61 protein-coding genes (2 of these 61 running past the window's edge) are annotated in these 54,150 nt (G+C 56.3%); 17 read left to right on the top strand and 44 right to left on the bottom strand.

Features of this window, described 5'->3' with window-relative positions; translation table 11 throughout:
• The 9 genes in view from rplP to rpsJ are tightly spaced (at most 32 nt apart) and all read right to left on the bottom strand, a layout consistent with a single transcriptional unit that may run on beyond the window.
• Window positions 1–92: the 5' end (the start) of a 50S ribosomal protein L16 gene (gene rplP / locus M2416_RS23840; protein WP_002919759.1), read on the bottom strand. 319 nt of this gene lie to the left of the window's left edge; the window shows 92 of its 411 coding nt (coding positions 1–92); it begins with the start codon at window positions 90–92; the stop codon falls past the left edge of the window.
• Window positions 93–104: 12 nt separating this feature from the next.
• Window positions 105–803, bottom strand: coding sequence for a 30S ribosomal protein S3 (gene rpsC, locus M2416_RS23835; RefSeq protein WP_002919766.1), 699 nt, complete (start codon window positions 801–803; stop codon window positions 105–107).
• A 17-nt stretch (window positions 804–820) separates the two neighbouring features.
• Window positions 821–1,153, bottom strand: a complete 333-nt coding sequence (gene rplV, locus M2416_RS23830) for a 50S ribosomal protein L22 (RefSeq protein WP_000448832.1) — start codon at window positions 1,151–1,153, stop codon at window positions 821–823.
• A 14-nt stretch (window positions 1,154–1,167) separates the two neighbouring features.
• Window positions 1,168–1,446, bottom strand: a complete 279-nt coding sequence (rpsS, locus tag M2416_RS23825; protein WP_001138115.1) for a 30S ribosomal protein S19 — start codon at window positions 1,444–1,446, stop codon at window positions 1,168–1,170.
• Between the two features lie 16 nt (window positions 1,447–1,462).
• The gene (gene rplB / locus M2416_RS23820) at window positions 1,463–2,284 is read right to left on the bottom strand and encodes a 50S ribosomal protein L2 (RefSeq protein ID WP_041142969.1); all 822 of its coding nucleotides are present in this window, start codon (window positions 2,282–2,284) and stop codon (window positions 1,463–1,465) included.
• A 17-nt stretch (window positions 2,285–2,301) separates the two neighbouring features.
• Complete coding sequence (gene rplW / locus M2416_RS23815; protein WP_004868363.1) at window positions 2,302–2,604, bottom strand: 50S ribosomal protein L23; 303 nt, start codon at window positions 2,602–2,604, stop codon at window positions 2,302–2,304.
• The gene (rplD, locus tag M2416_RS23810) at window positions 2,601–3,206 is read right to left on the bottom strand and encodes a 50S ribosomal protein L4 (protein ID WP_015960716.1); all 606 of its coding nucleotides are present in this window, start codon (window positions 3,204–3,206) and stop codon (window positions 2,601–2,603) included. The genes rplW and rplD overlap by 4 nt, the downstream gene beginning before the upstream one ends.
• Window positions 3,207–3,216: 10 nt before the next feature.
• On the bottom strand, window positions 3,217–3,846 hold the full coding sequence (gene rplC, locus M2416_RS23805) for a 50S ribosomal protein L3 (protein ID WP_004868374.1): 630 nt from the start codon (window positions 3,844–3,846) through the stop codon (window positions 3,217–3,219).
• 32 nt (window positions 3,847–3,878) lie between these two features.
• Window positions 3,879–4,190: a 30S ribosomal protein S10 gene (rpsJ, locus tag M2416_RS23800; protein WP_001181005.1), complete on the bottom strand. Its 312-nt coding sequence runs from the start codon at window positions 4,188–4,190 to the stop codon at window positions 3,879–3,881.
• Between the two features lie 377 nt (window positions 4,191–4,567).
• Here rpsJ and M2416_RS23795 point away from each other — a divergent pair, with 377 nt between their 5' ends.
• Window positions 4,568–5,047, top strand: a complete 480-nt coding sequence (locus M2416_RS23795) for a prepilin peptidase (RefSeq protein WP_076948228.1) — start codon at window positions 4,568–4,570, stop codon at window positions 5,045–5,047.
• On the opposite strand, the gene bfr is transcribed toward M2416_RS23795, so the two are convergent.
• The 11 genes from bfr to fkpA all read right to left on the bottom strand — a co-directional run bounded on the left by bfr (window position 5,024) and on the right by fkpA (window position 13,443).
• A complete protein-coding gene (gene bfr / locus M2416_RS23790) occupies window positions 5,024–5,500 on the bottom strand; it encodes a bacterioferritin (protein WP_076948229.1) in 477 nt (158 codons plus the stop codon). The genes M2416_RS23795 and bfr overlap by 24 nt on opposite strands.
• A gap of 73 nt (window positions 5,501–5,573) precedes the next feature.
• The gene (bfd, locus tag M2416_RS23785; protein WP_071844856.1) at window positions 5,574–5,768 is read right to left on the bottom strand and encodes a bacterioferritin-associated ferredoxin; all 195 of its coding nucleotides are present in this window, start codon (window positions 5,766–5,768) and stop codon (window positions 5,574–5,576) included.
• A gap of 182 nt (window positions 5,769–5,950) precedes the next feature.
• Entirely contained in the window at window positions 5,951–7,135 is a 1,185-nt protein-coding gene (tuf, locus tag M2416_RS23780) for an elongation factor Tu (RefSeq protein WP_045854065.1), read from the bottom strand.
• 69 nt (window positions 7,136–7,204) lie between these two features.
• On the bottom strand, window positions 7,205–9,319 hold the full coding sequence (fusA, locus tag M2416_RS23775; protein WP_041142973.1) for an elongation factor G: 2,115 nt from the start codon (window positions 9,317–9,319) through the stop codon (window positions 7,205–7,207).
• Between the two features lie 96 nt (window positions 9,320–9,415).
• Entirely contained in the window at window positions 9,416–9,886 is a 471-nt protein-coding gene (gene rpsG / locus M2416_RS23770; protein ID WP_004106370.1) for a 30S ribosomal protein S7, read from the bottom strand.
• A gap of 96 nt (window positions 9,887–9,982) precedes the next feature.
• Window positions 9,983–10,357: a 30S ribosomal protein S12 gene (rpsL, locus tag M2416_RS23765; protein WP_045854063.1), complete on the bottom strand. Its 375-nt coding sequence runs from the start codon at window positions 10,355–10,357 to the stop codon at window positions 9,983–9,985.
• A gap of 124 nt (window positions 10,358–10,481) precedes the next feature.
• The gene (gene tusB / locus M2416_RS23760; protein WP_041142974.1) at window positions 10,482–10,769 is read right to left on the bottom strand and encodes a sulfurtransferase complex subunit TusB; all 288 of its coding nucleotides are present in this window, start codon (window positions 10,767–10,769) and stop codon (window positions 10,482–10,484) included.
• Between the two features lie 7 nt (window positions 10,770–10,776).
• Window positions 10,777–11,136: a sulfurtransferase complex subunit TusC gene (gene tusC, locus M2416_RS23755; RefSeq protein ID WP_259227221.1), complete on the bottom strand. Its 360-nt coding sequence runs from the start codon at window positions 11,134–11,136 to the stop codon at window positions 10,777–10,779.
• The gene (gene tusD / locus M2416_RS23750; protein WP_134527952.1) at window positions 11,136–11,522 is read right to left on the bottom strand and encodes a sulfurtransferase complex subunit TusD; all 387 of its coding nucleotides are present in this window, start codon (window positions 11,520–11,522) and stop codon (window positions 11,136–11,138) included. The genes tusC and tusD overlap by 1 nt, the downstream gene beginning before the upstream one ends.
• Window positions 11,522–12,244 carry a helix-turn-helix transcriptional regulator gene (locus M2416_RS23745; protein WP_004868391.1) on the bottom strand — a complete coding sequence of 241 codons (723 nt, stop codon included), beginning with the start codon at window positions 12,242–12,244 and terminating at the stop codon, window positions 11,522–11,524. Before M2416_RS23745 ends, tusD begins: the two co-directional genes overlap by 1 nt.
• Window positions 12,245–12,612: 368 nt before the next feature.
• Window positions 12,613–13,443 carry an FKBP-type peptidyl-prolyl cis-trans isomerase gene (gene fkpA, locus M2416_RS23740; RefSeq protein ID WP_041142977.1) on the bottom strand — a complete coding sequence of 277 codons (831 nt, stop codon included), beginning with the start codon at window positions 13,441–13,443 and terminating at the stop codon, window positions 12,613–12,615.
• Window positions 13,444–13,665: 222 nt separating this feature from the next.
• Here fkpA and M2416_RS23735 point away from each other — a divergent pair, with 222 nt between their 5' ends.
• Window positions 13,666–13,884 (top strand): protein SlyX, encoded by a 219-nt coding sequence (locus M2416_RS23735; protein WP_041142978.1) that lies wholly within the window; start codon window positions 13,666–13,668, stop codon window positions 13,882–13,884.
• Window positions 13,885–13,966: 82 nt separating this feature from the next.
• Here the strand turns inward: M2416_RS23735 and slyD are convergent, their stop codons facing one another.
• The 4 genes from slyD to kefG form a co-directional block, all read right to left on the bottom strand.
• A complete protein-coding gene (gene slyD / locus M2416_RS23730) occupies window positions 13,967–14,566 on the bottom strand; it encodes a peptidylprolyl isomerase (protein ID WP_041142979.1) in 600 nt (199 codons plus the stop codon).
• A gap of 94 nt (window positions 14,567–14,660) precedes the next feature.
• The gene (locus M2416_RS23725; protein ID WP_013364433.1) at window positions 14,661–14,861 is read right to left on the bottom strand and encodes a YheV family putative zinc ribbon protein; all 201 of its coding nucleotides are present in this window, start codon (window positions 14,859–14,861) and stop codon (window positions 14,661–14,663) included.
• Between the two features lie 13 nt (window positions 14,862–14,874).
• On the bottom strand, window positions 14,875–16,680 hold the full coding sequence (gene kefB, locus M2416_RS23720; protein WP_076946129.1) for a glutathione-regulated potassium-efflux system protein KefB: 1,806 nt from the start codon (window positions 16,678–16,680) through the stop codon (window positions 14,875–14,877).
• Window positions 16,667–17,233 (bottom strand): glutathione-regulated potassium-efflux system ancillary protein KefG, encoded by a 567-nt coding sequence (gene kefG / locus M2416_RS23715; protein WP_041142981.1) that lies wholly within the window; start codon window positions 17,231–17,233, stop codon window positions 16,667–16,669. Before kefG ends, kefB begins: the two co-directional genes overlap by 14 nt.
• A gap of 172 nt (window positions 17,234–17,405) precedes the next feature.
• Between kefG and M2416_RS23710 the strand changes: the two genes are divergently transcribed.
• The 4 genes from M2416_RS23710 to M2416_RS23695 all read left to right on the top strand — a co-directional run bounded on the left by M2416_RS23710 (window position 17,406) and on the right by M2416_RS23695 (window position 21,653).
• Window positions 17,406–19,310, top strand: coding sequence for an ABC transporter ATP-binding protein (locus M2416_RS23710; protein ID WP_076946130.1), 1,905 nt, complete (start codon window positions 17,406–17,408; stop codon window positions 19,308–19,310).
• 199 nt (window positions 19,311–19,509) lie between these two features.
• Window positions 19,510–20,532: a hydrolase gene (locus tag M2416_RS23705; RefSeq protein ID WP_041142983.1), complete on the top strand. Its 1,023-nt coding sequence runs from the start codon at window positions 19,510–19,512 to the stop codon at window positions 20,530–20,532.
• Complete coding sequence (locus M2416_RS23700) at window positions 20,529–20,747, top strand: YheU family protein (protein ID WP_076946131.1); 219 nt, start codon at window positions 20,529–20,531, stop codon at window positions 20,745–20,747. Before M2416_RS23705 ends, M2416_RS23700 begins: the two co-directional genes overlap by 4 nt.
• A gap of 36 nt (window positions 20,748–20,783) precedes the next feature.
• Complete coding sequence (locus tag M2416_RS23695; protein ID WP_041142985.1) at window positions 20,784–21,653, top strand: phosphoribulokinase; 870 nt, start codon at window positions 20,784–20,786, stop codon at window positions 21,651–21,653.
• Window positions 21,654–21,710: 57 nt separating this feature from the next.
• Here M2416_RS23695 and M2416_RS23690 read toward each other — a convergent pair whose 3' ends face one another.
• Window positions 21,711–22,115, bottom strand: a complete 405-nt coding sequence (locus M2416_RS23690) for an OsmC family protein (protein ID WP_041142986.1) — start codon at window positions 22,113–22,115, stop codon at window positions 21,711–21,713.
• Between the two features lie 306 nt (window positions 22,116–22,421).
• On the opposite strand from M2416_RS23690, the gene crp reads away from it, so the two are divergent.
• On the top strand, window positions 22,422–23,054 hold the full coding sequence (gene crp, locus M2416_RS23685; RefSeq protein WP_000242758.1) for a cAMP-activated global transcriptional regulator CRP: 633 nt from the start codon (window positions 22,422–22,424) through the stop codon (window positions 23,052–23,054).
• A gap of 52 nt (window positions 23,055–23,106) precedes the next feature.
• Window positions 23,107–25,185, top strand: coding sequence for a YccS/YhfK family putative transporter (locus M2416_RS23680; protein ID WP_115191759.1), 2,079 nt, complete (start codon window positions 23,107–23,109; stop codon window positions 25,183–25,185).
• Here M2416_RS23680 and argD read toward each other — a convergent pair.
• The 5 genes from argD to ppiA form a co-directional block, all read right to left on the bottom strand.
• The gene (gene argD / locus M2416_RS23675; RefSeq protein WP_041142988.1) at window positions 25,175–26,395 is read right to left on the bottom strand and encodes a bifunctional acetylornithine/succinyldiaminopimelate transaminase; all 1,221 of its coding nucleotides are present in this window, start codon (window positions 26,393–26,395) and stop codon (window positions 25,175–25,177) included. The two genes, M2416_RS23680 and argD, sit on opposite strands and share 11 nt — an antisense overlap.
• Window positions 26,396–26,484: 89 nt before the next feature.
• Window positions 26,485–27,048, bottom strand: a complete 564-nt coding sequence (pabA, locus tag M2416_RS23670; protein ID WP_259227195.1) for an aminodeoxychorismate synthase component 2 — start codon at window positions 27,046–27,048, stop codon at window positions 26,485–26,487.
• 44 nt (window positions 27,049–27,092) lie between these two features.
• Window positions 27,093–27,683, bottom strand: a complete 591-nt coding sequence (locus M2416_RS23665; protein ID WP_041142990.1) for a putative adenosine monophosphate-protein transferase Fic — start codon at window positions 27,681–27,683, stop codon at window positions 27,093–27,095.
• Window positions 27,673–27,840 carry a YhfG family protein gene (locus M2416_RS23660; RefSeq protein WP_259227191.1) on the bottom strand — a complete coding sequence of 56 codons (168 nt, stop codon included), beginning with the start codon at window positions 27,838–27,840 and terminating at the stop codon, window positions 27,673–27,675. Before M2416_RS23660 ends, M2416_RS23665 begins: the two co-directional genes overlap by 11 nt.
• 109 nt (window positions 27,841–27,949) lie before the next feature.
• Window positions 27,950–28,519, bottom strand: coding sequence for a peptidylprolyl isomerase A (gene ppiA, locus M2416_RS23655; RefSeq protein WP_045854052.1), 570 nt, complete (start codon window positions 28,517–28,519; stop codon window positions 27,950–27,952).
• A gap of 277 nt (window positions 28,520–28,796) precedes the next feature.
• On the opposite strand from ppiA, the gene tsgA reads away from it, so the two are divergent.
• Entirely contained in the window at window positions 28,797–29,981 is a 1,185-nt protein-coding gene (gene tsgA, locus M2416_RS23650) for an MFS transporter TsgA (RefSeq protein WP_076946134.1), read from the top strand.
• A 6-nt stretch (window positions 29,982–29,987) separates the two neighbouring features.
• On the opposite strand, the gene M2416_RS23645 is transcribed toward tsgA, so the two are convergent.
• Entirely contained in the window at window positions 29,988–31,310 is a 1,323-nt protein-coding gene (locus M2416_RS23645) for a cytosine deaminase (protein ID WP_041142993.1), read from the bottom strand.
• A 240-nt stretch (window positions 31,311–31,550) separates the two neighbouring features.
• Between M2416_RS23645 and nirB the strand changes: the two genes are divergently transcribed.
• The 3 genes from nirB (at window position 31,551) to cysG (ending at window position 35,946) form a co-directional block, all read left to right on the top strand.
• A complete protein-coding gene (nirB, locus tag M2416_RS23640; protein ID WP_045854049.1) occupies window positions 31,551–34,094 on the top strand; it encodes a nitrite reductase large subunit NirB in 2,544 nt (847 codons plus the stop codon).
• Window positions 34,091–34,417, top strand: a complete 327-nt coding sequence (gene nirD, locus M2416_RS23635) for a nitrite reductase small subunit NirD (RefSeq protein ID WP_045854048.1) — start codon at window positions 34,091–34,093, stop codon at window positions 34,415–34,417. The genes nirB and nirD overlap by 4 nt, the downstream gene beginning before the upstream one ends.
• Before the next feature lie 155 nt (window positions 34,418–34,572).
• A complete protein-coding gene (gene cysG, locus M2416_RS23630) occupies window positions 34,573–35,946 on the top strand; it encodes a siroheme synthase CysG (RefSeq protein ID WP_076946136.1) in 1,374 nt (457 codons plus the stop codon).
• A gap of 125 nt (window positions 35,947–36,071) precedes the next feature.
• Here cysG and trpS read toward each other — a convergent pair whose 3' ends face one another.
• From trpS to M2416_RS23570, 12 genes are all read right to left on the bottom strand, one after another.
• Entirely contained in the window at window positions 36,072–37,076 is a 1,005-nt protein-coding gene (gene trpS / locus M2416_RS23625) for a tryptophan--tRNA ligase (protein WP_076946137.1), read from the bottom strand.
• Window positions 37,069–37,830 carry a phosphoglycolate phosphatase gene (gene gph / locus M2416_RS23620; protein ID WP_076946138.1) on the bottom strand — a complete coding sequence of 254 codons (762 nt, stop codon included), beginning with the start codon at window positions 37,828–37,830 and terminating at the stop codon, window positions 37,069–37,071. Before gph ends, trpS begins: the two co-directional genes overlap by 8 nt.
• Complete coding sequence (gene rpe / locus M2416_RS23615; protein WP_041142999.1) at window positions 37,823–38,500, bottom strand: ribulose-phosphate 3-epimerase; 678 nt, start codon at window positions 38,498–38,500, stop codon at window positions 37,823–37,825. The genes gph and rpe overlap by 8 nt, the downstream gene beginning before the upstream one ends.
• Window positions 38,501–38,517: 17 nt before the next feature.
• On the bottom strand, window positions 38,518–39,342 hold the full coding sequence (gene dam / locus M2416_RS23610; RefSeq protein ID WP_076946139.1) for an adenine-specific DNA-methyltransferase: 825 nt from the start codon (window positions 39,340–39,342) through the stop codon (window positions 38,518–38,520).
• 77 nt (window positions 39,343–39,419) lie between these two features.
• Complete coding sequence (gene damX / locus M2416_RS23605; protein WP_076946140.1) at window positions 39,420–40,706, bottom strand: cell division protein DamX; 1,287 nt, start codon at window positions 40,704–40,706, stop codon at window positions 39,420–39,422.
• 84 nt (window positions 40,707–40,790) lie between these two features.
• Window positions 40,791–41,885 carry a 3-dehydroquinate synthase gene (gene aroB / locus M2416_RS23600; RefSeq protein ID WP_076946141.1) on the bottom strand — a complete coding sequence of 365 codons (1,095 nt, stop codon included), beginning with the start codon at window positions 41,883–41,885 and terminating at the stop codon, window positions 40,791–40,793.
• A gap of 54 nt (window positions 41,886–41,939) precedes the next feature.
• Window positions 41,940–42,461, bottom strand: a complete 522-nt coding sequence (aroK, locus tag M2416_RS23595; protein ID WP_004868452.1) for a shikimate kinase AroK — start codon at window positions 42,459–42,461, stop codon at window positions 41,940–41,942.
• A gap of 392 nt (window positions 42,462–42,853) precedes the next feature.
• Entirely contained in the window at window positions 42,854–44,089 is a 1,236-nt protein-coding gene (gene hofQ / locus M2416_RS23590; RefSeq protein ID WP_076946142.1) for a DNA uptake porin HofQ, read from the bottom strand.
• Complete coding sequence (locus M2416_RS23585; RefSeq protein WP_259227177.1) at window positions 44,004–44,414, bottom strand: DUF2531 family protein; 411 nt, start codon at window positions 44,412–44,414, stop codon at window positions 44,004–44,006. The genes hofQ and M2416_RS23585 overlap by 86 nt, the downstream gene beginning before the upstream one ends.
• Window positions 44,404–44,853 carry a HofO family protein gene (locus M2416_RS23580; RefSeq protein WP_259227175.1) on the bottom strand — a complete coding sequence of 150 codons (450 nt, stop codon included), beginning with the start codon at window positions 44,851–44,853 and terminating at the stop codon, window positions 44,404–44,406. Before M2416_RS23580 ends, M2416_RS23585 begins: the two co-directional genes overlap by 11 nt.
• Complete coding sequence (locus M2416_RS23575; protein WP_259227173.1) at window positions 44,837–45,376, bottom strand: PilN domain-containing protein; 540 nt, start codon at window positions 45,374–45,376, stop codon at window positions 44,837–44,839. Before M2416_RS23575 ends, M2416_RS23580 begins: the two co-directional genes overlap by 17 nt.
• A gap of 2 nt (window positions 45,377–45,378) precedes the next feature.
• Window positions 45,379–46,164, bottom strand: coding sequence for a type IV pilus biogenesis protein PilM (locus tag M2416_RS23570; protein WP_259227171.1), 786 nt, complete (start codon window positions 46,162–46,164; stop codon window positions 45,379–45,381).
• Window positions 46,165–46,281: 117 nt separating this feature from the next.
• On the opposite strand from M2416_RS23570, the gene mrcA reads away from it, so the two are divergent.
• A complete protein-coding gene (mrcA, locus tag M2416_RS23565) occupies window positions 46,282–48,840 on the top strand; it encodes a peptidoglycan glycosyltransferase/peptidoglycan DD-transpeptidase MrcA (RefSeq protein WP_041143008.1) in 2,559 nt (852 codons plus the stop codon).
• Between the two features lie 84 nt (window positions 48,841–48,924).
• On the opposite strand, the gene nudE is transcribed toward mrcA, so the two are convergent.
• On the bottom strand, window positions 48,925–49,485 hold the full coding sequence (gene nudE / locus M2416_RS23560; RefSeq protein WP_041147478.1) for an ADP compounds hydrolase NudE: 561 nt from the start codon (window positions 49,483–49,485) through the stop codon (window positions 48,925–48,927).
• 476 nt (window positions 49,486–49,961) lie between these two features.
• Here nudE and M2416_RS23555 point away from each other — a divergent pair, with 476 nt between their 5' ends.
• The 4 genes in view from M2416_RS23555 to hslO are tightly spaced (at most 59 nt apart) and all read left to right on the top strand, a layout consistent with a single transcriptional unit that may run on beyond the window.
• Window positions 49,962–52,094 (top strand): intracellular growth attenuator family protein, encoded by a 2,133-nt coding sequence (locus tag M2416_RS23555; RefSeq protein ID WP_259227169.1) that lies wholly within the window; start codon window positions 49,962–49,964, stop codon window positions 52,092–52,094.
• 59 nt (window positions 52,095–52,153) lie between these two features.
• The gene (gene yrfG, locus M2416_RS23550; RefSeq protein WP_259227166.1) at window positions 52,154–52,825 is read left to right on the top strand and encodes a GMP/IMP nucleotidase; all 672 of its coding nucleotides are present in this window, start codon (window positions 52,154–52,156) and stop codon (window positions 52,823–52,825) included.
• 9 nt (window positions 52,826–52,834) lie between these two features.
• A complete protein-coding gene (hslR, locus tag M2416_RS23545; protein WP_041143011.1) occupies window positions 52,835–53,236 on the top strand; it encodes a ribosome-associated heat shock protein Hsp15 in 402 nt (133 codons plus the stop codon).
• A 44-nt stretch (window positions 53,237–53,280) separates the two neighbouring features.
• Window positions 53,281–54,150: the 5' portion of an Hsp33 family molecular chaperone HslO gene (hslO, locus tag M2416_RS23540; protein WP_076946149.1), read on the top strand. The gene runs 9 nt beyond the window's last position; only the first 870 of its 879 coding nucleotides appear in the window; it begins with the start codon at window positions 53,281–53,283; its stop codon lies beyond the right edge, outside the window.

Genomic DNA, 54,150 nt, shown 5'->3' with positions numbered 1-54,150 from the left:
AAAGTGCCGAAGCTAACATCCGTACCCTGCGCCAGACCACGGTTGCGGCCTTTGTGCACTTTACGGAATTTTGTACGCTTTGGTTGTAACATCAGCGACGCTCCTTATTTACGGCCTTTACGCTGCTGCTTTTTAGGTTGAGCAGCCGGTTCCGGTTGTTCAACAGCAGCCATACCACCCAGGATCTCGCCTTTGAAGATCCATACCTTAACGCCGATTACACCGTAAGTGGTGTGCGCTTCAGAGGTGTTGTAGTCGATGTCAGCACGCAGAGTGTGCAGCGGTACGCGACCTTCACGGTACCATTCGGTACGTGCGATTTCCGCGCCGCCCAGACGGCCGCTAACTTCAACTTTGATACCTTTAGCGCCCAGACGCATTGCGTTCTGTACAGCACGCTTCATAGCACGACGGAACATAACGCGACGTTCCAGCTGTGAAGTGATGCTATCAGCAACCAATTTAGCGTCCAGTTCTGGCTTACGAACTTCGGCGATGTTGATCTGTGCAGGAACGCCAGCGATATCCGCTACGACCTTGCGCAGTTTTTCTACGTCTTCGCCTTTCTTACCGATAACGATGCCCGGGCGAGCGGTGTGAATAGTCACACGAATGCTCTTAGCCGGACGCTCGATAACGATACGAGATACGGACGCTTTAGCCAGTTCCTTAGTCAGGAACTGACGTACTTTAAAATCGCTGTCCAGGTTGTCAGCGAATTCTTTGGTGTTCGCGAACCAGGTAGAGTTCCATGGTTTGACAATACCCAGGCGAATACCATTAGGATGTACTTTCTGACCCATTGCTAGTCTCCAGAGTCTCAGCGATCGGACACAACCACAGTGATGTGGCTGGTGCGCTTCAGGATGCGATCTGCACGACCTTTCGCACGCGGCATAATGCGCTTCATGCTCGGGCCTTCGTCTACGAAAATTTTCGTAACTTTCAGATCGTCAATGTCAGCGCCATCGTTGTGTTCAGCGTTAGCAATGGCAGATTCCAGTACCTTCTTGACCAGTACAGCAGCTTTCTTGTTGGTGTAGGTCAGAATATCCAGGGCCTGCGACACTTTCTTACCGCGAATCAGGTCAGCTACAAGGCGAACCTTCTGAGCAGAAGAACGAGCATGGCGATGTTGAGCTAAAGTTTCCATCTCTTCCTCCTACCTTATTTCTTCTTCGCTTTTTTATCAGCAGCATGGCCGCGATAAGTACGAGTCGGTGCGAATTCACCCAGTTTGTGACCAACCATTTCGTCGGAAACAAATACTGGAACGTGCTGACGACCATTATGGACAGCGATGGTCAAACCGATCATGTTAGGAAAGATCGTTGAACGACGGGACCAAGTGCGCAGGGGCTTCTTGTCTCCGCTTTCCACCGCTTTCTCTACCTTCTTCAGCAAGTGCAGGTCAATAAAAGGACCTTTCTTGAGAGAACGTGGCATGGCTTATCCTCTAAAATTATTTGCTACGGCGACGTACGATGAATTTATCAGTACGCTTGTTGCTGCGGGTCTTCTTACCTTTGGTCTGCAGGCCCCACGGGGAAACCGGGTGCTTACCAAAGTTACGACCTTCACCACCACCATGTGGGTGGTCGACTGGGTTCATCGCCGTACCGCGAACGGTAGGACGAATACCACGCCAGCGTGCAGCACCTGCTTTACCCAGAACGCGCAGCATATGCTCAGCATTGCCAACTTCGCCCAGAGTAGCGCGGCAGTCTGCTTCGACTTTACGCATTTCACCAGAACGCAGACGCAGGGTGACATAAGCACCATCACGAGCAACGATCTGAACGTAAGTACCAGCGGAACGTGCCAGCTGACCGCCTTTACCTGGTTTCATTTCTACGTTATGAACGGTAGAACCAACCGGGATATTGCGCATCGGCAGGGTGTTGCCTGCTTTGATTGCAGCATCAACGCCAGACTGAATCTGGTCGCCAGCTTTCAGGCCTTTAGGGGCCAGGATGTAACGGCGCTCGCCATCTTTGTACAGAACCAGCGCGATGTTCGCGGAACGGTTCGGATCGTACTCAAGACGCTCAACAACTGCCGGGATACCATCTTTGTTGCGTTTGAAGTCAACAATACGGTAAGCCTGCTTGTGGCCACCACCGATATGACGGGTGGTGATACGGCCATTGTTGTTACGACCACCGGATTTGCTGTTTTTTTCCAGCAACGGAGCAAAAGGTTTGCCCTTGTGCAGCTCAGGGTTAACCACTTTAACAACGTGGCGACGACCCGGAGATGTCGGTTTACATTTAACAACTGCCATTGTATTACTCCTCCGACTTACTCAGCGCCGCCAACGAAGTCCAGATTCTGGCCTTCCTTCAGGGTGACGTAAGCTTTTTTCCAGTCGCTACGACGACCGATACGCTGTCCGTGACGTTTAACTTTCCCTTTAACTACCAGGGTGTTAACGACTTCGACTTCGACTTCAAACAGTTTCTGCACAGCAGCTTTGATTTCTGCTTTAGTCGCGTCTTTAGCAACTTTGAGAACGATGGTGTTTGTTTTTTCCATCGCAGCAGACGCTTTTTCAGAAACGTGCGGTGCACGCAGCACCTTCAGCAGACGTTCTTCACGAATCATGCCAGCATCTCCTCAACTTGCTTAACAGCATCAGCAGTCATTACGACTTTGTCGAAGGCGATCAGGCTAACCGGGTCGATACCAGTTGCATCGCGTACGTCAACCTTGTGCAGGTTGCGCGCAGCCAGGAACAGGTTCTCGTCCAGCTCACCGGTGATGATCAGCACATCTTCCAGAGCCATGTCTTTCAGTTTCTGTGCCAGCAGCTTAGTTTTAGGCGCTTCTACAGAGAACGTCTCGACAACGATCAGACGATCCTGACGTACCAGTTCGGACAGAATGCTTTTCAGCGCGCCGCGGTACATCTTTTTGTTAACTTTTTGACTGTGGTCCTGCGGGCGAGCAGCGAAGGTTACGCCACCGGAACGCCAGATCGGGCTCTTAATAGAACCTGAACGCGCACGGCCGGTACCTTTCTGGCGCCACGGCTTTTTGCCTGAACCAGTTACTTCAGCACGAGTCTTCTGAGCACGAGTACCCTGACGAGCACCAGCTGCATAAGCAACTACAACCTGGTGAACCAGCGCTTCGTTGAAATCACGACCGAAGGTAGTTTCGGAAACAGTCAGCGCGCTCTGCGCGTCTTTCAATACTAATTCCATTGCTATCCCCTTACGCCTTCACAGCTGGTTTAACGATCAGGTCGCTACCGGTAGCACCCGGGACCGCGCCTTTAACCAGCAGCAGGTTGCGCTCAGCGTCAACACGTACTACGTCCAGGCTCTGAACAGTGACACGTTCGTTGCCCAGCTGACCTGCCATTTTCTTGCCTTTGAACACTTTGCCCGGAGTCTGGTTCTGACCGATAGAACCCGGAACGCGGTGAGACAAGGAGTTACCGTGTGTAGCATCCTGGGTACGGAAGTTCCAGCGCTTAACGGTACCAGCAAAACCTTTACCTTTAGAGGTACCGGTTACGTCAACTTTTTTAACGTCAGCAAACAGTTCAACGCTAATGCTCTGACCTACGGTGAATTCTTCGCCGTCAGCAAGACGGAATTCCCACAGGCCGCGGCCAGCTTCAACGCCAGCTTTAGCGAAGTGACCAGCTTCCGGCTTGGTTACACGGTTAGCTTTTTTAGCACCGGTGGTAACCTGAATTGCGCGGTAACCGTCGTTAGCCAGGTCTTTAACCTGTGCAACACGGTTTGCTTCAACTTCGATTACGGTTACTGGGATAGAAACGCCATCTTCAGTGAAGATGCGGGTCATACCCACTTTTTTACCGACTAAACCAATCATTGTTTCAACCTCTCAATCGCTCGATGACCTGATTAACCCAGGCTGATCTGCACGTCTACACCGGCAGCCAGATCCAGACGCATCAGAGCATCAACGGTTTTCTCAGTTGGCTCAACGATGTCAACCAGACGCTTGTGAGTGCGAATTTCGTACTGATCGCGCGCATCTTTGTTGACGTGCGGAGAGATCAGAACGGTAAAGCGCTCTTTGCGGGTCGGCAGCGGGATCGGACCACGGACCTGCGCACCAGTGCGCTTGGCAGTCTCGACGATTTCCGCGGTTGATTGATCGATCAGACGATGATCAAACGCTTTAAGACGGATACGGATTCTTTGGTTCTGCATGAGACCAGAGCTCCAATTATTTATAGACGAAATGATTACTCCTCATACCCATTACGATTGATGGGAGAGTGTAACCGTTCTTACATAGTTCCCCGATTGGGAACATTGTTTGATAGCTAAAAGCTCTATCAGGGTTCATATCGAACCGGCCTGCCAATTTTGACAGGCCCGCGCATTATACGCAAAATCGGACCCAACACAAGGGCTGCGTAGAAAATCATCATTTATATTTGCGAGGCTGCTGGAGAAAGCGGTGTTGCCGGCTGAAAAATAGCAAACTGAGTGGATTGCCGCGCGTAAAACCAGCCATCGCGCTTTGCCGTTCGCACCTTGCCTGGTCAGAATCGACGTATACAACTCATCCGCCGGGGTATCGCATGTACATGACCCTCCCCTTTCTGCTTTTCTACTGCGGGTTTTCTCTGGCGCTATGCTGGCACGATCTGCGGTATGGGCTGCTTCCCGACCGTTTGACCTGTCCCCTGCTCTGGCTTGGCCTGCTGTTTTATCTTTGTCGGATGCCGACGGGCCTGGAAAATGCCGTCTGGGGTGCTATCGCGGGATATCTGGCCTTTGCTTTAGTCTACTGGGTTTACAGAGGGATTCGCGGGTATGAGGGGTTAGGCTATGGCGATGTGAAATTTCTTGCCGCTCTCGGCGCCTGGCACGGCTGGCAGTCTCTGCCGCAGCTGGTATTCATGGCGACGCTCATCGCCTGCGCCACGCTGCTACTGCGCGTCGTTATCTTGCATCGCCGGGGGGTTCTGAACAACCCGCTGCCGTTTGGCCCTTTTTTGGCTGCAGCGGGTTTTTACTGTGGATGGCAAACGCTTTTAGTCAGCAACTTTAATCTGTGACTGGAGATAATTCTGTAGGCCAATTTTGCCGATCAGGTCCAGCTCGGTTTCCAGCCAGTCAATGTGGCCTTCCTCATCGGCAAGGATTTCAATCAGCATATCGCGGCTGACATAATCGTGGACGCTGTCAGCATAGGCGATCGCCTCGCGTAAATCTTTGGCGCCTTCCAGCTCCAGCCTTAAATCGGACTGCAGCATCTCCTCAACGTCTTCACCGATACCCAGCTTGCCGAGATCCTGCAGATTGGGCAGTCCTTCAAGAAACAAAATACGCTCGATATATTTATCAGCGTGCTTCATTTCATCAATGGATTCATGGTATTCGATATCGTTGAGGCGCATCAGGCCCCAGTTCTTGAACATCCTGGCATGGAGAAAGTACTGATTTATTGCGACAAGCTCATTTCCCAATAATTTATTGAGATAACTTATGACTTTGACATCACCTTTCATTATATAGTCCCTCCGCTTCCACTCATTGAAGCGTAGTTCGCACTATATAGATGTCAAAGAAAAGCAGGAGGTCTCAGGCGATCTCTTTATATTCCGGCATGCGAGTTAATTCATCTTCCATGATCTCGCGAGCGGCGCGGACACATTTACCACATTGATTTCCAACGGGAATAAACTTACGCAACTGCTGAAAAGATTGAGGGTGAAATTGACGCACGGCCTGACGAATTTTTTTATCGTTTACACCATTACACAAACAAACGTACATATTCACTCCCGTTCAATTTATGCTCAAAGTGTAAATGAGAATAGTTATGATTACAATAGTCTCTCTATATAATAGATCCGATAACGCACTTTTTTATATTAGTCGTTCTCGCGCTTAGCGGGTCTAAATGACGGGCAGCAAAAAGGGCGCCGAAGCGCCCTTTTTAATTCAGAACTAAAGGATTAGCTCAGAACTTTAGCAACAACGCCCGCACCTACAGTACGGCCGCCTTCACGGATTGCGAAACGCAGACCGTCGTCCATCGCGATCGGGTGGATCAGGGTAACAACCATTTTGATGTTGTCGCCCGGCATTACCATCTCTACGCCTTCCGGCAGTTCGATGGTGCCAGTCACGTCAGTTGTACGGAAGTAGAACTGCGGACGGTAGCCTTTGAAGAACGGAGTATGACGGCCGCCTTCATCTTTGGACAGGATGTAAACTTCAGATTCGAATTTGGTGTGCGGCTTGATAGAACCCGGCTTAGCCAGTACCTGACCACGTTCGATTTCTTCACGTTTGATACCACGCAGCAGAACACCAACGTTCTCACCAGCACGGCCTTCGTCCAGCAGTTTGCGGAACATTTCAACGCCGGTACAGGTAGACTTAGCAGTCTCTTTGATACCAACGATTTCAACTTCTTCGCCAACTTTAACGATACCGCGCTCTACACGACCGGTAACAACAGTACCACGGCCGGAGATGGAGAATACGTCTTCGATAGGCAGCAGGAACGGCTTGTCGATAGCACGTTCTGGTTCCGGGATGTAAGAATCCAGGTAGCCAGCCAGTTCAACGATCTTAGCTTCCCACTCTGCTTCGCCTTCCAGCGCTTTCAGAGCAGAACCGCGGATGATCGGAGTGTCGTCGCCCGGGAAATCGTACTGAGACAGCAGTTCACGAACTTCCATCTCAACCAGTTCCAGCAGCTCTTCGTCATCAACCATGTCGCATTTGTTCAGGAACACGATGATGTACGGAACGCCTACCTGACGACCCAGCAGGATGTGCTCACGAGTCTGCGGCATCGGGCCGTCAGTCGCAGCAACAACCAGGATCGCGCCATCCATCTGAGCAGCACCGGTGATCATGTTTTTAACATAGTCGGCGTGGCCCGGGCAGTCTACGTGTGCGTAGTGGCGAGTCGGGGTGTCATATTCAACGTGGGAAGTGTTGATGGTGATACCACGAGCTTTTTCTTCCGGTGCGTTATCGATCTGGTCGAATGCACGAGCAGAACCACCGTAGGTTTTAGCCAGAACGGTAGTGATTGCAGCGGTCAGAGTAGTTTTACCATGGTCAACGTGGCCGATAGTACCGACGTTGACGTGCGGTTTTGTACGTTCAAATTTTTCTTTAGACACGGCTATATTCCTTACTATAGCGCTCTCCCCTTCAGGAGAGAGCACGGGATTTTGGTTTAACCCTACGGCTTATTTACCACGGGCTTCGATTACGGCCTGAGCAACGTTGTTCGGTGCGTCATCATACTTCAGGAACTCCATGGAGTAAGAAGCACGACCTTTGGTCAGAGAACGCAGCTGAGTTGCATATCCGAACATTTCAGACAGCGGAACTTCAGCGTGAATCACAACGCCAGTAACGTTGGATTCTTGACCACGCAGCATACCACGACGACGGCTAAGGTCACCGATGACGTCACCAGTGTTCTCTTCCGGAGTCTCTACTTCAACCTTCATGATCGGCTCAAGCAGAACTGGTTTCGCTTTCTTAAAGCCATCTTTGAAGGCAATAGAAGCGGCCAGTTTAAACGCCAGCTCGGAGGAGTCAACGTCATGGTAAGAACCGAAGTGCAGACGCACGCCGAGATCAACTACCGGGTAACCTGCCAGCGGACCAGCTTTCAGCTGTTCCTGAATACCTTTATCAACGGCAGGGATGTATTCACCAGGAATTACACCACCTTTGATGTCGTTGATGAACTCGTATCCTTTCGGATTTGAGCCCGGCTCCAGTGGGTACATGTCGATCACAACGTGACCATACTGACCGCGACCACCAGACTGCTTAGCATGTTTACCTTCGATATCGGTAACTTTAGAGCGAATCGCTTCGCGGTAAGCAACCTGAGGTTTACCGACGTTCGCTTCAACGTTGAATTCACGCTTCATACGGTCAACGATGATGTCGAGGTGCAGCTCACCCATACCGGCGATAATAGTCTGGTTAGTTTCTTCGTCAGTCCATACGCGGAATGACGGGTCTTCTTTAGCCAGACGGCCCAGAGCCAGACCCATTTTTTCCTGGTCAGCTTTGGTTTTTGGTTCAACGGCGATCGAGATTACCGGCTCCGGGAACTCCATACGCTCCAGGATAATTACATTATCCTGGTCACACAGGGTGTCACCGGTAGTCACTTCTTTCAGACCAATCGCTGCAGCGATGTCGCCCGCACGAACTTCTTTGATCTCTTCACGTTTGTTGGCGTGCATCTGTACGATACGGCCCAGACGCTCACGCGCTGATTTCACCGGGTTGAACACGGTGTCGCCAGAGTTAACAACGCCAGAGTAAACGCGGAAGAAGGTCAGGTTACCAACAAACGGGTCGGTAGCAATTTTGAACGCCAGCGCAGCAAACGGCTCGTTGTCATCAGAGTGACGAACTGCCGGAGTGTCTTTACCGTCGTCCAGGATACCGTTAATCGCAGTAACATCAGTCGGCGCTGGCAGGTATTCAACAACCGCATCCAGCATCGCCTGAACACCTTTGTTCTTAAATGCAGAACCACAGGTAACCAGGATAATTTCGTTGTTAAGTACGCGCTTACGCAGAGAAGTTTTGATCTCTTCTTCAGTCAGCTCTTCGCCACCAAAGAATTTCTCCATCAGTTCGTCAGAACCTTCAGCAGCGGCTTCAACCAGTTTCTGGCGCCATTCTTCAGCCAGTTCCTGCATATCAGCCGGGATCTCTTCGTATTCGAAGGTCACGCCCTGATCGGCTTCGTTCCAGTTGATAGCTTTCATTTTCACCAGGTCAACAACACCGGTGAATTTCTCTTCTGCGCCGATAGCCAGCTGCAGAGGGACCGGGTTCGCGCCCAGACGCTTTTCAATCTGATCAACAACTTTCAGGAAGTTAGCACCCATACGGTCCATTTTGTTAACGAACGCGATACGTGGAACTTTATATTTGTTTGCCTGACGCCATACGGTTTCAGACTGTGGCTGAACACCACCAACAGCACAGTAAACCATTACCGCACCATCAAGAACACGCATAGAACGTTCTACTTCGATAGTGAAGTCAACGTGCCCTGGGGTGTCGATGATGTTGATGTGGTGTGGTTCGAACTGTTTAGCCATTCCTGACCAGAAACAGGTAGTCGCAGCGGACGTGATGGTAATACCACGTTCCTGCTCCTGCTCCATCCAGTCCATGGTGGCTGCGCCATCATGAACTTCACCGATTTTGTGGTTTACACCAGTGTAGAACAGAACACGTTCGGTAGTTGTTGTCTTACCGGCGTCGATATGAGCGCTGATACCAATGTTACGGTAGCGCTCAATGGGTGTTTTACGAGCCATTTGATTCCTCGTTTGTTTCTTTAGGCGTTCAGTTAAGTTATCCAAAACGGGCGACTTACCTGAAGCGCCCGTCTGGTGACTATGACTCCGAAGGGATTACCAACGGTAGTGAGCGAACGCCTTGTTGGCTTCTGCCATGCGGTGTACGTCTTCACGTTTCTTAACTGCAGTACCTTTGTTGTCTGCAGCATCAGAAAGTTCGTTCGCCAGACGCAGAGCCATGGATTTATCACCACGTTTACGAGCAGCTTCAACGATCCAACGCATTGCCAGAGCATTACGACGAACCGGACGGACTTCAACTGGAACCTGATAAGTAGAACCACCAACGCGGCGGGACTTAACTTCTACAGTCGGGCGAACGTTGTCGAGAGCGACTTCGAAAGCTTCCAGTTCATTTTTACCAGAACGCTGAGCCAGGGTCTCCAGCGCGCTGTATACGATAGCTTCTGCAGTAGATTTTTTACCATCTACCATCAGGATATTTACAAATTTTGCCAGCAGTTCTGATCCGAACTTAGGATCCGGAAGAATTTTACGCTGACCAATGACGCGACGACGTGGCATGGGAATACTCCGTTGTTAATTCAGGATTGTCCAAAACTCTAAGAGTTTAGTTTGACATTAAGGTAAAACAGTTTGGCCTTACTTAACGGAGAACCATTAAGCCTTAGGACGTTTCACGCCATATTTGGAGCGAGATTGCTTACGGTCTTTAACGCCGGAGCAGTCAAGCGCACCACGAACGGTGTGGTAACGAACACCCGGAAGGTCTTTTACACGACCGCCACGGATCAGGATCACGGAGTGTTCCTGCAGGTTGTGACCTTCACCACCGATGTAGGAAGTCACTTCAAAACCGTTGGTCAAACGCACACGGCATACTTTACGCAGTGCGGAGTTTGGTTTTTTAGGAGTGGTAGTATATACGCGAGTACATACGCCACGTTTCTGCGGGCAGGCTTCCAGTGCAGGCACGTTGCTCTTTGCAACTTTGCGTGCGCGTGGTTTGCGTACCAGCTGGTTAATTGTTGCCATTAAATAGCTCCTGGTTTTAGCTTTTGCTTCGTAAACATGTAATAAATCGCCTCAGATAATATGAGGACGCAGAATTCTAGGGCGGTGCCGAAAAGGTGTCAAGAAATATACAACAATCCTGCCATTACCAGGCCAACTGTCCAGGGTGTTTGAGCACAAGTCTGACGAAGTCAGTATAGCCAACCCTGATGACACTGCCCGCAATTTGCCCGGTCAGGCCGCGGGCTTCAATATCATCCTGCAGCGCATGGATGGTTATGGGGGCGGAAAGCAGGATTTCAAGGTAGCGCCCGCCGTCGGCTGCCGCGATGACGCCATCGGAAAGCAGCAGCAGATCGTCGCCATCCTTTACCAGACGCAGCATCGCTGCCAGATCGGTATGCCATGGGGAAACGCTGAGAGTGTGGAGCATAGTGGCCTCAGAAGCGCAGTATCACGTTGAAATCATCGAGTCGGGCACGCAGCGCCTCTGGCTCCAGCCACTCGCCATCTATGACCCACCGCGTGGAGGGCGACAGGCCGCGCTCGCGGGCAGAAGCGGCGCACATCCAGCACTGTTCGATATCGTACAGGGAGAGGAGCTTAAAGGTTGCGATATAGTCGCGGGCCAGAATGGCGCCTGGCCGCTGCTCCGGCAGTAGCTGAAACACGCCGTCGCCGATAAAGAAAACGCCGAGCTCATCGCTCAGCGCTGAGGTCGCAAGCAGCGCATCCAGGCCTTCCCGGCCGGACGCGGAGCCATGAGGCGCGGAGGAAAAAACAAAGGCAACGCGTTTCATCAGAACTGCACCATCCGATCGCAGGTTAATGCAGCTTCCGCCAGCGCCCCAAGGCCGCTGAGCGTGAATCCAGGTTGCAGATTAGACGCAGACAAACCAAGCTGCTGCGCTTCATGTTCGTCCGTTACGCCGCGTCGCAGCGCCGCCGCAACGCAGATATGCAGCGAGACTGCATGAGCTTCGTGTAATGTTTGCCATGCACGCACGAGGTCAAACTCATCGCTGGCGGGAGCGGTCAGCTGGTTTGCGTTATAGACGCCTTCGCGATAGAAAAAGACGCAAATCAGCTCATGCCCCTCCTCCAGCACGGCCTGCGCAAACTGCCAGGCGCTGCTGGCCTGCTGCGTACCGTAGGCCGGGCCCGTCACCGTAATGGCAAAACGCATTACTTATCCAGCCCCTGGAAATCACCGCTTTTGAACTGGCGGATATAGAGATACACCGTGTGCTTCGAGATATTCAGGCGATCGGCAACCTGGTTGATAGCATCCTTGATATCAAAGATCCCTTTCTCGTAAAGATTCAGGACGATCTGACGATTTTTGGCGTTATTGGAAACGTTGCGATCGGCGTTCACTTCTTCAATCGTAAACTCGAGGGTTTGCGCGACCAGATCGTCAACCGATGAGGCAAAGTTGACCTGCGAGTTCACTTCCGGCGTTTCCGGCGGAATAAAAGTGCTCATAATCTGGGAGAACGGGACATCGAGGTTCATGTTAATGCACAAAAGGCCGATCACCCGGTGCTCGCGGTTGCGTATCGCAATCGTCACCGACTTCATCAGCACTCCGCTTTTAGCGCGAGTAAAATAGCATTTGGAAACGCTGCTATCAGCTCCAGTCATATCGTGCAGCATACGCAGCGCCAGGTCAGTGATTGGCGAGCCGATTTGACGACCGGTATGTTCACCGTTGGCGATGCGAATGGCGGAACATTTCAGATCCTGTAAAGAATGCAGCACGATTTCACAGTGGGAACCAATGAGCATCGCTAACCCGTCCACCACCGCTTCATAGGATTTTAGGATATCGAAGTCGGTCTGGTCGAAAGGACGTTGATCCAGCAGGTCAAGCTCGCTGGTTTCGTTGGTTAAAAGCGACCTGGACATGAAAAAAAGCACTCCTTTTCAGGAGCCTGTCATTTTTTACACAAAACCGTTCAAGGTACGCCGCGGCGGCAAATCTGAGACAAATTCGTCAACAGCGAATTTGACCAGCCGAAGGCTGGCTCTTGTAAGAGACAAGGTTGTCTCTTATCGATACCCAGGACCGAATCCAGTAAGAGGCTGGAGTCAGCAAATGCAGCCAGCTCAGAGGCAGCTTGAAGGATGAGGTGTAGCTTGTCAGGGCAGGCTCATCGTCATTAATAAGATTAAGCTATCTAAAGTAATACAGCGCTTGAGGCACTTTCCAGTTTTAATTATATCTGCCCCAAATAAAAAAGCCGCCGCCTTTGAGGGCGGCGGCGTCAATTCCATTACTTCTTAGCGTCTGCGCTTGCTGCATCCGCTTTTGCGTCAGCGGCAGCTTCAGGCTTCGCATCCGCTTTCGGAGCCGGTTTGATATCCAGCAGCTCTACGTCGAAGACCAGAGTAGAGTTAGCCGGGATACCCGGAACGCCGGTTTTGCCGTATGCCAGATCCGGTGGGATGACCAGCTGGATTTTACCGCCTTTCTTAATGTTCTTCAGGCCTTCAGTCCAGCCCGGGATCACGCCGTCCAGACGGAAAGAGAGCGGCTCGCCGCGGGTGTAGGAGTTATCGAACTCTTTACCGTCGATCAGCGTCCCTTTGTAGTTCACAACCACGGTATCGCTGTCTTTCGGTGCGTCACCGGTACCGGCTTTCTCGACTTTATACAGCAGGCCGGATTTAGAGGTTTTCACGCCCTTCTCTTTAGCGAAGGTGTCGCGATAGGCTTTACCTTTAGCATCGTTCTCAGATGCATCTTTTTCCATTTTTTGCTGAGCAGCGGTTTTCACACGAGTTTCAAACGCTTGCAGAGTCTGTTCGATTTCCTGATCGGAGAGTTTGCTCTTATCGGCAAATGCGTCCTGCACGCCAGCGATCAGCTGATCTTTATCCAGTTTAATGCCCAGTTTTTCTTGTTCTTTCAGGGAGTTTTCCATGTAACGTCCCAGCGATGCACCCAGCGCATAAGCAGATTTCTGATCGTCATTCTTAAATGCCGATTTGCTTTCCGTTGCAGGTGCCGTCTTTGCAGCGGTATCCGCAGCAAAGGTCAGCGGTGCATTCAGCGCGACGGCCATCGTGGTCGCCAGCAGCGTTACTTTAAACAGTGATTTCATCCATTTCTCCAGGGCCGGGGCATCTCACCCCAGGGTTAGCGTAAAAAGCAAAAAATGTACTATAGAACGTTGCAGGACAAATCTACATACGGACGTACCTGAATATCGCCTCTTTTCAGACTATTTTTGTATGAATTAGTTTCCTGTCGGGCGTTACGATGCTGCACGAATGCTGAAAATTCAGTAGAATCCGCCCGCGAGATAAGACAGAAGAGGTTACTCATGCACGATAGCAAACTGGAGACTCGCCTGGCGGAGCTGGAAAGCCGGCTGGCGTATCAGGAAATCACCATTGAAGACCTCAACAAGACCGTTACCGCCCATGAGATCGAAATGGCAAAGATGCGTGAACATATGCGTCTGATGGTAGAAAAGCTGAAGGCGACGCAGTCATCGTATATCGCATCGCAGTCTGAAGAGACGCCGCCTCCACATTATTGAGGCGTAAAAAAAGCGGGTTTCCCCGCTTTTTTATAGCCGGCAGCGCTAGCCAACGCGCCTGCGGCTTGTAAGACGACAGGTCTTAGTGACAGCCGCAGCCGCCGTTACCGCCACAGCCGCCTTTGCCATGTTCGTGACCGTGGTCGTGGTCATGGCTGTGACCGTGGCCACCGCAGCATCCGTCATGATCGTGGTCATGGTCGTGATCGTGACCATTCGCGCCGTGTACGTGACCGTGCTCCAGCTCTTCAGCTGTTGCTTCACGAATCGCCACAACTTCAACGTTGAACTTCAGGTTTTGGCCAGCCAGCATGTGGTTACCGTCAACAACTACGTGCTCGTCGTCAACTTCGGTAATTTCAACCGGTACCGGACCCTGATCGGTTTCCGCCAGGAAACGCATGCCAACCTGCAGCTCATCAACGCCCATGAAGACGTCTTTAGGAACGCGCTGAACCAGGTTTTCGTCGTACTGGCCGTACGCATCGTTCGCGCCGACAGCAACGTCAAATTTGTCGCCCACTTCATGACCATCCAGCGCAGTTTCCAGGCCGGAAATCAGGGAGCCGTGACCATGCAGGTAGTCCAGCGGCGCGCTTACCGGAGACTCATCAACCAACACACCGTCTTCTGTACGTACCTGATAGGCCAGGCTGACCACCAGGTCTTTTGCTACTTTCATGATATCTCCTGAGCATGGGAAGAATAGTGGCGCAGATTGTAGCGGAATTCTGCAGCCGTGTACCCTCTAGCTTAAAAAAAGGCGACAGATAACGCTAGTCCGGATGAAAAATGCCGATCACTTGTTCGTCTTTACGTACGTGCTCGCGGGCCTCTTTATCCGCCTCGCGCATCTGGTGTCCGCACTTAACACACTCAACAATATCGACATTATTTTCCCGCCACATTGCCAGAGAATCCTGGGCCTGGCACGCCGGGCATTTTGCCCCGGCGATAAAACGTTTACGCACTGCCATAATGATTTACCCTTTATTCAAACTCATCCCAGCCGTCAAGCTGCCTGCTCTCTTTCTGCATTTCACGCTGAAAAATCTCCTCCAGCTCCCGCCGCGCTTCCCGCACGCGCGATATCTGCAGAGTATCAGTATGTACCGGCATTAACTCTCGCAGCATTCGCATATCCAGACGACGGAAGTGCAGCTGCGCGCGCTGCGCCTGATGTGGATGCATTCCGACGCTGACCAGCGCCTTGCGCCCCAGCTCCAGCGCGCTGGAGAAGGTTTCGCGCGAGAACTGCGCCACCCCGGCCTGCAGCAGCTCATGGGCTTCAACACGGCCCCGCGCTCGCGCCAGAATGTGCAGATGCGGAAAGTGCTGCTGACACATCTCAACCAGCTTCATGGTATCTTCCGGCTCGTTGCAGGTAATCACGATTGACTGCGCGTCCTCCGCTCCCGCCGAGCGCAGCAGCTCCAGCTGCGTCGCATCGCCGAAGTAAACCTTATAGCCATATTTACGCATCAGGTTCACCGCGCTGATGTCGCGCTCAAGCACGGTAATGCGCATTTTGTTGGCCATCAGCAGACGGCCAATGACCTGCCCAAAGCGGCCGAAGCCGACGATAATCACCTGCGGTTTATCATCCTCAACCCACGGCGCTTCGTCCTCTTCCTCCGGCTGGTTAAAGCGTCGGGAGAGCACGTAATCTATCAGGGTCATCAGCAGTGGCGTGGTCATCATCGACAGCGTAACCGTGACCAGCAGCAGCGCCATCTGGTCATTTTCGAACAGCCGCAGCGAAGCCGGTAACGAGAACAGCACAAAGGCAAACTCCCCGCCCTGGCTCAGGACTCCGGCAAACTGCATCCGCTCCGAGCTGCGAAGGCCGTACACCCGCGCCAGAACGTACAGCACGAGCGCTTTCACCATCACCAGCGCCGCGACGCTGGCGGCGACCCACAGCAGATGGGTGTAGAGAACGCCCAGATTCAGCGCCATGCCAACGGAGATAAAGAACAGGCCGAGCAGAAGACCTTTAAAAGGCTCAATGGCGATTTCCAGCTCGTGGCGATATTCGCTTTCGGCCAGCAGCACCCCGGCGATGAAGGTTCCCAGCGCCATCGACAGGCCGAGCGCATCCATAAACAGCGCCGAACCCAACACCAGCAGCAGCGTCGCGGCGGTAAAAACCTCCCGCACGCCGGAGGCCGCGATAAAGCGGAACACCGGCCGCAGCAAAAAGCGGCCGCCGATCAGCATGCCGGCAAAGGCCAGCACCTTCATCCCTATCGTCACCCAATCAAAGCGATCGTCGCCGGAGCCGGCCAGCAGCGGCACCAGCGCCAGCGCGGGGATCACCGCCAAATCCTGAAACAGCAGAACGGAGAATCCCAGCTGGCCGGACTCACTGCGGCTCATCCCCTTCTCGCGCATCAGCTGCAGCGCCATCGCCGTAGAGGACATCGCTAAGCCAATCCCACCGACAACCGCCGCCTGCCACGTGAATCCGGTGACCATCAGCAGGCCGCCGAGGATTGCCGCGCTGCATAAAACCTGGGCCGCCCCAACGCCAAAGATGGAGCTTCTCAGGCGCCAGAGCTTCGACGGGTTGAGCTCGAGCCCGATGATAAACATCAGGAACACCACGCCCAGCTCGGAGAAATGAAGGATTTCATCGACGTCGCTGATGAACCCCAGCCCCCACGGGCCAATGGCGATCCCGGCGAGCAGATAGCCGAGTACCGCACCAATGCCCAGCCGGGCGGCCAGCGGTACCGCGACAACGGCGGCGAACAGAAACAGCACGCCAGCCAAAAGCAGATCAGCTCCCTCCATTTATGACTCCTCCTGACGCGATGGGGTTGGCCAACCAGTCACGATAAGCGCGCGCATGGCTTTTCAGATCGGCGGGCGATTGCCGACGGGCCCAGTAGACAATAATCGGGCTCATCCAGTGCATCCGGCACATGCCGGCGGTCAGTTCGAAAGGTCGGAGAATATCGTTCATTGGATAGCGGTTAGCGTCGCGACGGTAGGCGCTTTCCGGCTCGCCGGTGGTGATCACGCTACGCCAGTACTTTCCCGCCAGCTGATTCCCCCCGGCACCGCTGGCAAAACCGCGGCTCAGCACTCTGTCCAGCCACTCTTTTAGCAGCGCCGGGCAGCTCCACGTATAGAGCGGATGCTGGAAAACAATCACCTCATGCTGACGCAGGAGATCCTGCTCCCAGGCAATATCGATAAAAAAATCGGGATAGTGTGCGTAAAGATCGTGCACGGTGACGTTCGGCAACTGTAAGGCCGGTTCAAGCAAAACCCGGTTAGCCACGGAATCCTGAGATTCTGGGTGGGCATACAGCAGCAAAACCTTCGCTGTCTGAGACATCATTCCCCTCCCAACGTCTTGTAGTGGCCTGAACAACGGCTGCGCCTCAACGCAACCAGAATGACTTTGTGTATCGTCTTCATTTTGGGCTACCATTGCGGCCCGGTGGAGCTATTTGCTACCACATTACATTATCATAATGACAAATTAACATAGTCTGAACATACGGCGCCTTATGATTGTTTTCTCCTCGTTACAAATTCGTCGCGGCGTACGCGTCCTGCTGGACAACGCCACCGCTACCATCAACCCGGGCCAGAAGGTCGGTCTGGTGGGCAAAAACGGCTGCGGTAAATCCACGCTGCTATCGCTTTTGAAAAACGAGATTAGCGCCGACGGCGGCAGTATGACCTTTCCGGGTAACTGGCAGCTGGCGTGGGTTAATCAGGAAACCCCTGCTCTGGCGCAGCCGGCCATTGATTATGTTATTGACGGCGATCGGGAATATCGCCAGCTCGAGGCCGATTTAAATCAGGCCAACGAGCGCAACGACGGTCACGCCATTGCGACGGTTCACGGCAAGCTGGATGCCATTGACGCCTGGACGATCCGCTCACGCGCCTCGAGCCTGCTGCACGGCCTGGGCTTCAGCAACGAACAGCTGGAGCGCCCGGTGAGCGACTTCTCCGGCGGCTGGCGTATGCGCCTGAACCTGGCGCAGGCGCTGATTTGCCGCTCCGACCTGCTGCTGCTGGATGAACCGACTAACCACCTCGATCTCGATGCGGTGATCTGGCTGGAAAAGTGGCTCAAAAGCTATACCGGCACGCTGATCCTTATCTCGCACGATCGCGATTTTCTCGATCCGATCGTCGATAAAATTATGCATATCGAACAGCAAAACATGTTCGAGTACACCGGCAACTACAGCTCGTTCGAAATACAGCGCGCCACCCGTCTGTCGCAGCAGCAGTCGATGTATGAAAGCCAGCAGCTGCGCGTCGCCCATCTGCAAAGCTATATCGATCGCTTCCGCGCCAAGGCCACCAAGGCGAAGCAGGCCCAGAGCCGCATTAAAATGCTGGAGCGCATGGAGCTTATCGCCCCGGCCCACGTCGATAACCCGTTCCACTTTAGCTTCCGCGCGCCGGAAAGCCTGCCCAACCCGCTGCTGAAGATGGAAAAAGTCAGCGCCGGCTACGGTGAACGCATTATCCTCGACTCGATCAAACTGAATTTGGTTCCCGGCTCACGCATCGGCCTGCTGGGACGCAACGGCGCCGGTAAATCGACGCTCATCAAGCTCCTGGCCGGCGAGCTGCAGCCGCTGCAGGGCGAAGTGGGGCTGGCAAAAGGGATTAAGCTGGGCTACTTCGCTCAGCATCAGCTGGAGTTCCTGCGGGCGGATGAATCACCGCTGCAGCACCTGGCTCGCCTGGCGCCGCAGGAGCTGGAGCAGAAGCTGCGCGACTATCTCGGCGGCTTCGGTTTCCAGAGCGATAAGGTCAACGAAGCAACCCAGCGCTTCTCCGGCGGCGAAAAAGCGCGCCTGGTGCTGGCGCTGATCGTCTGGCAGCGCCCTAATCTTCTGCTGCTCGATGAACCGACTAACCACCTTGACCTCGATATGCGCCAGGCTTTAACCGAAGCGCTGATTGATTTCGAAGGCGCGCTGGTAGTGGTTTCGCACGATCGCCACCTGATCCGTTCGACCACCGACGATCTCTATCTGGTCCACGACGGCAAGGTTGAGCAGTTCGACGGCGATCTGGAAGATTACCAGCAGTGGCTGAGCGACTCGCAGAAGCAGGAGAGCCAGTCGTCTGACGCAATCAAAGATAACGGCAACAGCGCCCAGTCCCGCAAAGACCAAAAGCGCCGGGAAGCGGAGCTGCGCACCCTGACTCAGCCATTGCGTAAAGAGATTACCCGTCTTGAGAAAGAGATGGATAAGCTCAACGCCCAGCTCGCGCAGGCGGAAGAGAAACTGGGCGACAGCGGCCTGTATGACGCATCCCGCAAAGCGGACCTGACCGCCTGCCTGCAGCAGCAGGCCAGTGCCAAATCGGGTCTGGAAGAGTGCGAAATGGCCTGGCTGGAGGCGCAGGAACAGCTGGAGCAGATGCTGCAGGAAGGCTAAGTCCTGCGGGCCGAGCGCGCGGCCTCGACGGTTCACTGGCAATGAGCTTTCGGGGCCACTCTTCATGCCACAAAAGGCCCTATAGCGCCCGCTCTTTTTCGCGTAATCTCCACCAGCTGGCCATAAGATCACATATTGGCTAACCTGCGCACTTCATGCGCGGTATAGTGTTTATAAGTTTATTAATTGCTCTGGTGCTATGGTTGAAATCACCCCTACAGAAATGACGCCCCCCGAAGACGACTCGCGCGAGTTTCACCCGATGCGCGGCGTGGGCAATCGTCATCTGCAAACCATGCTGCCGCGACTGATCCGCCGCAAACTGGGCTTTACTCCACACTGGCAGCGCCTTGAACTCCCCGACGGTGATTTTATCGATTTGGCCTGGAGCGAAGATCCCGAATCAGCCCGCCATAAGCCGCGGCTGGTGGTTTTTCACGGTCTGGAAGGAAGCCTGCACAGCCCTTACGCTCACGGTCTGATCCACGCGGCAATGCAGCGCGGCTGGCTCGGCGTGGTGATGCATTTCCGCGGCTGTAGCGGCGAGCCTAACCGTAATAACCGCATCTACCACTCCGGAGAGACGGAAGACGGCACCTGGTTCCTGCGCTGGCTGCAGCGCGAATTTGGTCCCGCGCCCACGGCCGCCGTCGGCTATTCGCTGGGCGGCAATATGCTCGGCTGCCTGCTGGCAAACGAGGGCGACAGCGTCCCGCTCGACGCGGCGGTCATCGTGTCGGCCCCGTTCATGCTGGAGGCCTGCAGCTACCATATGGATAAAGGCTTCTCCCGCGTCTACCAGCGCTATCTGCTGAACCTGTTAAAAGCGAACGCCGCGCGCAAGCTGAAAGCCTACCCGGGCTCTCTGCCGGTTGATTTACGCCAGCTCAAAGGCATGCGGCGCATTCGCGAGTTTGACGATACCATCACCGCCAAAATTCACGGCTTTGCCGATGCGCTGGACTACTATCGCCAGTGCAGCGCGATGCCGCGTCTGAGCGATATCACGAAACCCACGCTGATCATTCACGCGAAAGACGATCCGTTCATGGACCATCATTCCATTCCGCCGCAGGAGCAGCTGCCGGCCAACGTCGAGTATCAGCTGACCGAACAGGGCGGGCACGTCGGGTTTGTCGGCGGCACGCTGCGCAGGCCGGAGATGTGGCTGGAAAGACGGATCCCGGACTGGCTAACGCGCTGGCTGGAAGGAAAAAAATGATTATTCCCTGGCAGGATCTGGGTCCCGAAACGCTGGATAACCTGATTGAAACCTTTGTGTTGCGCGAAGGCACCGATTATGGTGAACATGAACGCTCGCTGGCCGATAAGGTCGCCGATGTAAAACAGCAGCTGAAAAGCGGAGAAGCCGTACTGGTGTGGTCAGAGCTGCACGAGACGGTCAACATCATGCCCCGCAAGCAGTTCCACGGCTAAGGCGGCGCCACACCATCGTTTAATCTGGGAGTTGATATGTCTGCCAAACATCCGGTGATTGCCGTCACGGGCTCCAGCGGCGCGGGAACCACCACCACCAGCCTCGCCTTTCGCAAAATCTTCGCCCAGCTGAACCTGCGTGCCGCCGAAGTCGAGGGCGATAGCTTCCATCGCTACACCCGCCCGGAAATGGACATGGCGATCCGCAAAGCGCGGGATCAGGGGAAGCACATCAGCTATTTTGGCCCGGAAGCAAACGACTTCGGCCTGCTGGAAAACACCTTCCTCGAGTACGGACGCAGCGGAACCGGCCAGTCGAGAAAATATCTGCATACCTATGACGAGGCCGTGCCGTGGAATCAGGTGCCGGGCACCTTCACGCCCTGGCAGCCGCTGCCGGAGCCGACCGACGTCCTGTTTTACGAAGGGCTGCACGGCGGCGTTGTCACCCCGCAGCACAACGTGGCGCACAATGTCGACCTGCTGGTGGGCGTCGTGCCCATCGTCAACCTGGAGTGGATCCAGAAGCTCATCCGCGATACCAGCGAGCGCGGGCACTCTCGCGAAGCGGTGATGGATTCGGTCGTCCGCTCAATGGAAGATTATATTAACTTCATCACCCCGCAGTTCTCGCGTACCCATATCAACTTCCAGCGGGTTCCTACCGTTGATACGTCAAACCCCTTCGCCGCTAAAGGTATTCCCTCGCTGGATGAAAGCTTTGTGGTGATCCACTTCCGCAACCTGCAGGATATCGACTTCCCGTGGCTGCTGGCGATGCTGCAAGGGTCGTTTATCTCGCATATCAATACGCTGGTGGTACCGGGCGGCAAAATGGGGCTGGCGATGGAGCTGATCATGGCACCGCTGGTTGAGCGGCTGATGGCGGGGAAAAAGATCGGTTAAGCCGGTAAACACCCCGGCTGCACGACGCAAACCGGGGCCACGGGCTGGCCTTCCGGCTTAGCCCTCGATAACTTCGTACGAATGCGTGATATTTACCGCTTTTTGCAGCATCAGCGCCACCGAGCAGTATTTCTCCGCCGACAGGTCTACCGCTCGCGAAACGACCGCATCCTTCAGCTCGCGGCCGGTCACGATAAAGTGCAGGTTGATGTGGGTAAACAGGCGCGGCGCCTCTTCCCGACGCTCTGAGGTCAGCTTCACCTCACAGTTGGTCACATCGTGACGTCCTTTCTGCAAAATTGAGACCACGTCGATGGCGCTACAGCCGCCGGCGGCCATCAGCACCATTTCCATCGGGCTCGGCGCCTTATCCCCGGAGTTACCGTCCATCAAAATCTGGTGGCCGGAAGCCGACTCACCGATGAAGGTTAACCCTTCCACCCATTTCACACGAGCTTGCATAAAATTTAACTCCAAGGTTGCAATTTTCCTGACAGATTACGCGTACATAACAAATCTCGCAACGGAAGGCGACCTGCATCATGCTGAAGCGAGACACCAGGAGACACGCGGCAAAAGCTATGCTAAAACAGTCAGGATGCTACAGTATTACATTGATGTACTGCATGTATGCAGAGGAATTCACATTACAGGCTGAAGAAAAATCACCAGCCAGCTTCCCAGGCATAGGGAAACAATACGATTGCATGCCCGGATGCCGTGTAGTGTCGGCACCCGGAGATAGCTTATAACAGAGGATAACCGCGCATGGTGCTTGGCAAACCGCAAACAGACCCTACCCTCGAATGGTTCTTGTCTCATTGCCACATTCATAAGTACCCATCTAAAAGCACGCTGATCCACCAGGGTGAAAAAGCAGAAACGTTGTACTACATCGTCAAAGGCTCTGTGGCTGTGCTCATCAAGGATGAAGAAGGCAAAGAGATGATTCTCTCTTACCTCAACCAGGGCGATTTCATCGGTGAATTAGGCTTGTTCGAAGAAGGCCAGGAGCGTAGCGCCTGGGTACGTGCGAAAACCGCATGTGAAGTGGCCGAAATCTCCTATAAAAAATTCCGTCAGCTGATCCAGGTTAACCCGGATATTCTGATGCGTCTCTCGTCGCAGATGGCCCGCCGTCTGCAGGTTACCTCTGAGAAAGTCGGTAACCTTGCCTTCCTCGACGTCACCGGCCGTATCGCCCAGACGTTGCTGAACCTGGCAAAACAACCTGACGCCATGACCCACCCGGACGGTATGCAAATCAAAATTACCCGTCAGGAAATCGGTCAGATCGTCGGCTGTTCACGTGAAACCGTTGGCCGTATTCTGAAGATGCTGGAAGATCAAAATCTGATCTCCGCACACGGTAAAACTATCGTCGTCTACGGCACGCGTTAAGCTGATAAAACGGCGTGTTGCTCCTGCAATACGCCGTTTTTGTTTTCCCTCTATGTGGCGCAGGCTGATTTACCACCCGGAAGTCAACTACGCACTGCGGCAAACGCTGGTGCTGTGTTTGCCGGTCGCAATAGGCCTCCTTCTCGGCCATCTGCAGCAGGGTCTGCTGTTCTCGCTGGTTCCCGCATGCTGCAACGTCGCCGGCCTTGATACACCGCATAAGCGCTTCTTTAAACGCCTGATTATTGGCGGCTCGCTCTTTGCAGGCTGCAGCCTGATCGTTCAGCTCCTGCTCCAGCACGATATCCCGCTCCCTTTAATTCTCAGCGGCCTGACCCTGCTCCTTGGCGTCACGGCAGAAATCAGCTCGCTGCACGCGAGGCTGCTGCCCGCCTCGCTGATTGCCGCCATCTTTACTCTGAGCCTCGCCGGCAATATGCCGGTCTGGGAACCGCTGCTGATCTACGCGCTTGGCACGCTGTGGTACGGGCTATTCAACTGGTTCTGGTTTTGGCTGTGGCGCGAGCAGCCGCTGCGCGAATCGCTAAGCCTGCTCTACCGGGAGCTGGCCAACTATTGTGAAGCCAAATACAGCCTGCTGACCCAGCATATCGACCCGGCTACCTCACTGCCTCCGCTGCTGACCCGTCAGCAAAAGGTCGTCGACCTGATCACCCAGTGCTACCAGCAGATGCATATGCTGGCGGCCAATCAGCGTAGCGACCATAAGCGCCTGCTGCGGGCGTTTCAGGTTGCCCTCGATCTGCAGGAGCATATTTCCGTCAGCCTGCATCAGCCGGAAGAGGTGCAGAAGCTGGTCGAACGCAGCCACGCGGAAGCGGTAATCCGCTGGAATGCGCAAACCGTCGCCGCGCGGCTAAGGGTACTGGCGGATGACATCCTGTACCACCGCTATCCGCAGCGCTTTAACATGGATAAGCAGATCGGCGCCCTGGAGAAGATTGCCTCTCAGCACCCCGACAACCCGGTCGGGCAATTCTGCGCATGGCACTTCAGCCGCCTTGCCCGGGTGCTGCGCACCCAGCGTCCGCTGTACCCACGTAACCTGATGGCCGATAAGGAACGGCGCCTGCCGCTGCTGCCTGCGCTGAAAAACTATCTTTCTTACAAATCACCGGCTTTACGCAACGCCGCCCGGATCTGCGTGATGCTCACCGCCGCGAGCCTGATGGGCAGTGCGCTAAACCTGCCCAAACCCTACTGGATCCTGATGACGGTGCTTTTCGTCACCCAGAACGGCTACGGCGCAACGCGGGTCCGCATCGTCCACCGGGCGGCAGGGACCCTCGCTGGCCTGGTGATTGCCGGACTGACGCTGCACTTTCACGTTCCGGAGGGCTATACGCTGACCGCGATGCTGATTATCACGCTGTTGAGCTATCTGATTATTCGCAAGAGCTACGGCTGGGCGATGGTGGGCTTTACCGTCACGGCGGTTTATACCCTGCAGCTGCTGACGCTTAACGGCGAGCAGTTTATTGTCGCCAGGCTTATCGATACGCTTATCGGGTGTCTGATTGCCTTCGGCGGGATGGTATGGCTGTGGCCACAGTGGCAAAGCGGCCTGCTGCGTAAAAACGCCCACGACGCGCTGGAGGCGGACCAGGAGGCCATCCGCCTTATTCTCAGCGACGATCACCAGGCGCCGGCGCTGGCCTATCGGCGGATGCGCGTCAACCAGGCACACAACTCGCTGTATAACTCGCTGAATCAGGCGATGCAGGAGCCCGGCTTTAACTCGCAATATCTTGACGATATGAAGCTATGGGTCACCCATAGCCAGTTTATTGTCGAACATATCAACGCCATGACCACGCTGGCCCGCGAGCACAATATGCTGACGCCGGATCTGGCCCGACGCTATCTTGAATCCTGTGAGATTGCGCTGCAGCGCTGCCAGCAGCGGCTGGATACCGACGGGCCGGGTAGCGCCGGCGAGGTGAATATCATGGAGTCGCAGGATGCGGACGTGCCCCGCGGCCCGCTGAGCACCATGGAGCAGCACCTGCAGCGGATCCTCGATCATCTGAACACCATGCACACCATCTCGTCGGTGGCATGGCGTCAGCGTCCGCATCACGGCATCTGGCTACGCGCAACTAAGCGCTAAGTACGCGCTGTACCGCCTGTGCAAAGCGCGCCATTCCTTCGTCAATATCGCTATCGTCAATGACCAGCGAAGGCACAAAGCGCATCACGTCAGGCCCGGCATTGAGCACCATAACGCCCGCCTCCGCCGCGGCATACAGGAAATCACGTGCCCGGCCGTGATGCTGCGGCTTCAGCTCCGCACCGATCAGCAGCCCCATACCGCGAATATCGCTAAACAGATCGAAGCGGGCGTCAATCTGCTGCAGATGCTGCACAAAGCGTTCGCGCTTCGCGTTGACGCCGTCCAGTACCTCAGGTGTATTAATCAAATCAAACGCCGCACCGGCGACGGCGCAGGCGAGCGGATTACCCCCGTAGGTTGAACCGTGGGAGCCGGCATGGAACGCGCTGGCGATATCGTGGGTGGTCAGCATGGCGCTAATGGGGAAACCGCCGCCGAGCGCTTTCGCGCTGGTCAGGATATCCGGCGTCACGCCGTAATGCATATAGGCGAACAGCGAACCGGTACGCCCCATTCCGCACTGCACTTCATCAAACACCAGCAGCGCCTGATGCCGATCGCAAAGCTCACGCAGCCCTTTGAGGAACTCCGGGGTCGCAGCCATCACGCCGCCTTCGCCCTGAATCGGCTCAACCACCACCGCGCAGGTGTGATCGTCCATGACCGCCTTTACCGCGTGCAGGTCGTTGAACGGTACGTGAATGATATCCGCCGGCTTCGGCCCGAAGCCGTCAGAATATTTCGGCTGCCCGCCAACGGAGACCGTAAACAGCGAACGGCCGTGGAAAGCGTTATGGAAGGCGATGATTTTGGTTTTATAGGGGCTATGGCGGGTGATCGTGTAGTTGCGCGCCAGCTTGAATGCCGTTTCGTTGGCTTCAGTGCCGGAGTTCATAAACACCACGCGGTCGGCAAAGGTGGCATCGACCAGCTTGCGGCCCAGGCGCAGCGCCGGTTCGTTGGTGAAAACGTTGCTGGTATGCCACAGCGTTTCCCCCTGCTCATGCAGCGCCGCAACCAGCGCCGGATGGCAATGACCGAGCGCCGTGACGGCAATACCGCCCGCAAAATCAACGTACTCCTTGCCCTGCTGATCCCATACGCGGCTACCTTTACCTTTTACCGGAATAAATTCTGCCGGTGCATAAATCGGCAAAATAACCTCATCGAACGTGGCGCGGGTAATTGCCGGTTGCTCAGTTGCCATGTGATGCCATCCTTCTTCGTTATGCCATGATGATAGTGATATTATAATCACAAAATATGCATAAAAAATCAGTCAATGGCAACTACAAATCACCGCTTGAGGAAGTTTGCCAGCAGCTGATGCCCCTGCTCGCTGAGGATGCTTTCCGGGTGAAACTGCACCCCCTCGAGATCCCACTCACGATGGCGAATGGCCATAATCTCTCCGCTCTCGCTGCGGGCCGTCACTGCGAAGCAGTCGGGCAGGGTATCCGGGTCAATGACCAGAGAGTGGTAGCGGGTCACGGTGAGGGGGTTGTTTAACCCCTGAAACACGCCGCGTCCGTCGTGGCTGATGGGGGAGGTTTTTCCGTGCATGACTTTGGCGGCGCGGACGATGGTCGCCCCGAAGACCTGGGCGATAGCCTGATGCCCCAGGCACACGCCCAGCAGCGGTACCTTCCCGGCATAATGCCCGATAACGTCCAGGGAGATCCCCGACTCGTCGGGCGTGCAGGGCCCGGGTGAGATAACGATTTTCTCCGGCGCCAGCGTCGCGATCTCCTCCAGCGTCAGCTCATCGTTACGCTTAACCAGCACCTCAGCCCCCAGCTCGCAAAAATACTGGTACAAATTCCAGGTGAAAGAATCATAGTTGTCGATAAGCAGGATCATAGCGGCTCCGGAAAAAACAAAACCGGGCTATTCTACTCAGATTCTCACGCTTCGCTTACCACTTTGGCAAAGATCGCTTCCAGCGGCTGCGGATCGCCCATGGCCCCCAGCTGATTAGCCCGGCTCCACGCCTCGGGATCGATATCGCGCCAGTCGAGAATAAAGCCGGCATGAATGGCCAGTTGCTCAAAGAAAATACGCTGCGCCAGCCCGCTGCCGAGGCGAAAAGGGTGTAGCACATTGATTTCACCGTAGTACCAGCTCAGGCGCGTAATAAAAGCGCTGCGGTCGAGGCCGCTAAGATAGTTCTCCTCTTCCAGAGCCCGCATCAGCGCGTTACCTTCCTTTTCAATCCATGCGAAATGACAAAAAGGCGTATCTCCCTGATAGATATCAATCTCCCTGAACCGTCCGGCCCAGGCAAAAATATCCTGGTAGAGCTGATGGTGAATTGCGCAGAGATAGGGCAGCCCGCGCCCGCGCGGCCCCAGGGGAATCGTCGCCGCACGTAGGGAGGTTATCTCCAGCATGACCTGCTCGAGCCGCCGGGCCTGGCGAATACCGGGAAGATTGCGCAATACGTCGAGTACGGGGTAGAGATAGGGATCGCGGCCATCGCCAAATTTACTGCTCATGACGTCCCCTTAGCTCAGCAAGGCGTGCCAGCGCTTCTTCGGCGCTTAGCGTCACCAAAGGCACAGCGGCGCCTTCCAGCCGACGGCTGGCCTGAAAATTCACGCTACGAGTCTGTTCCCAGAGCCGGGATTTTTGCTTATCGGTGAGTAAACGCATGCTCGCCTCTCTTGTCGTCCCCTGTGCCACAAGTATAAGCAGCAATTTCGGGTCACGCAGAAAGGCCGAAACAACGGCGCGAGCGTGGGCCGCCCGCGCGCGGAAGAGCTTAAGGCAGAACCTTCGCGGAGAGGATCACAACGGGTTTGGACGGTACATTCTGGTACGGCCCAACGTTATGCGTCTGGACCTGGGAAATCTTGTCGGCGACGTCCATTCCTTTGACGACTTTACCAAACACCGCGTAGCCAAAATCGCGCTGTCCGTGATCGAGGAAGGCGTTGTCGGCGATGTTAATGAAGAACTGGCTGGTCGCGCTGTCCTGATCGGCGGTGCGCGCCATCGCGATGGTGCCGCGGGTGTTACGCAGGCCGTTATCCGCTTCGTTCTTGATTGGCGGGTTCGGCTGCTTTTGCTGCATCTGTTCGCTGAAGCCGCCGCCCTGCACCATAAAGCCAGGAATTACGCGGTGAAAAGTGGTGTTGTTGTAGAAGCCACTGTTCACGTACTTCAGGAAGTTATCGACGGAAATCGGTGCTTTCTGGCTATTTAACTCCAGCTCAATATTTCCCGCAGAAGTCGTCAGCAAGACATGAGGATCGCCCTTTGCTGCCATAGCCGGGGAGAAAGCGGAAATAGCGAAAACGGCAACCACCGCCGCCAGAGTTGATTTGAGCATCGAGATTCCTTAACGGAGCTGAAAAAAAGCAAGTGCATTGATTCTAAAGAGCCTTTGCATCCTGGGCCAGCCTTTTACCTAATTTTACGTAGCTGAAACAGTTGTAACGAGGCGCACTTCGATCGGCTCAATCTATAAAAGCGACCTGCATCACACTAATCTATGCAAAAAGATCTACATTTCATAATAAACGTTTGCTTACATCACCCGAACGAATAAAATCTGTCCGCCCTGGCGCAGAGTCAACGCGCTTTACATTTCTATTCACAGGCCAGTCATGACTAACAGCAATCGTATCAAGCTCACATGGATCAGCTTCTTCTCCTACGCCCTGACCGGAGCGCTGGTGATCGTCACCGGGATGGTGATGGGCAATATCGCCGATTACTTCCATGTACCCGTTTCAAGTATGAGCAACACCTTCACTTTCCTCAATGCCGGGATCCTGATCTCTATCTTCCTCAACGCCTGGCTGATGGAAATCGTACCGCTGAAAACGCAGCTGCGCTTTGGCTTTATCCTGATGGTACTGGCGGTAATCGGGCTGATCTTTGGCCACAGCCTAACCCTGTTCTCCGCGTCGATGTTCGTGCTGGGTCTGGTCAGCGGGATCACCATGTCGATCGGCACCTTCCTGATAACCCATATGTATGAAGGCCGCCAGCGCGGCGCGCGCCTGCTGTTCACCGACTCCTTCTTCAGCATGGCGGGAATGATTTTCCCGATGGTTGCCGCCTATCTGCTGGCGCGCAGCATCGAGTGGTACTGGGTGTATGTCTGCATTGGTCTGGTTTACGTCGCCATCTTCGTTCTGACCTTCGGCTGTGAATTCCCGGTGCTGGGTCAAAAAGCGCAGCAGGACAGCCAGCCGGTGGTCAAAGAGAAATGGGGAATCGGCGTACTGTTTCTGTCCATCGCCGCGCTGTGCTATATCCTTGGCCAGCTAGGCTTTATCTCCTGGGTGCCGGAGTATGCCAAGGGCCTGGGCATGAGTCTTGGCGACGCGGGTAAGCTGGTAAGCGATTTCTGGATGTCGTACATGATAGGTATGTGGTCATTCAGCTTCATCCTGCGTTTCTTCGACCTGCAGCGCATTCTTACCGTTCTGGCGGGCCTGGCAACGGTGCTGATGTACCTGTTTATTAACGGTTCGCCGGAGCATATGCCGTGGTTTATCCTGACCCTTGGCTTCTTCTCCAGCGCTATCTACACCTCGCTGATTACCCTGGGTTCGCAGCAGACCAAAGTCTCCTCACCGAAGCTGGTTAACTTTGTGCTCACCTGCGGCACTATCGGGACGATGCTGACCTTCGTGGTCACCGGTCCTATCGTTGCCGCCAGCGGCCCGCTGGCAGCGCTGCAAACCGCTAACGGCCTCTATGCCGTGGTATTCGTGATGTGCATTATCCTCGGCTTCGTCTCCCGCCACCGCCAGCACGGCGCGCAGGCAGGGTCACACTAAGCTACGCTAGCCCTTTGGCCCCTTTGCATCCGCAGAGGGGCTATTGCGAGTAAAGAACAGCTCCTCCCCGCCTCTATCGGTCTGTATCCAGGTCTGCGCCAGCTGCGTGGTAGCAATAACCCGCCCCTGACGAATCGACCAGCGTACCGGCACCTGGCAGCGCACGGCTTCAAAACCGTTTTCCGCAGGCAGAATAATCAGGTTGGCGGTATTCCCCGTGCTGATGCCGTAGTCGCTCAGACCAAAGGTGCGGGCGCTGTTGTCGGTAATCAGCTTCAGGCCGTCGTTAATCTGCTGATAGCCCATCAGCTGACAAACGTGCAGACCCATATGCAGTACCTGCAGCATATTGCCGGTGCCCAGCGGATACCACGGGTCGAAAACGTCGTCGTGACCAAAGCACACGTTAATCCCTGCGGCCATCAGCTCTTTTACCCGGGTAATACCGCGCCGCTTGGGGTAATCATCGAAGCGTCCCTGCAGGTGGATATTCACCAGCGGGTTAGCGACAAAGTTGATCCCCGAGAGCTTCAGCAGGCGAAACAGCCGTGAGGTGTAGGCGCCGTTATAGGAGTGCATGGCGGTGGTATGGCTGGCCGTAACCCGCGGGCCAATCCCCTCTTTTAACGCCAGGGCCGCGACCGTTTCGACAAACCGCGACTGCTCATCATCGATTTCATCGCAGTGGATATCCAGCGGACGCTGATATTTCTGCGCCAGGCGAAAGGCGATATGCAGGGACTCAACGCCGTACTCGCGGGTAAACTCGAAGTGAGGAATAGCTCCCACCACGTCGGCGCCAAGGCGCAGCGCCTCTTCCAGCAGGGCCTCCCCATTGGGGTAGGATAAAATCCCCTCCTGTGGGAAGGCGACTATCTGCAAATCTACCCACGGGGCTACCTCCTGCTTCACTTCCAGCATCGCTTTTAAGGCGGTCAGCGTCGGATCTGAAACATCGACATGCGTGCGCACAAACTGTATGCCGTTGGCAATTTGCCACTTCAGGGTTTTCCACGCCCGGGCTTTGACATCCTCATGGCTCAGCAACGCCTTGCGCTCCGCCCAACGCTCAATACCCTCGAACAGCGTCCCGGATTGATTCCAGCTCGGCTCACCGGCAGTTTGCGTCGTATCCAGATGAATATGCGGTTCAATAAACGGTGGAATAGCCAGCCCACCGCGGGCGTTGAGCACTTCAAGACTCTCGCCGCGCGCGTCGCCCATCGGGGTAATATCGCCAAAGCAGCCTTTATCTATTGCTATCTGCCATAGCCCGTCGCGGCCGGGCAGGCGCACGTTCTGAATCAACCAAAGTGGTGCTGCTGTCATCTTGATGGCTCCCGTTAAAATTGCTTAATTTTCATTCAACCCGCCCCCGCATTCTCCCGCCACTTTTGTACATAAAAGCAACAAAAAGGAAAAGCCTGAGTTTTCCATGACTTAGAAAAACCCAAATAAATCATGATAATACCCATTAAGGGGTAGGCAGGATTGAATTTGATTTGCATCAATAAGTGTACCGGCTGAATCGTTAAGGTAGGCGGTATTAGAAAAGAAATCGAGGCAAAAATGAGCAAAGTCAGAATCGCTATTATCGGTAACGGCATGGTTGGCCATCGCTTTATCGAAGAGCTTCTTGATAAGGCGCCTGCCGGAGAGTTTGACATTACCGTGTTCTGCGAAGAACCCCGTATCGCTTACGACCGCGTCCACCTGTCATCTTACTTCTCCCATCATACCGCGGAAGAACTTTCGCTGGTTCGTGAAGGATTTTACGAGAAGCACGGCGTTAACGTCCTTATCGGCGAGCGCGCGATTACGATTAACCGCCAGGAGAAGGTCATTCACTCCAGCGCGGGACGCACCGTATTTTACGACAAACTGGTGATGGCAACCGGCTCCTATCCGTGGATCCCGCCGATTAAAGGCGCGGAAACTCAGGACTGCTTCGTTTACCGTACGATTGAAGATCTCAACGCTATCGAATCCTGCGCCCGCCGCAGCAAACGCGGCGCCGTCGTCGGCGGCGGCCTGCTGGGCCTCGAAGCCGCAGGCGCGCTGAAAAACCTCGGCGTTGAAACCCACGTCATCGAATTTGCGCCAATGCTGATGGCCGAGCAGCTTGATAATATGGGCGGCGAGCAGCTGAAGCGCAAAATCGAAAGTATGGGCGTGAAGGTTCATACCAGCAAAAATACCAAAGAAATCGTCCAGCAGGGCACCGAAGCGCGGAAAACCATGCAATTCGCCGACGGTAGCGAGCTGCAGGTCGATTTCATCGTGTTCTCCACCGGTATTCGCCCGCGCGACAAGCTGGCGACCCAATGCGGTCTGGCGGTGGCACAGCGCGGCGGTATCGTCGTGAATGATACCTGCCAGACCTCCGATCCGGATATCTACGCCATCGGCGAATGCGCCAGCTGGAACAACCGCGTCTATGGTCTGGTCGCGCCGGGCTACAAAATGGCCCAGGTGACCGTCGACCATATCCTCGGCACGGACAACGCCTTCACCGGCGCCGACCTCAGCGCCAAGCTGAAGCTGCTCGGCGTTGACGTTGGCGGCATCGGCGATGCGCATGGTCGCACGCCTGGCGCACGCAGCTACGTCTATCTCGATGAGAGCAAAGAAGTCTACAAACGCCTGATCGTCAGCGCAGATAACAAAACCCTGCTCGGCGCGGTGCTGGTCGGCGATACCAGCGACTACGGCAACCTGCTGCAGCTGGTGCTCAACGCTATCGAACTGCCGGAAAACCCGGACGCGCTGATCCTGCCGTCCCATGCCGGCAGCGGCAAGCCCTCTATCGGCGTCGATAAGCTGCCGGACAGCGCGCAAATCTGCTCCTGCTTCGACGTGACCAAAGGCATGCTGATCTCCGCCATCAATAAGGGCTGCCATACCGTTGCCGCGCTGAAAGCTGAAACCAAAGCCGGTACCGGCTGCGGCGGCTGTATTCCGCTGGTGACCCAGGTACTGAACGCCGAGCTGGCCAAACAGGGTATCGAAGTTAACCATAACCTGTGCGAGCACTTCGCCTACTCGCGCCAGGAGCTGTTCCACCTGATCCGCGTCGAAGGCATTAAAACCTTCGATGAGCTGCTGGAAAAACACGGCAAGGGCTACGGCTGCGAAGTATGTAAACCTACCGTTGGCTCACTGCTGGCCTCCTGCTGGAATGAGTACATCCTCAAACCTGAGCATACGCCGCTGCAGGAGACCAACGATAACTTCCTCGCCAATATCCAGAAAGACGGGACCTACTCGATTATCCCGCGCTCCGCAGGCGGCGAAATCACCCCCGAAGGGCTGGTGGCCGTCGGCCGCATCGCGCGCGAATATAACCTCTACACCAAAATCACCGGCTCGCAGCGTATCGGCATGTTTGGCGCTCAGAAAGACGATCTGCCGGAAATCTGGCGTCAGCTGATTGAAGCGGGCTTTGAAACCGGCCACGCGTACGCCAAAGCCCTGCGTATGGCCAAAACCTGCGTCGGCAGCACCTGGTGCCGCTACGGCGTGGGCGACAGCGTAGGCTTCGGCGTCGAGCTGGAGAATCGCTACAAAGGCATCCGTACGCCGCATAAGATGAAGTTTGGCGTGTCCGGCTGTACGCGTGAATGCGCGGAAGCGCAGGGTAAAGACGTCGGCATCATCGCCACCGAAAAAGGCTGGAACCTCTACGTGTGCGGCAACGGCGGGATGAAGCCTCGCCACGCGGATCTGCTGGCCGCCGACCTTGACCGTGAAACGCTGCTCAAGTATCTCGACCGCTTTATGATGTTCTACATCCGCACCGCCGATAAGCTGACGCGTACCGCGCCATGGCTGGATAACATGGAAGGCGGCATCGATTATCTGAAGCGCGTCATCATCGACGACAAGCTGGGTCTGAACGAACACCTGGAAGAGGAGCTGGCCCGCCTGCGTGCAGCCTTCGCCTGCGAGTGGACTGAAACCGTCAACAGCCCGGCAGCGCAGACCCGCTTCAGGCACTTTATCAACAGCAGCCAGCGTGACCCGAACGTTCAGGTTGTGCCGGAACGTGAACAGCATCGCCCGGCTACGCCGTATGAGCGTATTCCGGTGACTCTGGTGGAGGAAAACGTATGAGCCAGTGGATAAACATCTGCAAGATTGACGAAATCCTGCCGGCAACCGGCGTCTGTGCCCTGCTTGGCCAGCAGCAGGTTGCCGTCTTCCGCCCTTATCATGACGAGCGGGTTTTTGCGATCAGCAACATCGATCCGTTCTTCAACGCCAGCGTTCTTTCTCGCGGCATCATTGCCGAACACGAAGGCGACCTGTGGGTTGCCAGCCCGTTGAAAAAGCAGCGCTTCCGTCTGCGTGACGGCGTCTGTATGGAAGATGAGAGCCACTCCATCGCCCATTTTGACGCGCGGGTAAAAGACGGGAAGGTTCAGCTTAAAGCCTGACGCCCCGAGGTTCCCTCTGGTCCTCAGAGGGAACCATACATTCTGCTTATGCCCACTAAGCGGTAAGCACCGGAAAAGTCGTATATTTTGTCACTCCTCCGCTGCTATGCTACGACGGCTCACCATCTCTCATTGCCCTGCTGCGAGGATATTCCGTGGATCACTTACCCATTTTTTGCCAGTTGCGCGATCGCGACTGTCTGCTGGTCGGCGGCGGGGATGTTGCCGAACGCAAGGCGCGGCTGCTGCTCGATGCCGGCGCCAAATTAACGGTTAACGCCCTCGAATTCTCGCCACAGTTTCAGGTGTGGGCGGATGCGCAGATGCTGACGCTGGTAAAAGACCGCTTTAATCCCGAACTGCTCGACTGCTGCTGGCTGGCGATCGCCGCGACGGACGACAACGACGTTAACCAGCAGGTCAGCCAGGCGGCGGAAGCGCGACGCATCTTTTGCAACGTCGTGGATTCGCCGCAGCAGGCCAGCTTTATTATGCCCTCGATTATCGACCGCTCGCCGCTGATGGTCGCCGTCTCCTCCGGCGGGACGTCGCCGGTGCTGGCGCGGCTGCTGCGCGAAAAGCTGGAGTCGGTTCTGCCGCTGCATTTAGGCCAGCTGGCGCACTATGCCGGCCAGCTGCGGGCACGGGTGAAAAAACAGTTTGCCACGGTGGCCGAGCGTCGACGCTTCTGGGAAAAGCTGTTTATGAACGACCGCCTGGCGCAGTCGTTAGCCAATGAAGACCGGCAGGCCGTAGCCGATACCACCGAGCAGCTGCTGACCGAACCGCTGGATCACCGCGGTGAAGTCGTGCTGGTGGGCGCCGGACCGGGTGATGCCGGTCTGCTGACCCTGAAAGGGCTGCAGCAGATCCAGCAGGCGGATGTCGTGGTTTACGATCGTCTGGTCTCAGACGATATTATGAATCTGGTTCGCCGCGACGCCGACCGGGTATTCGTCGGCAAGCGTGCGGGCTACCACTGCGTACCGCAGGATGAGATTAATCAGATCCTGCTGCGGGAAGCGCAGAACGGCCGCCGTGTTGTGCGTCTGAAGGGCGGCGATCCGTTTATTTTCGGCCGCGGTGGCGAAGAGCTCGAAACCCTGTGTAATGCCGGTATTCCCTTCTCGGTGGTTCCGGGGATCACCGCCGCCTCCGGCTGCTCCGCCTATTCGGGTATTCCGCTGACCCACCGCGACTTCGCCCAGGGCGTACGCCTGGTCACCGGGCATCTGAAAACCGGGGCCGAGCTGGACTGGCAAAACCTGGCGGTAGAAAAGCAGACGCTGGTGTTTTATATGGGCTTAAACCAGGCGCCAGCGATCAGAGAGAAGCTTATTGCCCACGGCATGGCGGCAGATATGCCGGCGGCTATTGTTGAAAACGGTACGGCGGTCAGCCAGAAGGTGGTGACCGGCACCCTGGATCAGCTGGACGTGCTGGCGCAGCAGATGGCGAGCCCGGCGCTGATTATCGTCGGCCGCGTGGTGAGCCTTCGCGACAGGCTCAACTGGTTCTCTAACCACTAAGATTCGCCGCGCCTCTGCCCGCAGCGTGCTGAACGGGCGAGTAGCCATAACGACAGAAAAGCAAAAGGGCGGGATTAACCCGCCCTTTTTTTCAGCTTTGTGCGTGCGGTCTTTATCGCCGCCGCTTACGGCTTCGCAACAAAACCAATGGCTTCGTATACCGCTTTCAGCGTTTGTGAAGCGCGAGCGCTGGCTTTGTCTGCCCCGTCTCTCATCACCTGATTCAGGAAGGCTTCATCGTTACGGAAGCGGTTATAGCGCTCCTGCAGCTCAACCAGCATGCCGGACACCGCATCGGCTACTTCGCCCTTCAGATGACCGTACATTTTCCCGTCGAAGTGCTGCTCCAGCTCCGCAATGCTCTGGCCGGTCACGCCGGAGAGAATATCCAGCAGGTTAGATACGCCGGCTTTGTTCTGCTGGTCGTAGCGCACTACCGGCGGCTCGTCGGAATCCGTAACCGCACGCTTGATCTTTTTGACGACCGATTTCGGGTCTTCCAGCAGGCCAATCACGTTGTTGCGGTTGTCGTCCGACTTGGACATCTTTTTCGTCGGCTCAAGCAGCGACATGACGCGAGCGCCGGATTTAGGAATAAACGGCTCAGGAACCTTGAACACTTCGCCGTAGATTGCGTTGAAGCGCTGCGCGATATCGCGGCTCAGCTCCAGGTGCTGCTTCTGGTCTTCGCCCACCGGCACCTGGTTGGTCTGATAAAGCAGGATGTCTGCCGCCATCAGCACCGGATAATCAAACAGGCCGGCGTTAATGTTTTCCGAGTAGCGCGCGGACTTGTCCTTGAACTGGGTCATGCGGCTCAGCTCACCAAAATAGGTGTAGCAGTTCAGCGCCCAGCCCAGCTGCGCATGCTCCGGCACGTGCGACTGAACGAAGATGGTGCTTTTCGCAGGATCGATACCGCATGCCAGATAAAGCGCCAGCGTATCCAACGTGGCCTTACGCAGTTTCTCAGGATCCTGACGCGCGGTGATGGCGTGCAAATCGACGATGCAGTAGATGCAGTGATAGTCATCCTGCATGCCCACCCACTGACGCAGCGCACCCATGTAGTTGCCAATGGTCAATTCACCTGAGGGCTGTGCGCCACTAAAAACGATGGGCTTAGTCATTTTTTAATTCCTGAGTTTCACTGTACGGTAACCCGAGAGCGGGTAAGAGTTCGTTAAATTGATCAAAGACGTAATCCGGCTCGCTGAGCGCGATCGGCTCACCGTAGTTGTAGCCGTAGGTCAGGCCAACTGAGCCAAAGCCGGCCGCTTTCGCCGCCATGATATCGTTACGCGAATCGCCGACAAACAGCAGCTCAGCGGGAGCCAGCCCCAGCTTTTCCGCAACCCGCAGCAGCGGTTCGGGATGCGGCTTCTTGTTCTGTACATCGTCGCCGCCGATAACCACGGTAAAATATTTAGCGATATCCAGCGCGGCCAGCATCGGCGCAACGAACGGCGTCGGCTTGTTGGTGACCAGCGCCAGCGGCAGCCCTTTGGCGTGCAGAGCGCCCAGCGTATCGGCAACCGCCGGGAACAGGAAGCTGCCCTCTTCCGCGGCTTCAGCATAGTAGCGGTCAAACAGCTTGCGCAGCAGCGCCAGCTGCTCGGCCTGCGGGATATCATCGCGATCGGCGGAAGGTTTCCCCCCGGCCGCGCGAAGCGTTGCGCGCTCCTGGCGTGCCCAGGTAAGGGCGCGCTCCATCAGAACGTCCGCGCCGTTGCCAATCCAGGTGACAACGCGATCCTCTCCCGCCATCGGGAGTTCTAAAGCGTAAAGCGCGCTATCAACGGCCGCCGTCAGACCCGGCGCGCTGTCCACCAGCGTGCCGTCGAGGTCAAACGCGATACCGCGAATAGCCTGTAACTTATCCATGACTAACCTTCGCTAATTCACTGCGCATTTGATCGATGACTGTTTTATAGTCCGGCTGGTCGAAAATGGCCGAGCCGGCAACGAACATATCCGCCCCTGCGGCCGCAATATCCGCGATATTGCTAACTTTTACGCCGCCGTCGACTTCGAGGCGAATATCGTAGCCGGAGGCATCAATGCGCTGGCGAACTTCACGGAGTTTGTCGAGAGTCTGCGGAATGAAAGACTGGCCGCCGAATCCCGGGTTGACGGACATCAGCAGGATCACATCCAGCTTATCCATCACGTAATCAAGGTAGCTCAGCGGGGTTGCCGGGTTGAATACCAGGCCGGCCTTACAGCCGTGCTCTTTGATGAGCTGCAGGCTGCGATCGACGTGCTCTGACGCCTCCGGATGGAAGGTGATGATGCTGGCGCCCGCGGCGGCGAAATCAGGAATGATGCGGTCGACCGGCTTAACCATCAGGTGCACGTCGATAGGCGCGGTGATGCCATAGCCGCGCAGCGCTTTCAGCACCATTGGGCCGATAGTCAGATTCGGCACGTAGTGGTTGTCCATTACGTCAAAGTGCACAACGTCTGCACCTGCAGCCAACGCTTTGGCGGTATCTTCACCCAAACGGGCAAAATCAGCCGACAGAATCGAAGGGGCAATCAAATACTGCTTCATCCGCATCTCCTTGAAAATTATTTAGTCTTCGGCGGACGGTAAAGAGCAAGAAGCTCGTCCACCTTCTTTCGGGTACCACCGTTGCTGCTGATACTGCGTCGAACTTTGACGACGTGCAGTTTAGCCAGACGATACCATTCGCGGGTAAGCGCGGTATCGTGGTTAGAAATCAGAACCGGAACCCGCTGCTCGAACAGATTCTCCGCCAGCTGCGCCAGATGGGCCTGCTGTTCGGAATTAAAGCTGCTCGTATGGTACGCCGTAAAGTTCGCGGTAGCAGACAAAGGTGCGTACGGCGGGTCGCAGTAGACCACAGAAGCCCCGTCGGCTCGCGCCATGCTGTCGGCGTACGACTCGCAGTAGAAGTAGGCATTCTGCGCCTTCTGCGCAAAATGATACAGTTCAGCTTCGGGGAAGTAGGGCTTCTTATAGCGGCCAAAAGGCACGTTGAACTCACCGCGCAGGTTGTAGCGACACAGACCGTTGTAGCCATGGCGATTCAGATACAGGAACAGCACCGCACGACGAAGCGGGTCCTGGCTTTGATTGAATTCAGCCCGGAACTGGTAGTATCTCTCCGCCACGTTATTCTCAGGCGTAAACATCTCCTGCGCCGCGGCAACATAATCATCCGTCTGCGATTTGACGATGTTGTAAAGGCTAATCAGATCGCTGTTGATGTCCGCGAGGATATAACGAGAAAAGTCGGTATTAAGAAATACCGACCCGGCGCCCACAAAGGGCTCAATCAGACAGTCGCCCTGCGGCAAATGTTTTTTTATATCGTCAAGCAGGGGGTATTTCCCCCCTGCCCATTTCAGAAAAGCGCGATTCTTTTTCATGCTGCCTAAATAATTACACATTCTCCGGCTGTGGAGAAAGCTCCGACAGCACCCTGCGCTTAAGACTACGCCGCAGCTTACTTCAGGTCAGCCTGGACCTGATGCAGCGGTTTTGCCCACGGGTTTTTCGCCTGCACGTCCGCTGGCAAAGTCGCTACAGCGCGTTTAGCTTCATCTTTCGAAGCATAAATGCCGCTGACCAGCACATACCAGGGCTGACCGTTACGGGTAGTCTCATAGACGACGTACTTATCCAGCTTCTCTTTCTTCGCCCAGCTACTCAGATTGTTGTAGTTGGAGGAAGAGCTGAGCTGCAGGGTGTAGTTGCCGGACGGAGCGGCTTTCATCGAGCCCACGTCACCGGCAGTTTTGCCAGCAGAAGCGGCCGCTGTCGCCGCCGGAGCAGCGGTCGCTGCAGCAGTAGCGGTTGCAGCTGGCGCGGCGGCCGGAGTCGGCTTAGCCTGGGCAGTAGCGGCAGGTTTAGCTGGCTCGACGGCAGGCGTTTTCACCGGTGCCGCAGCGGCAGTGCTTTCGACACGCTTAGGCTGTGCCGGCTTCGACTCAACCGGTGCTTTCGCGGTAGCCATCGGCTTCGGCTCAATAACGGTGTGCTTACGCTCGGCCGGACGCGGTGCGGCGGCGGCGGTCTGCGTCTGGCGCTCGGTGGTTGCCTGACGCGGAGCCGTACCGTTGCGCATCGGGGCGACGGTTGCAGGTTCGGTCGGTAACGTCGAGCTTGCCACGGCGCTGTCAATCTGGCCCTGCTGCTGAGTCAGCGCGTTGTTCAGATCGCCCTGAACCTCGACGCGCTGCTGTCCCTGCGGCTCAGCGGTAGTCTGGCCCTGGGTTGGGTTAGACGCAATTGGCGGCAGAGAAACGTCCTGCTGCTGGGCGTTACCCGCGGTCTGGTCCTGCGTGGCAGGCTGAGCGCTGTTGTCCTGCGCGTCTGACAGATTGATACTCTTCTCACCTGTCGCCGCTTGTTCGTTCGAGGAAGACGGCGACTTCAGTGCAGAACCGATGCCGACAATCAGCAGCAGCAGCACGAGGATCCCCACCCCCATCATAATGTACTGGCGAGAGGCAGGCTTCGCTGGCGCTTTCTTACGCTTACGCGGACGGCGCTCAACCTGCTGCTCTTCGACCTCGTCTTCTTCAGACTCCAGGTCTTCTTCATACTCTTCTTCATCGCGCTCACGGCGTGCTTTACTGGCGCGCGTCGGACGGCTCTCGTCCGCATCAAGATCGACATCATCAAAATTGATCTGCGGATCGCTGTCGCGCTCGGAAGACTGACGGGAACGACCAGCACGACGATCGTTGCGATCGGCTTTCAAATCGTCTTCTGGTTTTAATTCATCCATTTAACACCCCACTAAAAGGCTTATGCTCACGACTATTGCATGTCACCTGAAATGATAACGCCGCGCGGACGCGGCTAGACCTTCTTATTGTTGCGCCTGCTCAGTATCAGCAATCGCGCCAAGAACTACATCGTGCGACACTCCGCCGCGAACTTCGCTTTTCCCTATAGCGAGCGGTAGCACCAGCCGCATTTCGCCTGCCAGCACCTTTTTATCACGCATCATGTGGGGCAGATACGCCTGCGCGGACATCTCCTGCGGCCCACTGACCGGCAGACCCGCACGCTGCAGCAGCGTAATAAGACGCTGCGTATCCTGCGCGCTGAACTGCCCTAATCGTTCGGACGTACGCGCAGCCATGACCATACCGGCAGCGACAGCCTCGCCGTGCAGCCAGTTACCGTAGCCCATTTCGGCCTCGATGGCATGACCAAAAGTATGTCCAAGATTCAGTAAAGCACGTAACCCGGTTTCACGCTCGTCGGCAGCAACAACTTCGGCTTTCAGCTCACAGCAGCGGCGAATACAGTACGCCATTGCTTTTTCATCCAGCGCCATCAGCGCATCGATGTTGTTTTCCAGCCAGTCGAAGAATTCACCGTCAAGGATGACGCCGTACTTAATGACTTCAGCCAGGCCGGAAGACAGTTCGCGCGCCGGCAACGTCTTAAGACAGTTGAGATCGACAACGACAGAAACTGGCTGCCAGAAGGCACCAATCATATTTTTACCGAGAGGATGATTGACGGCAGTTTTACCACCGACCGAAGAATCCACCTGCGACAGCAGGGTGGTTGGAACCTGAATAAAACGCACACCGCGCTGATAGCTAGCCGCAGCAAAGCCGGTTAAATCACCGACCACGCCGCCGCCGAGTGCTACCAGTGTGGTGTCACGGCCGTGCGGTTTTTGCAACAAAGCGGTGAAGACCGTATCCATCACCGTCAGGCTTTTGTACTGCTCGCCGTCGGGTAAAATAACACTGTCTACCTTAACACCCGCCTGCTCCAGAACGGAACGAACGTTATCCAGATAAAGCGGCGCCAGCGTTTCATTGGTGACCAGCATAACCTGGTCGCCTGATTGCAGTGGCTGAAAGGAAGCTGGATCGTTAAACAAACCAGCCGCGATGGTAATCGGGTAACTACGTTCCCCGAGAGTTACAGTAAGCCTCTCCATAACGCGACGTCCACCTCAGTTGCTTTTACTCTGACGCACTTTATTAAGCCAGAATCAATTGCTTTCCAGCATATGAATAATCTGGTTTGCCACCACTTTCGCACTCTGATCGTCAGTACGAATAGTGACGTCAGCAATCTCTTCATACAGCGGGTTGCGCTCGTCTGCCAACGCTTCAAGCACTTCGCGAGGCGGCGCTTCAACCTGTAATAGAGGACGCTTTTTATCGCGCTGCGTACGGGCAAGCTGTTTTTCGATCGTTGTTTCCAGGTAGACCACCACGCCGCGGGCGGAGAGACGGTTACGCGTTTCACGGGATTTTACAGAGCCGCCGCCTGTTGCCAGCACAATTCCCTGTTTTTCCGTCAATTCATTGATGATTTTTTCTTCACGATCGCGGAAGCCGTCTTCGCCTTCAACATCGAAGACCCAGCCAACGTCAGCGCCGGTGCGTTTCTCAATCTCTTGATCGGAATCGTAAAATTCCATGTTGAGCTGTTGGGCTAACTGGCGCCCAATAGTGCTTTTGCCGGCACCCATAGGCCCAACCAGAAAGATATTGCGTTTCTCTGCCATTTTTTCGGTACTACTAAGACTATTCGTTAATGATAAACCCGCTTCGCGAATACCCAGCGCAGCAGGACATGAACTGAAACCTCATATGCAATAGAGCGAGAGTCAGACTAAAAATTATCTCAATACTCCGGCAGGTTTGGCAACTGAATATACGCTTCATTATTCAAACTACCTCACCGTTGGCTGCACTTATTCGCCTCCAGGTGCATAGCTAGCTATGTTTCTGGGGGTGAACTTGCTTACCGCCTCAATACGTCTTGAACGATTATGAGAATAAATCACCGGACAAAAAGGGAGGATTGATGCCGAACCCGACTCTCAAATCGGTACCCCTTGTATGCTAAATCCGTCCTCACGTCAAACACCTGAAACGTGTTTAGCAAGAAAAACGCCTAATGCACTGCCAGAATCCGTGGGGTAATGAAGACAACCAGTTCGCGTCGCTCATTATCTTTCCCGTCCCGGCGAAACAGATGACCCAGCAGAGGAATATCGCCGAGTAGCGGAATACTGTCGCGGGCAGATTTGTTTTTTTGTGAAAAAATCCCTCCCAGCGCCAGGGTTTCACCGCTGTTCACCTCAACCTGGGTTTCAATTTCCTGCTTATCGATCGCCAGCACCTCGCCATTTTCCTGCTGCAGCACCTGACCCGGCGTATTTTCACTGATTCGCAGCTTCAGGCGCACGCGGTTCTGCTGCAGCACCGTTGGCGTGACCTCCATTCCCAGCACGGCCTCTTTGAACTCGACCGACGTTGCGCCGCTCTCTCCCCGGGAAACCTGATAGGGTATTTCGCTCCCCTGCTTGATGCTGGCGGGCTGCATATGGGAAGCCAGCAGCCGCGGGCTGGCGATGATGTCGACCTGCTGCTTTTGCTCCAGCGCCGACAGCTCCAGCGCCAGCAGGCGCCCGTTGATGCGCCCGATATTAAAGCCCGTGCGCGTACTGGCATTGCCTACCGCCAGCTGGCTGCCCAGCGCAGTGAACTTGCCTGAACCCGGCACGCTGCTGGCTTCAGCCAGGCTCCATTTCACCCCCAGCTCGCGCAGGCTGGTTTCACTCATTGAGACAATATGCGCCGCCAGCTCTACCTGACCGACGGGCAGGTCCATCTCCAGAGCCCAGGCCTTCAGCGCGGTCAGATGCTCAGCGTCATCCCGAATCAGCAGCCGGTTGGTGCGCTTATCGACGGTCAGGCTACCGCGCGGGCTGAGCAGCCTGTCGCCGTCCTTCGCCAGCTCGCCCGCATCGGCATAGCGCAGCACGATGCTATGCCGCTGCAGCGGGAGATTCTGTTTTCGCTTTGCGCGATCGGACTCAAGCTGCACCTGCTGTGCTTTTTTCCACGCCAAAGTATGCACGTACAGAATCGTTCCCTGCTGGCTGAACGTCAGCCCGGCGCTATCGACGACTGACCGCAGGGCCTGCTGCCAGGGAACGTTGTGCAGCTGCAGCGAGAGCGTCCCGCTCACGTCGGAAGCGACCACCAGATTCTGCTGCCGCAGCGCCGCCAGCGTTTGTAGCACCTGAACCACCGGGGCCTCATCGACCACCAGAGAGATCGGCGGCTCTTTCCTGGCCGCCGCTGCCGCCAGCGGCAGCAGAAATAACAGGCTTATCCATCGCATCTTTTTTTTCCTCACGCAGCCAGCGCCAGTGCAGAGGGTCGCATCCCGGCCCCGTCGTTATTTCGATTTTTTCCGCCGTCAGCAGGCTTATCTTCCAGCCGGCTGCGAGGGTGTCGTTTACCCTCACCCGACGCCACTTTCCCGCGCTGTCCTGCAGGATTCCGATCCACTGCTGCGGGGAGCCTATCGCCCCGCCGTAGCGCCACTGCGTCAGCGCCGCCACCTGACAGCGATCTTCCGCCGGCTGGAAGGGGTCACGCGCCTCGCCGGCCAGCGGCAGAGGCACAGACAGCAGCAGCGCCAGGCGCCACCCTTTACTCCGCATCTTCGGCCTCCAGCTGCAGGCTCAGCCGCAGCACCCGCTTCTGCGGCTGTAGCGAAAACGCGGCAACCCGCATCCCGCAGTCTGCCAGCCAGGAAAACAGCGCCGGTACCGACGGCCAGCGAAGCTCAAGCACCATCTCCCCGCCTCTCCCTGCGGGCTTCCAGGCAATGAGCGCCGCCCCATCGACCGGCAGATGAAGCGGGGAAAAAACCCGCTCCGCGGGCCCGGAGACCGCCTCCCGGGCAAGGGCTGCCCGCAGCGGGAGCAGCTTCAGCCACTGCTGGCGCAGACGATCCGAGCGAACGCTTTCCTGCGCCAGCGGCGGAGATATCAGCCATAAACCGCCGGCGAGGGTGAGCGGCAAGGCGACTGCCAGCATTAGCCAGTCGCCGCGCAGGCGGAAAAGTGATGCCTTCCCGCGCTCAATAAGTGCCCGCATAAAGGCTTTCTCCTGCAAGGGAAAAGCTAAACAGCCAGCGGCCACCGGTATCACGCCGGGTTTCGCCGGTTTTGGCCGGCCGAAATCCATCGACCGTCGTCAGGGCGGCTTCCAGCGCCGATAAGGCGTTCAGGCGTAGGGTCAGGCCGCTGAGGGTCAGGGTGTTTTGCTGATACTCCAGTCGGGTTAGCCAGGCCTGTTCCGGCATCAGCGACGCAATCCTGCGAAGCCGCGGCTGCCAGGCTCGGGTCAGCTCTCGCTGCTGGTGGCGCAAGCGCTGCTTTTCATGCTGCTGGAGCTGCTCCTGCATCAGGCGTTGACGCTGCTGGAGCGCCGCATAAAGCTGATTTTCGGCAGCTGATCTCACCGCTTTGAGCCTGTCGTCAGCCTCGCGCGACGCCCGGGAAACCGACAGCGCCAGCAGCAGACCCAGCAGCAGCCCGCCGGCGGAGAGTAGCCAAAGTCGCAGCCGCTGCCGCCGACGGGCTGCTCGCCAGGGAAGAAGGTTGATAGCCTGCGCCACGCTCAGTGCACTCCCAGCGCGAGGCCCAGCGCCACGGCGAAGCTGTCGCCGCAGGCGGGGAGCGGAGGCTGCAGGCGATGGATCACGCGCCACGGGTCAAAGCGACATTCGTCGGCAGGCCGGGTCGAACAAAGCCCGAGCTGTCGGGCGTTTAATCGCGCAGAGAGCTGAGCAAATGCGGCGACTTCAGCCCGCGAACAGCTGCCCCAGCTATCCGGCAAAGCCCATATCCAGTGCATTTCATCGTGCCACGCCAGGCCTGAGAGTTCTGCCGGTAGCCAGGGGAAAAAGGCGCTCAGCGCGCTGGCATCGGGAACAATGGCGCTCACCCTGAGCTTTAGCCGGGCGGCAAGCTGGCGCAGCGCGTCGATATCGAGTCGCTGAGCGGCGGTGACCCGCCACTCGCTGGCGTCCGGGGATGCGCTATAATCGACGCATAGCGAGGATGCGGGCATTTCCAGCTGCTGCGCCATGGCGCTGGCCGCCCACATCGCCTGCTCGCTTTCACGCAGAGAGAGCTGGGGGGACGGGACTCTTTTTTGCAGCGTTCGGCTGGCCGGAAACGCGATACTCACCTGATGCTGTAGCGGCAGCTCTCGTCGCCAGCCGCGCAGCCGCTCGGCCAGCGCCATGCCGTCAGCCACCTGTCCATTCCGGACGATGCCGGGTGCCAGCGCGATATGCCACCAGCGACACAGCGCCCAGCGGGAGCGCTCAAACCGCAGCGCCACGATCGCTATCTTATCCTGCTGGATGTGCATCCCTATTCGCCAGTTCCTGAAAGCCATGGTGATATCTCCTTATCCGCCGTTACGGTTGAGCTCTATCAATGCACCAGGCTTGCCTTTATACTACCGCGCGTTTGTTTATAAACTGCCCAAATAAAACTAAATGGGAAATCTCCGGTGAAGTTCGTAAAGTATCTATTCATCCTTGCAGTCTGTTGCGTTCTGCTGGGTGCAGGCTCGATTTTTGGCCTTTATAAATATATTGAGCCACAGCTCCCCGACGTCGCGACCCTGAAGGATGTGCGCCTGCAGATCCCGATGCAGGTCTACAGCGCGGATGGCGAGCTTATTGCGCAATATGGCGAGAAGCGCCGTATTCCCGTAACCCTGCAACAAATGCCGCCTGAGCTGCTCAAAGCGTTTATTGCCACCGAAGACAGCCGTTTTTACGAGCATCATGGCGTCGACCCGGTCGGTATTTTCCGTGCGGCCAGCGTCGCCATGTTCTCTGGCCATGCGTCGCAGGGCGCCAGCACCATCACCCAGCAGCTGGCGCGTAACTTCTTCCTGAGCCCGGAGAAGACGCTGATGCGTAAGATCAAAGAGGCCTTCCTCGCGATCCGCATCGAGCAGCTGCTGAGCAAAGATGAAATCCTTGAGCTGTACGTCAATAAAATCTACCTCGGCTATCGCGCCTACGGCGTTGGAGCCGCAGCTCAGGTCTATTTTGGTAAATCGGTCGACCAGCTCAGCCTGAGCGAAATGGCCGTCATCGCCGGTCTGCCGAAGGCGCCGTCGACCTTTAACCCGCTGTACTCGCTCGACCGCGCGACCGCCCGCCGCAACGTGGTGCTGGCGCGTATGCTGAGCGAAGGCTATATCACGCAGCCTCAGTACGACCAGGCGCGCGGGGAAGCGATCGATGCCCGATACCATGCGCCGGAAATCGCCTTCTCCTCGCCGTACCTCAGCGAGATGGTGCGTCAGGAGATGGTTAACCGCTACGGCGAAAAGGCCTATGAAGACGGCTATCGCGTCTACACCACGATCACCCGTAAAAACCAGCAGTCCGCCCAGCAGGCGGTACGTAATAACGTGCTGGACTACGATATGCGCCACGGCTACCGCGGGCCGTCAGCGGTGCTGTGGAAAGTGGGTGAAACCCCGTGGGACAACAAGAAAATCATCGCGACCTTAAAAAATCAGCCCGGCTCCGGGCCGCTCTCTCCGGCGGTCGTGACGTCGGCTAATCCGCAGGAAGCCGTTGCGCTGCTCGGCGACGGCACCTCGGTGATGCTGAATATGGAGGGCGTTCGCTGGGCTCGTCGCTTTATCTCCGATACTCAGCAGGGCGCTACGCCGCGCAAAGTGACCGATGCAGTGCAAACGGGACAACAGATCTGGGTCCGCCAGGTGGGCAGCAGCTGGTGGCTGTCGCAGGTACCGGACGTGAACTCGGCGCTGGTCTCCATTAACCCGCAAAATGGCGCCATTATCGCGCTGGTCGGCGGCTTCGACTTTAACCAGAGCAAGTTTAACCGCGCCACTCAGGCCTTGCGTCAGGTGGGGTCGAACATTAAGCCGTTCCTCTACACCGCGGCGATGGATAAAGGCTTAACCCTGGCGAGCATGCTCAACGATGTGCCCATTTCCCGCTGGGATGCCGGCGCGGGTTCTGACTGGCAGCCGAAAAACTCCCCGCCGCAGTACGCGGGCCCCATTCGTCTGCGTCAGGGGCTGGGACAGTCGAAAAACGTGGTGATGGTTCGCGCGATGCGCGCGATGGGCGTTGATTACGCAGCGGAATATCTGCAGCGCTTCGGCTTCCCGGCGCAGAACATCGTGCACACCGAATCGCTGGCGCTGGGCTCTGCCTCGTTTACGCCGCTGCAGGTTGCCCGCGGCTACTCGGTGATGGCTAACGGCGGTTTCCTGATTACACCGTTCTTTATCAGCAAGATAGAAAACGATCAGGGCGGCGTCATCTTCGAAGAGCGGCCGAAAGTTGCCTGCCCGCAGTGCAACTCCCCGGTGATTTACGGCGATACGCCGAAGTCCAACGTTCTGGAGAATAAAGACGTCGAAGAGGTCGCAACCTCGGAAGATCCGCAAAACCCGGCAGTGCCGCCGCAGCCGCAGCTTGAGCAGGCGAACCAGGCCCTGGTGGCCCAGAGCGGAGCGCCGGAATACGCGCCGCACGTGATTAATACGCCGCTGGCCTTCCTGATCAAAAGCGCGCTGAACAGCAACATCTTCGGCGAACCGGGCTGGATGGGAACCGGCTGGCGCGCCGGCCGCGATCTACAGCGCCACGATATCGGCGGCAAAACGGGGACCACCAACAGCTCGAAAGATGCGTGGTTCTCAGGCTATGGCCCAGGCGTCGTGACGTCAGTATGGATTGGCTTTGACGACCACCGACGCGATCTGGGCCGTACAACCGCTTCCGGCGCCATTAAAGAGCAGATCTCCGGTTACGAAGGCGGGGCAAAAAGCGCCCAGCCGGCCTGGGATGACTTTATGAAGAGAGTGCTTGAAGGCGTGCCGGAAGAGCCGCTAACGCCGCCGTCTGGCATCGTCACGGTGAATATCGATCGCAGCACCGGCCAGCTGGCCAGCGGCGGCAATAGTCGTGCGGAGTACTTTATTGACGGCACGCAGCCCACCCGGCAGGCGGTACATGAAGTGGGGACGACCCTCACCGACGGCGGGGGAGAGACCCACGAGCTGTTCTGACAAAAAAAGCGCCTGCGGGCGCTTTTTCTTTTTCATCCATTCGTACGGGCGATGCCCAGAATCGCCTCGAGGGGCGTCTTCGGACTACAGTCGCCCCTGCGCCTGTAGCCATTCGCGCAGCAGGAACAGCGCGCTGACGTTTCGCGCTTCGTTAAAATCTTCTTCGTCCAGCAACGTCATCAGCTCGGAAAGCGGCCAGCGCACCTGCGGTAAAGGTTCCGGCTCATCGCCAGGCAGCGACTCAGGATAGAGATCTTCGGCAACCAGAATATTCATTTTGCTGGAAAAGTAGGACGGTGCCATGCTCAGCTTTTTCAGAAACGTCAGCTTCTGCGCGCCGAAGCCAACCTCTTCTTTCAGCTCGCGGTTGGCCGCTTCCAGCACGCTTTCACCCGGATCGATCAGCCCTTTCGAGAAACCTAACTCGTAGGACTCCGTTCCTACCGCATATTCGCGAATCAGAATAATATGGTCATCGACAATCGGCACAATCATCACGGCTTCACGCGTAGAAGGCCGCATGCGTTCATAAACGCGGCGCACGCCGTTGCTGAATTCCAGATCCACGCTTTCAACGTTAAAAAGACGCGAACGCGCTACCGTTTCAACATTGAGAATGGTGGGTTTTTGTAATGATTTGCTCATCGTCATCGGTCTATGCTGTGATTACAGAGGTCATTGTGCGATATGGAGCACGCTTTCGGCAATTCAATTCGCCACTAATTTACATAGTTGCAACGTATTAGCGCTCAATGAGAGAATCATAAAGATAAAAAAGTCAATAGGTTGAAATGTATTTGAGAATTTACCGATTCCTGCATTTTAACGTTTTTGATAAGCTTGTATGCTGCTGTAACGCACAATAAATTTTCCCTTACTTACACAATATCTGCCGGTAGCAAACTGCAGGCTCACGCGACGAGCCTCTCCCGTCGGGCGTAAGTGTCGCCGGCAGTCTGAGCGGATAGCGCGCAGAAACCGAAGCGTACCCAGCGTACCCGAGGATTTCGCGCTCTTCCCAGGCCCATAATCGCAGGTAACATAATCCTGAAGGATGGCTTTTGAGTGTTAATGGCAGCCAACGATACCGCTAAGAAAAGAGTAACTATGATGGGATGGGCATGGGCACCTTTCTGATTTTCTTCACGGCACTGCTGCTCTGCGCACTGCTGATCGGGTGGTGGTATCGCGCGCATGCCAGGCGTCGTCGCCTCCCTTTACTGCACGCCTTCAGCGATGCCGCTACGCGCAAGCTCTCCGCCGAGGAGCGCCGGGCGGTAGAAAAGTACCTCGAAGGACTTAGCCAGGCGCAGAAGATACCGGCCACCGGCGCCAGCGTTGCGCCGGTCTCTCTGACGCTGAACGCGCAGAGCGAGACCGTTATTACGGTAACCCGGGCCATCACCCGCTATGGCATCACCACCGACGATCCGAACAAATGGCGCTACTTCCTTGATTCGGTGGAGGTTCACCTGCCGCCTTTTTGGGAGCAGCACATCAACGACGAAAATAGCGTCGATCTGATCCCAACCGACAGCCTGCCGCTGGTTATTGCCCTCAACGGCCACGCGCTCAGCGACTACCCGCAGGAGGCCCGCGGCTACGCGCTTGAAAGGGCGTCGGCTACCCAGGCCTCCATCCGCGGTGAAGAGAGTGAGCAGGTTGAGCTGCTGAATATTCGCCAGGAGACCGCCGAAGAGCACGCGCTTAGCCGCCCCGACGGTCTGCGCGAGGCGGTCCTGATCGTGGCCGCGTTCCTGCTGTTTTACTTCAGCCTGATCAGCCCCTACGTTTTCACGCCCTGGCTGCTCGGCGGCGGGCTCCTGCTGCTGCTCGCTGGCCTGTGGGGAATGTATGCTCCGCCGCGTAAAAACGCGCTGCGGGAGATCCACTGCCTGCGGGGAATGCCAAAACGCTGGGGTCTGTTTGGTGAAAACGATCAGGAGCACATCAATAATATCTCCCTGGGGATCATCGACCTGATCTATCCCCGCCACTGGCAGCCCTGGATTACCCAGGATCTCGGCCAGCAAACGGATGTCGATATCTATCTCAGCCGTCATGTCGCGCGCCAGGGACGCTTCCTGTCGCTACACGATGAGGTCAGGCACTTCCCGCTCCAGTACTGGCTACGCAGCACCATAATTGCCGCCGGCGCCCTGCTGGTGGTGGTGATGCTGTGGGCCAGCGTGCCGCTGAATATGCCGTTTAAATTCACGCTTTCGTGGCTCAAGGGCGCGCAGACCATCGAAGCGACGACCGTCGCTCAGCTGGAGAAGTCGCAGGTCCGCATCGGCGATACCCTGCGGCTGAAGGGCACCGGCATGTGCAATATCCACACTCCGGATACCTGGACGGCAAAAAAAGAGAACTCGCCGTTTATGCCGTTTGACTGCTCGCAAATCGTCTGGAACGATGCCCCTCCCCTGCCGCTGCCGGAGTCCGACATCGTCGGCAAAGCCACCGCGCTGATGCAGTCCGTCCAGCGCCAGCTGCATCCTGACCCGGACGATGATTCACGCGTTAGCCCGGCGCTGCGCTCGGCTATTCAGAAATCGGGAATGGTGCTGCTGGATGATTTTGGCGATATCGTTATCAAAACCAATAGCCTGTGCTCGGCGCAGGATGACTGTACGCGCCTGAAGAATGCGCTGGTCAACCTTGGCAATACGCGCAGCTGGGATGCCCTGACCAAACGCGCCAGCTCGGGCAAACTGGACGGCATCAACGTGCTGCTACGCCCGGTCAGCGCCGAGTCGCTGGAAAACCTGGTGACCACCTCCACGGCGCCGTTCGTGATCCGCGAAACGTCGCGCGCGGCGCAGGCGCTGAACAGCCCGGCTCCCGGCGGTTTTTTAATCGCCAGCGATGAGGGCAGCGATCTGGTCAATCAGCCGTGGCCAACCGTCAGCCTGTATGATTACCCTGCCCACGAGCAGTGGGGCGAGCTGCAGCGGCTGGCCGGAATGCTGATGCATACGCCTTTCCACGCCGAGGGCATCGTCACCAATCTCTATACCGATGCCAACGGCACGCAGCATATCAATCTGCACCGCATTCCCGATCGCTCAGGGCTGTGGCGCTATCTCGGCACGACGCTGCTGCTGCTGGCGATGCTCGGCTGCATGTCCTGGCACGGCGTGCTGGCAATCCGCCGCTACCAGCGCCATCGCCAGCGGATGGAAGAAATTGAGAAGTATTATGAAAGCTGCCTGAACCCGGTACTCATCTCCTCGCCGGAACATCACGAGTAATCCTTTGCGCGACGGGGTGTGTTAACCTGTCGCGCATTTCCCCTCGCTGGAGACTCACCATGCACTTTGATATCGCCTGGCAGGAGGTTGATACCGTTCTGCTGGATATGGATGGCACCCTGCTCGACCTCGCCTTCGACAACTATTTCTGGCAAAAGCTGGTTCCGGAAACCTGGGGAGCCGCCCGCGGCCTTAACCTGCAGGAGGCCAGAGAAGCGATGCACCAGGAGTATCACGCGGTGCAGCATACGCTAAACTGGTACTGTCTTGATTACTGGAGCGAGCGCCTGAATTTGGATATTCGTGCGATGACCAGCGAACAGGGGCCGAAGGCCGCCCTGCGCGAAGATACCGTACCGTTCCTTGATGCTCTCAAAGCCAGCGGCAAGCGGCGGATCCTGCTGACCAACGCCCATCCGCACAACCTGGCGGTCAAACTCAAGCACACCGGCCTTGATGCACACCTTGATTTATTGCTTTCCACCCACACATTTGGTTATCCGAAAGAGGATCAGCGCCTGTGGCGTGCGGTGGCTGAGGAAACCGGCTTCGATGCGCATAAAGCGCTGTTTGTTGATGACAACGAGGCGATCCTCGATGCGGCAGCACAGTACGGCATTCGCTACTGTCTTGGGGTGACCAATCCTGATTCCGGGCTGGCGGAAAAGCGCTACGCCCGCCATCCTGGCATGAATGATTACCGGCGCCTGATCCCCTCGCTGACGCAATAAGGAGAGGCCATGAAAGAGAAGCCCGTCGTCGCCATCAGGCTGGACAAATGGCTTTGGGCAGCCCGCATCTATAAAACCCGTGCGCTGGCGCGCGAGATGATTGAAGGCGGCAAGGTGCACTATAACGGACAGCGCAGCAAGCCTGGAAAAATCGTCGAGCTGGACGCCACCCTGACGCTACGCCAGGGCAACGACGAACGCACCGTCGTCGTAAAAGGCATTACTGAACAGCGACGGCCCGCCAGCGAAGCCGTCGCGCTGTACGAAGAGACGGTAGAGAGCATCGAGAAACGCGAAAAAATGGCGCTGGCGCGCAAAATGAACGCGCTAACCATGCCGCATCCCGACAGACGTCCGGACAAGAAAGAGCGCCGCGACCTGATGAGATTTAAACACGGCGATAGTGAATAACGGCCTGAACCCAGGCAGCGCTGTTGCCAGCAAGAGAGACTATTATGACTCAACACGATCAATTACATCGTTACCTGTTTGAAAACTATGCCGTGCGCGGCGAGCTGGTAACCGTTTCAGAAACGCTGGAACAAATTCTGGCTAACCATAGCTACCCGCAGCCGGTCAAAACCGTGCTGGCGGAGCTGCTGGTTGCTACCAGTCTGCTGACCGCAACGCTGAAGTTTGCCGGCGATATTACCGTGCAGCTGCAGGGTGACGGTCCCCTCTCTCTGGCGGTGATTAACGGCACTAACCAGCAGCAGCTGCGCGGCGTTGCGCGCATCCAGGGCGAGATCCCGGAAGATGCCGATCTGAAAACGCTGGTGGGTAACGGTTATCTGGTCATTACCATCTCTCCGGATGAGGGCGAGCGCTATCAGGGCGTCGTCGGTCTGGAAGGTGATACCCTGGCCGCCTGCCTGGAAGATTACTTCCAGCGCTCGGAGCAGCTGCCGACCCGCCTGATCATCCGCACCGGCGAACATGACGGAAAACCAATGGCCGGCGGCATGCTGCTGCAGGTGATGCCGGCGCAGGACGCTCAGGCCGCTGATTTCGAGCACCTGGCGACCCTGACGGAGACCATTAAGGCCGAGGAGCTTTTCACCCTGCCGGCCAACGATGTCCTGTGGCGCCTGTATCATGAAGAAGAGGTCACGGTTTACGATCCGCAGAACGTGGAGTTCAAATGTACCTGCTCCCGCGAACGCTGTGCGGGCGCGCTGAAGACCCTGCCGGATGAAGAAATTGATAGCATCCTGGCCGACGAAGGCGAAATTGATATGCACTGCGATTACTGCGGCAATCACTATCTCTTCAACGCCATGGATATTGCCGAAATCCGCAATAACGCTTCCCCGGCCGATCCCCAG

Origin of the sequence: Klebsiella sp. BIGb0132 (assembly GCF_024810075.1) — a bacterium.
GTDB classification, from domain to species: domain Bacteria; phylum Pseudomonadota; class Gammaproteobacteria; order Enterobacterales; family Enterobacteriaceae; genus Klebsiella; species Klebsiella terrigena.
The sequence above is the reverse complement of the archived record's forward strand: the minus strand, read 5'-3'. Positions and strand labels throughout refer to the sequence as shown.

Excerpts from the sequence above, each read along its gene's own strand:
- rpsC (WP_002919766.1), bottom strand. The coding sequence starts at position 803 with ATGGGTCAGAAAGTACATCCTAATGGTATTCGCCTGGGTATTGTCAAA.
- rplV (WP_000448832.1), bottom strand. The coding sequence starts at position 1,153 with ATGGAAACTTTAGCTCAACATCGCCATGCTCGTTCTTCTGCTCAGAAG.
- rpsS (WP_001138115.1), bottom strand. The coding sequence starts at position 1,446 with ATGCCACGTTCTCTCAAGAAAGGTCCTTTTATTGACCTGCACTTGCTG.
- rplB (WP_041142969.1), bottom strand. The coding sequence starts at position 2,284 with ATGGCAGTTGTTAAATGTAAACCGACATCTCCGGGTCGTCGCCACGTT.
- rplW (WP_004868363.1), bottom strand. The coding sequence starts at position 2,604 with ATGATTCGTGAAGAACGTCTGCTGAAGGTGCTGCGTGCACCGCACGTT.
- rplD (WP_015960716.1), bottom strand. The coding sequence starts at position 3,206 with ATGGAATTAGTATTGAAAGACGCGCAGAGCGCGCTGACTGTTTCCGAA.
- rplC (WP_004868374.1), bottom strand. The coding sequence starts at position 3,846 with ATGATTGGTTTAGTCGGTAAAAAAGTGGGTATGACCCGCATCTTCACT.
- rpsJ (WP_001181005.1), bottom strand. The coding sequence starts at position 4,190 with ATGCAGAACCAAAGAATCCGTATCCGTCTTAAAGCGTTTGATCATCGT.
- M2416_RS23795 (WP_076948228.1), top strand. The coding sequence starts at position 4,568 with ATGTACATGACCCTCCCCTTTCTGCTTTTCTACTGCGGGTTTTCTCTG.
- bfr (WP_076948229.1), bottom strand. The coding sequence starts at position 5,500 with ATGAAAGGTGATGTCAAAGTCATAAGTTATCTCAATAAATTATTGGGA.
- bfd (WP_071844856.1), bottom strand. The coding sequence starts at position 5,768 with ATGTACGTTTGTTTGTGTAATGGTGTAAACGATAAAAAAATTCGTCAG.
- fusA (WP_041142973.1), bottom strand. The coding sequence starts at position 9,319 with ATGGCTCGTAAAACACCCATTGAGCGCTACCGTAACATTGGTATCAGC.
- rpsG (WP_004106370.1), bottom strand. The coding sequence starts at position 9,886 with ATGCCACGTCGTCGCGTCATTGGTCAGCGTAAAATTCTTCCGGATCCT.
- rpsL (WP_045854063.1), bottom strand. The coding sequence starts at position 10,357 with ATGGCAACAATTAACCAGCTGGTACGCAAACCACGCGCACGCAAAGTT.
- tusB (WP_041142974.1), bottom strand. The coding sequence starts at position 10,769 with ATGCTCCACACTCTCAGCGTTTCCCCATGGCATACCGATCTGGCAGCG.
- tusC (WP_259227221.1), bottom strand. The coding sequence starts at position 11,136 with ATGAAACGCGTTGCCTTTGTTTTTTCCTCCGCGCCTCATGGCTCCGCG.
- tusD (WP_134527952.1), bottom strand. The coding sequence starts at position 11,522 with ATGCGTTTTGCCATTACGGTGACGGGCCCGGCCTACGGTACGCAGCAG.
- M2416_RS23745 (WP_004868391.1), bottom strand. The coding sequence starts at position 12,244 with ATGTCCAGGTCGCTTTTAACCAACGAAACCAGCGAGCTTGACCTGCTG.
- fkpA (WP_041142977.1), bottom strand. The coding sequence starts at position 13,443 with ATGAAATCACTGTTTAAAGTAACGCTGCTGGCGACCACGATGGCCGTC.
- M2416_RS23735 (WP_041142978.1), top strand. The coding sequence starts at position 13,666 with ATGCACGATAGCAAACTGGAGACTCGCCTGGCGGAGCTGGAAAGCCGG.
- slyD (WP_041142979.1), bottom strand. The coding sequence starts at position 14,566 with ATGAAAGTAGCAAAAGACCTGGTGGTCAGCCTGGCCTATCAGGTACGT.
- M2416_RS23725 (WP_013364433.1), bottom strand. The coding sequence starts at position 14,861 with ATGGCAGTGCGTAAACGTTTTATCGCCGGGGCAAAATGCCCGGCGTGC.
- kefB (WP_076946129.1), bottom strand. The coding sequence starts at position 16,680 with ATGGAGGGAGCTGATCTGCTTTTGGCTGGCGTGCTGTTTCTGTTCGCC.
- kefG (WP_041142981.1), bottom strand. The coding sequence starts at position 17,233 with ATGATGTCTCAGACAGCGAAGGTTTTGCTGCTGTATGCCCACCCAGAA.
- M2416_RS23710 (WP_076946130.1), top strand. The coding sequence starts at position 17,406 with ATGATTGTTTTCTCCTCGTTACAAATTCGTCGCGGCGTACGCGTCCTG.
- M2416_RS23705 (WP_041142983.1), top strand. The coding sequence starts at position 19,510 with ATGGTTGAAATCACCCCTACAGAAATGACGCCCCCCGAAGACGACTCG.
- M2416_RS23700 (WP_076946131.1), top strand. The coding sequence starts at position 20,529 with ATGATTATTCCCTGGCAGGATCTGGGTCCCGAAACGCTGGATAACCTG.
- M2416_RS23695 (WP_041142985.1), top strand. The coding sequence starts at position 20,784 with ATGTCTGCCAAACATCCGGTGATTGCCGTCACGGGCTCCAGCGGCGCG.
- M2416_RS23690 (WP_041142986.1), bottom strand. The coding sequence starts at position 22,115 with ATGCAAGCTCGTGTGAAATGGGTGGAAGGGTTAACCTTCATCGGTGAG.
- crp (WP_000242758.1), top strand. The coding sequence starts at position 22,422 with ATGGTGCTTGGCAAACCGCAAACAGACCCTACCCTCGAATGGTTCTTG.
- M2416_RS23680 (WP_115191759.1), top strand. The coding sequence starts at position 23,107 with ATGTGGCGCAGGCTGATTTACCACCCGGAAGTCAACTACGCACTGCGG.
- argD (WP_041142988.1), bottom strand. The coding sequence starts at position 26,395 with ATGGCAACTGAGCAACCGGCAATTACCCGCGCCACGTTCGATGAGGTT.
- pabA (WP_259227195.1), bottom strand. The coding sequence starts at position 27,048 with ATGATCCTGCTTATCGACAACTATGATTCTTTCACCTGGAATTTGTAC.
- M2416_RS23665 (WP_041142990.1), bottom strand. The coding sequence starts at position 27,683 with ATGAGCAGTAAATTTGGCGATGGCCGCGATCCCTATCTCTACCCCGTA.
- M2416_RS23660 (WP_259227191.1), bottom strand. The coding sequence starts at position 27,840 with ATGCGTTTACTCACCGATAAGCAAAAATCCCGGCTCTGGGAACAGACT.
- ppiA (WP_045854052.1), bottom strand. The coding sequence starts at position 28,519 with ATGCTCAAATCAACTCTGGCGGCGGTGGTTGCCGTTTTCGCTATTTCC.
- tsgA (WP_076946134.1), top strand. The coding sequence starts at position 28,797 with ATGACTAACAGCAATCGTATCAAGCTCACATGGATCAGCTTCTTCTCC.
- M2416_RS23645 (WP_041142993.1), bottom strand. The coding sequence starts at position 31,310 with ATGACAGCAGCACCACTTTGGTTGATTCAGAACGTGCGCCTGCCCGGC.
- nirB (WP_045854049.1), top strand. The coding sequence starts at position 31,551 with ATGAGCAAAGTCAGAATCGCTATTATCGGTAACGGCATGGTTGGCCAT.
- nirD (WP_045854048.1), top strand. The coding sequence starts at position 34,091 with ATGAGCCAGTGGATAAACATCTGCAAGATTGACGAAATCCTGCCGGCA.
- trpS (WP_076946137.1), bottom strand. The coding sequence starts at position 37,076 with ATGACTAAGCCCATCGTTTTTAGTGGCGCACAGCCCTCAGGTGAATTG.
- gph (WP_076946138.1), bottom strand. The coding sequence starts at position 37,830 with ATGGATAAGTTACAGGCTATTCGCGGTATCGCGTTTGACCTCGACGGC.
- rpe (WP_041142999.1), bottom strand. The coding sequence starts at position 38,500 with ATGAAGCAGTATTTGATTGCCCCTTCGATTCTGTCGGCTGATTTTGCC.
- dam (WP_076946139.1), bottom strand. The coding sequence starts at position 39,342 with ATGAAAAAGAATCGCGCTTTTCTGAAATGGGCAGGGGGGAAATACCCC.
- damX (WP_076946140.1), bottom strand. The coding sequence starts at position 40,706 with ATGGATGAATTAAAACCAGAAGACGATTTGAAAGCCGATCGCAACGAT.
- aroB (WP_076946141.1), bottom strand. The coding sequence starts at position 41,885 with ATGGAGAGGCTTACTGTAACTCTCGGGGAACGTAGTTACCCGATTACC.
- aroK (WP_004868452.1), bottom strand. The coding sequence starts at position 42,461 with ATGGCAGAGAAACGCAATATCTTTCTGGTTGGGCCTATGGGTGCCGGC.
- hofQ (WP_076946142.1), bottom strand. The coding sequence starts at position 44,089 with ATGCGATGGATAAGCCTGTTATTTCTGCTGCCGCTGGCGGCAGCGGCG.
- M2416_RS23585 (WP_259227177.1), bottom strand. The coding sequence starts at position 44,414 with ATGCGGAGTAAAGGGTGGCGCCTGGCGCTGCTGCTGTCTGTGCCTCTG.
- M2416_RS23580 (WP_259227175.1), bottom strand. The coding sequence starts at position 44,853 with ATGCGGGCACTTATTGAGCGCGGGAAGGCATCACTTTTCCGCCTGCGC.
- M2416_RS23570 (WP_259227171.1), bottom strand. The coding sequence starts at position 46,164 with ATGGCTTTCAGGAACTGGCGAATAGGGATGCACATCCAGCAGGATAAG.
- nudE (WP_041147478.1), bottom strand. The coding sequence starts at position 49,485 with ATGAGCAAATCATTACAAAAACCCACCATTCTCAATGTTGAAACGGTA.
- M2416_RS23555 (WP_259227169.1), top strand. The coding sequence starts at position 49,962 with ATGGGCACCTTTCTGATTTTCTTCACGGCACTGCTGCTCTGCGCACTG.
- yrfG (WP_259227166.1), top strand. The coding sequence starts at position 52,154 with ATGCACTTTGATATCGCCTGGCAGGAGGTTGATACCGTTCTGCTGGAT.
- hslR (WP_041143011.1), top strand. The coding sequence starts at position 52,835 with ATGAAAGAGAAGCCCGTCGTCGCCATCAGGCTGGACAAATGGCTTTGG.